Origin of the sequence: Reichenbachiella ulvae (assembly GCF_025833875.1) — a bacterium.
Classification (GTDB): domain Bacteria; phylum Bacteroidota; class Bacteroidia; order Cytophagales; family Cyclobacteriaceae; genus Reichenbachiella; species Reichenbachiella ulvae.
The window spans coordinates 980417-1038087 of sequence record NZ_JAOYOD010000001.1 but is presented as its reverse complement, the minus strand read 5'-3'; the positions used below and the strand labels follow the sequence as shown (position 1 = coordinate 1038087).

54 protein-coding genes and 1 riboswitch (2 of these 55 running past the window's edge) are annotated in these 57671 nt (G+C 42.2%); of the genes, 29 read left to right on the top strand and 25 right to left on the bottom strand.

Annotation, left to right across the window (positions count from 1 at the left end; genetic code table 11):
• On the bottom strand, positions 1 to 365 hold the 5' portion of the coding sequence (locus tag N7U62_RS03970; RefSeq protein WP_264136586.1) for a DNA-3-methyladenine glycosylase. The gene continues 205 nt to the left of window position 1, outside the view; 365 of the gene's 570 nt are visible here — the first part of the coding sequence; it begins with the start codon at positions 363 to 365; its stop codon lies beyond the left edge, outside the window.
• Between the two features lie 72 nt (positions 366 to 437).
• Between N7U62_RS03970 and N7U62_RS03965 the strand changes: the two genes are divergently transcribed.
• From N7U62_RS03965 to N7U62_RS03955, 3 genes are all read left to right on the top strand, one after another.
• Positions 438 to 1316 (top strand): DUF2911 domain-containing protein, encoded by an 879-nt coding sequence (locus N7U62_RS03965; RefSeq protein ID WP_264136585.1) that lies wholly within the window; start codon positions 438 to 440, stop codon positions 1314 to 1316.
• A 170-nt stretch (positions 1317 to 1486) separates the two neighbouring features.
• The gene (locus tag N7U62_RS03960; RefSeq protein ID WP_264136584.1) at positions 1487 to 3337 is read left to right on the top strand and encodes a hypothetical protein; all 1851 of its coding nucleotides are present in this window, start codon (positions 1487 to 1489) and stop codon (positions 3335 to 3337) included.
• 3 nt (positions 3338 to 3340) lie between these two features.
• The gene (locus N7U62_RS03955) at positions 3341 to 3925 is read left to right on the top strand and encodes an FISUMP domain-containing protein (protein ID WP_264136583.1); all 585 of its coding nucleotides are present in this window, start codon (positions 3341 to 3343) and stop codon (positions 3923 to 3925) included.
• On the opposite strand, the gene N7U62_RS03950 is transcribed toward N7U62_RS03955, so the two are convergent.
• Positions 3922 to 5097: a C40 family peptidase gene (locus tag N7U62_RS03950; protein WP_264136582.1), complete on the bottom strand. Its 1176-nt coding sequence runs from the start codon at positions 5095 to 5097 to the stop codon at positions 3922 to 3924. The two genes, N7U62_RS03955 and N7U62_RS03950, sit on opposite strands and share 4 nt — an antisense overlap.
• 134 nt (positions 5098 to 5231) lie before the next feature.
• Between N7U62_RS03950 and hisS the strand changes: the two genes are divergently transcribed.
• The 6 genes from hisS to N7U62_RS03920 all read left to right on the top strand — a co-directional run bounded on the left by hisS (position 5232) and on the right by N7U62_RS03920 (position 11893).
• Entirely contained in the window at positions 5232 to 6602 is a 1371-nt protein-coding gene (gene hisS, locus N7U62_RS03945) for a histidine--tRNA ligase (protein WP_264136581.1), read from the top strand.
• A 30-nt stretch (positions 6603 to 6632) separates the two neighbouring features.
• Positions 6633 to 8567 carry a T9SS type B sorting domain-containing protein gene (locus tag N7U62_RS03940; protein ID WP_264136580.1) on the top strand — a complete coding sequence of 645 codons (1935 nt, stop codon included), beginning with the start codon at positions 6633 to 6635 and terminating at the stop codon, positions 8565 to 8567.
• A 14-nt stretch (positions 8568 to 8581) separates the two neighbouring features.
• Positions 8582 to 8920: a YbaB/EbfC family nucleoid-associated protein gene (locus N7U62_RS03935; RefSeq protein WP_264136579.1), complete on the top strand. Its 339-nt coding sequence runs from the start codon at positions 8582 to 8584 to the stop codon at positions 8918 to 8920.
• Entirely contained in the window at positions 8913 to 9923 is a 1011-nt protein-coding gene (locus N7U62_RS03930) for a glycosyltransferase family 2 protein (protein WP_264136578.1), read from the top strand. Before N7U62_RS03935 ends, N7U62_RS03930 begins: the two co-directional genes overlap by 8 nt.
• 116 nt (positions 9924 to 10039) lie before the next feature.
• Positions 10040 to 10390 carry a hypothetical protein gene (locus N7U62_RS03925; RefSeq protein ID WP_264136577.1) on the top strand — a complete coding sequence of 117 codons (351 nt, stop codon included), beginning with the start codon at positions 10040 to 10042 and terminating at the stop codon, positions 10388 to 10390.
• 204 nt (positions 10391 to 10594) lie between these two features.
• Complete coding sequence (locus tag N7U62_RS03920; RefSeq protein WP_264136576.1) at positions 10595 to 11893, top strand: carboxypeptidase-like regulatory domain-containing protein; 1299 nt, start codon at positions 10595 to 10597, stop codon at positions 11891 to 11893.
• A 54-nt stretch (positions 11894 to 11947) separates the two neighbouring features.
• Here N7U62_RS03920 and N7U62_RS03915 read toward each other — a convergent pair whose 3' ends face one another.
• Genes N7U62_RS03915 through N7U62_RS03900 form a run of 4 tightly spaced genes read right to left on the bottom strand, consistent with a single transcriptional unit; the run spans position 11948 to position 18206 of the window.
• Positions 11948 to 12592, bottom strand: a complete 645-nt coding sequence (locus N7U62_RS03915) for a potassium channel family protein (RefSeq protein ID WP_264136575.1) — start codon at positions 12590 to 12592, stop codon at positions 11948 to 11950.
• Between the two features lie 3 nt (positions 12593 to 12595).
• A complete protein-coding gene (locus N7U62_RS03910) occupies positions 12596 to 14023 on the bottom strand; it encodes an efflux transporter outer membrane subunit (RefSeq protein WP_264136574.1) in 1428 nt (475 codons plus the stop codon).
• Positions 13992 to 17135, bottom strand: coding sequence for an efflux RND transporter permease subunit (locus N7U62_RS03905; protein WP_264136573.1), 3144 nt, complete (start codon positions 17133 to 17135; stop codon positions 13992 to 13994). Before N7U62_RS03905 ends, N7U62_RS03910 begins: the two co-directional genes overlap by 32 nt.
• Before the next feature lie 6 nt (positions 17136 to 17141).
• Entirely contained in the window at positions 17142 to 18206 is a 1065-nt protein-coding gene (locus N7U62_RS03900) for an efflux RND transporter periplasmic adaptor subunit (RefSeq protein WP_264136572.1), read from the bottom strand.
• Between the two features lie 233 nt (positions 18207 to 18439).
• Here N7U62_RS03900 and N7U62_RS03895 point away from each other — a divergent pair, with 233 nt between their 5' ends.
• The 3 genes from N7U62_RS03895 (at position 18440) to yaaA (ending at position 20573) form a co-directional block, all read left to right on the top strand.
• The gene (locus N7U62_RS03895; RefSeq protein WP_264136571.1) at positions 18440 to 19084 is read left to right on the top strand and encodes a hypothetical protein; all 645 of its coding nucleotides are present in this window, start codon (positions 18440 to 18442) and stop codon (positions 19082 to 19084) included.
• A 42-nt stretch (positions 19085 to 19126) separates the two neighbouring features.
• Positions 19127 to 19654, top strand: coding sequence for a DUF3347 domain-containing protein (locus tag N7U62_RS03890; RefSeq protein WP_264136570.1), 528 nt, complete (start codon positions 19127 to 19129; stop codon positions 19652 to 19654).
• A gap of 154 nt (positions 19655 to 19808) precedes the next feature.
• Entirely contained in the window at positions 19809 to 20573 is a 765-nt protein-coding gene (yaaA, locus tag N7U62_RS03885; RefSeq protein ID WP_264136569.1) for a peroxide stress protein YaaA, read from the top strand.
• A gap of 80 nt (positions 20574 to 20653) precedes the next feature.
• Here yaaA and N7U62_RS03880 read toward each other — a convergent pair whose 3' ends face one another.
• Positions 20654 to 21670 (bottom strand): pirin family protein, encoded by a 1017-nt coding sequence (locus N7U62_RS03880; RefSeq protein WP_264136568.1) that lies wholly within the window; start codon positions 21668 to 21670, stop codon positions 20654 to 20656.
• A 73-nt stretch (positions 21671 to 21743) separates the two neighbouring features.
• Positions 21744 to 22916: a twitch domain-containing radical SAM protein gene (locus N7U62_RS03875; RefSeq protein ID WP_264136567.1), complete on the bottom strand. Its 1173-nt coding sequence runs from the start codon at positions 22914 to 22916 to the stop codon at positions 21744 to 21746.
• A gap of 94 nt (positions 22917 to 23010) precedes the next feature.
• Here N7U62_RS03875 and N7U62_RS03870 point away from each other — a divergent pair, with 94 nt between their 5' ends.
• On the top strand, positions 23011 to 23820 hold the full coding sequence (locus tag N7U62_RS03870; RefSeq protein ID WP_264136566.1) for a DUF3108 domain-containing protein: 810 nt from the start codon (positions 23011 to 23013) through the stop codon (positions 23818 to 23820).
• Here N7U62_RS03870 and N7U62_RS03865 read toward each other — a convergent pair.
• The 5 genes from N7U62_RS03865 to N7U62_RS03845 form a co-directional block, all read right to left on the bottom strand.
• Positions 23817 to 24755: a transporter gene (locus N7U62_RS03865; protein WP_264136565.1), complete on the bottom strand. Its 939-nt coding sequence runs from the start codon at positions 24753 to 24755 to the stop codon at positions 23817 to 23819. The genes N7U62_RS03870 and N7U62_RS03865 overlap by 4 nt on opposite strands.
• Positions 24752 to 25774, bottom strand: coding sequence for a cytochrome-c peroxidase (locus N7U62_RS03860; protein WP_264136564.1), 1023 nt, complete (start codon positions 25772 to 25774; stop codon positions 24752 to 24754). The genes N7U62_RS03865 and N7U62_RS03860 overlap by 4 nt, the downstream gene beginning before the upstream one ends.
• Positions 25774 to 26586, bottom strand: coding sequence for an MbnP family protein (locus N7U62_RS03855; RefSeq protein ID WP_264136563.1), 813 nt, complete (start codon positions 26584 to 26586; stop codon positions 25774 to 25776). Before N7U62_RS03855 ends, N7U62_RS03860 begins: the two co-directional genes overlap by 1 nt.
• Positions 26587 to 26767: 181 nt before the next feature.
• A complete protein-coding gene (locus tag N7U62_RS03850; RefSeq protein WP_264136562.1) occupies positions 26768 to 27151 on the bottom strand; it encodes a hypothetical protein in 384 nt (127 codons plus the stop codon).
• Positions 27152 to 27211: 60 nt separating this feature from the next.
• Positions 27212 to 28762, bottom strand: a complete 1551-nt coding sequence (locus N7U62_RS03845; RefSeq protein ID WP_264136561.1) for an RNA-binding domain-containing protein — start codon at positions 28760 to 28762, stop codon at positions 27212 to 27214.
• A 175-nt stretch (positions 28763 to 28937) separates the two neighbouring features.
• Between N7U62_RS03845 and N7U62_RS03840 the strand changes: the two genes are divergently transcribed.
• Positions 28938 to 30182 carry a sterol desaturase family protein gene (locus N7U62_RS03840; protein WP_264136560.1) on the top strand — a complete coding sequence of 415 codons (1245 nt, stop codon included), beginning with the start codon at positions 28938 to 28940 and terminating at the stop codon, positions 30180 to 30182.
• On the opposite strand, the gene arsB is transcribed toward N7U62_RS03840, so the two are convergent.
• Together arsB and N7U62_RS03830 are read right to left on the bottom strand one after the other, a co-directional pair.
• Entirely contained in the window at positions 30163 to 31194 is a 1032-nt protein-coding gene (gene arsB / locus N7U62_RS03835) for an ACR3 family arsenite efflux transporter (protein WP_264136559.1), read from the bottom strand. The genes N7U62_RS03840 and arsB overlap by 20 nt on opposite strands.
• A 210-nt stretch (positions 31195 to 31404) precedes the next feature.
• Positions 31405 to 31614 carry a hypothetical protein gene (locus tag N7U62_RS03830; protein WP_264136558.1) on the bottom strand — a complete coding sequence of 70 codons (210 nt, stop codon included), beginning with the start codon at positions 31612 to 31614 and terminating at the stop codon, positions 31405 to 31407.
• 147 nt (positions 31615 to 31761) lie between these two features.
• Here N7U62_RS03830 and N7U62_RS03825 point away from each other — a divergent pair, with 147 nt between their 5' ends.
• Positions 31762 to 32265, top strand: a complete 504-nt coding sequence (locus tag N7U62_RS03825) for an FKBP-type peptidyl-prolyl cis-trans isomerase (protein WP_264136557.1) — start codon at positions 31762 to 31764, stop codon at positions 32263 to 32265.
• A gap of 65 nt (positions 32266 to 32330) precedes the next feature.
• Here N7U62_RS03825 and N7U62_RS03820 read toward each other — a convergent pair whose 3' ends face one another.
• Positions 32331 to 32801 carry a YHS domain-containing (seleno)protein gene (locus tag N7U62_RS03820; RefSeq protein ID WP_264136556.1) on the bottom strand — a complete coding sequence of 157 codons (471 nt, stop codon included), beginning with the start codon at positions 32799 to 32801 and terminating at the stop codon, positions 32331 to 32333.
• A gap of 68 nt (positions 32802 to 32869) precedes the next feature.
• Entirely contained in the window at positions 32870 to 33184 is a 315-nt protein-coding gene (locus N7U62_RS03815; RefSeq protein ID WP_264136555.1) for a DUF3817 domain-containing protein, read from the bottom strand.
• Between the two features lie 318 nt (positions 33185 to 33502).
• Here N7U62_RS03815 and N7U62_RS03810 point away from each other — a divergent pair, with 318 nt between their 5' ends.
• Genes N7U62_RS03810 through N7U62_RS03795 form a run of 4 tightly spaced genes read left to right on the top strand, consistent with a single transcriptional unit; the run spans position 33503 to position 39749 of the window.
• Positions 33503 to 35809: a TonB-dependent receptor plug domain-containing protein gene (locus N7U62_RS03810; protein WP_264136554.1), complete on the top strand. Its 2307-nt coding sequence runs from the start codon at positions 33503 to 33505 to the stop codon at positions 35807 to 35809.
• The gene (locus tag N7U62_RS03805; RefSeq protein WP_264136553.1) at positions 35797 to 36612 is read left to right on the top strand and encodes a hypothetical protein; all 816 of its coding nucleotides are present in this window, start codon (positions 35797 to 35799) and stop codon (positions 36610 to 36612) included. Before N7U62_RS03810 ends, N7U62_RS03805 begins: the two co-directional genes overlap by 13 nt.
• A gap of 7 nt (positions 36613 to 36619) precedes the next feature.
• On the top strand, positions 36620 to 38143 hold the full coding sequence (locus N7U62_RS03800) for a tetratricopeptide repeat protein (RefSeq protein WP_264136552.1): 1524 nt from the start codon (positions 36620 to 36622) through the stop codon (positions 38141 to 38143).
• Entirely contained in the window at positions 38058 to 39749 is a 1692-nt protein-coding gene (locus N7U62_RS03795; RefSeq protein ID WP_264136551.1) for a CHAT domain-containing protein, read from the top strand. The genes N7U62_RS03800 and N7U62_RS03795 overlap by 86 nt, the downstream gene beginning before the upstream one ends.
• A gap of 115 nt (positions 39750 to 39864) precedes the next feature.
• Here N7U62_RS03795 and N7U62_RS03790 read toward each other — a convergent pair whose 3' ends face one another.
• From N7U62_RS03790 to N7U62_RS03780, 3 genes are read right to left on the bottom strand one after another with little or no spacing between them, the layout of a single operon-like run.
• Positions 39865 to 40890, bottom strand: a complete 1026-nt coding sequence (locus N7U62_RS03790; protein WP_264136550.1) for an ABC transporter permease — start codon at positions 40888 to 40890, stop codon at positions 39865 to 39867.
• Positions 40883 to 41839 carry an ABC transporter ATP-binding protein gene (locus N7U62_RS03785; RefSeq protein ID WP_264136549.1) on the bottom strand — a complete coding sequence of 319 codons (957 nt, stop codon included), beginning with the start codon at positions 41837 to 41839 and terminating at the stop codon, positions 40883 to 40885. The genes N7U62_RS03790 and N7U62_RS03785 overlap by 8 nt, the downstream gene beginning before the upstream one ends.
• A gap of 3 nt (positions 41840 to 41842) precedes the next feature.
• Positions 41843 to 42991, bottom strand: a complete 1149-nt coding sequence (locus N7U62_RS03780; RefSeq protein WP_264136548.1) for a COG1470 family protein — start codon at positions 42989 to 42991, stop codon at positions 41843 to 41845.
• 828 nt (positions 42992 to 43819) lie between these two features.
• Here N7U62_RS03780 and N7U62_RS03775 point away from each other — a divergent pair.
• Positions 43820 to 44248, top strand: coding sequence for a hypothetical protein (locus N7U62_RS03775; RefSeq protein ID WP_264136547.1), 429 nt, complete (start codon positions 43820 to 43822; stop codon positions 44246 to 44248).
• 489 nt (positions 44249 to 44737) lie between these two features.
• Here the strand turns inward: N7U62_RS03775 and N7U62_RS03770 are convergent, their stop codons facing one another.
• The gene (locus tag N7U62_RS03770; RefSeq protein ID WP_264136546.1) at positions 44738 to 45196 is read right to left on the bottom strand and encodes a hypothetical protein; all 459 of its coding nucleotides are present in this window, start codon (positions 45194 to 45196) and stop codon (positions 44738 to 44740) included.
• Positions 45197 to 45332: 136 nt separating this feature from the next.
• Positions 45333 to 45565, top strand: a riboswitch (cobalamin riboswitch).
• Between the two features lie 83 nt (positions 45566 to 45648).
• On the opposite strand from N7U62_RS03770, the gene N7U62_RS03765 reads away from it, so the two are divergent.
• The 7 genes from N7U62_RS03765 (at position 45649) to N7U62_RS03735 (ending at position 52314) form a co-directional block, all read left to right on the top strand.
• Positions 45649 to 47553: a TonB-dependent receptor plug domain-containing protein gene (locus N7U62_RS03765; RefSeq protein WP_264136545.1), complete on the top strand. Its 1905-nt coding sequence runs from the start codon at positions 45649 to 45651 to the stop codon at positions 47551 to 47553.
• The gene (locus N7U62_RS03760; RefSeq protein ID WP_264136544.1) at positions 47550 to 48656 is read left to right on the top strand and encodes a YncE family protein; all 1107 of its coding nucleotides are present in this window, start codon (positions 47550 to 47552) and stop codon (positions 48654 to 48656) included. Before N7U62_RS03765 ends, N7U62_RS03760 begins: the two co-directional genes overlap by 4 nt.
• A 95-nt stretch (positions 48657 to 48751) precedes the next feature.
• Positions 48752 to 49255 carry a bifunctional adenosylcobinamide kinase/adenosylcobinamide-phosphate guanylyltransferase gene (locus N7U62_RS03755; RefSeq protein ID WP_264136543.1) on the top strand — a complete coding sequence of 168 codons (504 nt, stop codon included), beginning with the start codon at positions 48752 to 48754 and terminating at the stop codon, positions 49253 to 49255.
• Positions 49252 to 50292 carry a nicotinate-nucleotide--dimethylbenzimidazole phosphoribosyltransferase gene (gene cobT, locus N7U62_RS03750; RefSeq protein WP_264136542.1) on the top strand — a complete coding sequence of 347 codons (1041 nt, stop codon included), beginning with the start codon at positions 49252 to 49254 and terminating at the stop codon, positions 50290 to 50292. The genes N7U62_RS03755 and cobT overlap by 4 nt, the downstream gene beginning before the upstream one ends.
• Positions 50289 to 51065 (top strand): adenosylcobinamide-GDP ribazoletransferase, encoded by a 777-nt coding sequence (locus tag N7U62_RS03745; RefSeq protein WP_264136541.1) that lies wholly within the window; start codon positions 50289 to 50291, stop codon positions 51063 to 51065. The genes cobT and N7U62_RS03745 overlap by 4 nt, the downstream gene beginning before the upstream one ends.
• Entirely contained in the window at positions 51050 to 51610 is a 561-nt protein-coding gene (gene cobC / locus N7U62_RS03740) for an alpha-ribazole phosphatase (RefSeq protein WP_264136540.1), read from the top strand. Before N7U62_RS03745 ends, cobC begins: the two co-directional genes overlap by 16 nt.
• On the top strand, positions 51607 to 52314 hold the full coding sequence (locus tag N7U62_RS03735) for a Dph6-related ATP pyrophosphatase (RefSeq protein ID WP_264136539.1): 708 nt from the start codon (positions 51607 to 51609) through the stop codon (positions 52312 to 52314). Before cobC ends, N7U62_RS03735 begins: the two co-directional genes overlap by 4 nt.
• 4 nt (positions 52315 to 52318) lie before the next feature.
• Here N7U62_RS03735 and meaB read toward each other — a convergent pair whose 3' ends face one another.
• A complete protein-coding gene (gene meaB, locus N7U62_RS03730) occupies positions 52319 to 53299 on the bottom strand; it encodes a methylmalonyl Co-A mutase-associated GTPase MeaB (protein ID WP_264136538.1) in 981 nt (326 codons plus the stop codon).
• 239 nt (positions 53300 to 53538) lie between these two features.
• On the opposite strand from meaB, the gene N7U62_RS03725 reads away from it, so the two are divergent.
• A complete protein-coding gene (locus N7U62_RS03725; protein ID WP_264136537.1) occupies positions 53539 to 54783 on the top strand; it encodes a CHASE2 domain-containing protein in 1245 nt (414 codons plus the stop codon).
• A 27-nt stretch (positions 54784 to 54810) separates the two neighbouring features.
• Positions 54811 to 55728, top strand: a complete 918-nt coding sequence (locus N7U62_RS03720; protein WP_264136536.1) for a hypothetical protein — start codon at positions 54811 to 54813, stop codon at positions 55726 to 55728.
• A 106-nt stretch (positions 55729 to 55834) separates the two neighbouring features.
• Here N7U62_RS03720 and N7U62_RS03715 read toward each other — a convergent pair whose 3' ends face one another.
• The 3 genes from N7U62_RS03715 to N7U62_RS03705 form a co-directional block, all read right to left on the bottom strand.
• Positions 55835 to 56761 (bottom strand): aspartate carbamoyltransferase catalytic subunit, encoded by a 927-nt coding sequence (locus N7U62_RS03715; RefSeq protein WP_264136535.1) that lies wholly within the window; start codon positions 56759 to 56761, stop codon positions 55835 to 55837.
• Positions 56761 to 57306 carry a bifunctional pyr operon transcriptional regulator/uracil phosphoribosyltransferase PyrR gene (gene pyrR, locus N7U62_RS03710; RefSeq protein ID WP_264136534.1) on the bottom strand — a complete coding sequence of 182 codons (546 nt, stop codon included), beginning with the start codon at positions 57304 to 57306 and terminating at the stop codon, positions 56761 to 56763. Before pyrR ends, N7U62_RS03715 begins: the two co-directional genes overlap by 1 nt.
• A 79-nt stretch (positions 57307 to 57385) precedes the next feature.
• A protein-coding gene (locus N7U62_RS03705; RefSeq protein ID WP_264136533.1) for a hypothetical protein crosses the window boundary here: on the bottom strand, positions 57386 to 57671 show its final stretch. Its footprint extends 1265 nt past the window's final position; the window shows 286 of its 1551 coding nt (coding positions 1266-1551); the start codon falls outside the window, past its right edge — the gene reads right to left on this strand; the stop codon is at positions 57386 to 57388.

Below are 57671 nucleotides of genomic sequence, written 5' to 3'. Positions count from 1 at the left end.
CCCGGCCCATTGCTATTATTATTACAGCACTCAATCGGTTCTATTGCTCTGATCAATACTGCTTCTGCAACATCAGCCTTATTGGTCACTACATTGAAGAGGTGATGAATCCCATAACACAGGTAGACATAGGCATGCCCACCCTCCAAAAACATAGTTTCGGTGCGTTTAGTCCTTTTTCCATTATACGCATGGCATGCCTTATCGTCATATTGACTATAAGCCTCTGTTTCTACTATCATCCCTTTTCGCAGCTCTCCATTTAGATTCGTTACAAGAAACTTCCCCAGAAGATCCTTTGCTATTTCAACTACATCTTCGCGGAGGTAAAAGGATTTTGGAAGAATTAAAGGGTTGTTCATCATATTTTAATAACCACTCGTCGGATATGCCGTATATTGGACGAGTAATAATAACAATCAAACTTTATTGATAATATGAAACATAACAAACTTTTTTCTATGGCCTTAGCTGCTACCATGATGCTAATTGGATCTGTGGCTATGGGACAAATTGAAACTCCTGCACCAAGCCCAGCAGGGAAATCTTATACCAAAGTGGGTTTAACAGACATTGAGATTTCCTACTTCCGACCACAAATGAAAGGCAGAAAGATATTTGGTGAAGGTAATGATTACCTTGTACCCTTTGGTCAGAGATGGAGAGCAGGTGCTAATTCAGGTACTGTAATTAGCTTCAGCACTGATGTAAAAGTAGCAGGAACTGATGTAAAGGCTGGTGAATACTTGCTATTCTTGGCTCCAGGTGCTAAAGAATGGGAGGTCATTCTATACAGCGACAAGTCTCTAGGTGCCAATGTAGGTGGTATCGAAGATGAAAAGATTGCCGCAAAAGCGATGATCGAAGCTGGAAAATTAAGCGAAACGGTAGAAGCTCTAACTTATCAGATTGCAGACTTGAGCGCTGATAGCAAATCTGCAAATATTCAAATGGCTTGGGAAAACACTGTTTTAAATATCCCTGTGACTGTAGACTTTGACGATGCAGTGATGAAAGCTATTGCTGCAAATACCAAAGTAAATCCGGGTAACCTGATCACAGCAGCAAGATATTACTATGATACAAATAGAGATTTGGATCAAGCATTGGCATGGGTCAATACTTACCTCGCAGAAGGAGACAATGGCAAACAATTTTGGAATCTGTATTTGAAAGCTCAAATTCTAGCCAAAAAAGGAGACAAAAAAGAAGCAATCAAAGTAGCAAAAGAATCGAAAGAATTGGCTGCTAATTTCCCAAGTGGAGACTTTGGTTATGTCAAAAGAAATGAAGATCTAATTGCTTCTTTGAAGTAATAATTCAACTATTTCAGATAAAAAACGGAAGTCTAAAAAGGCTTCCGTTTTTTTTATTCCTCACTTTTTGTGGCTTTCTTTGAAAAAGAGAAGATAGTCACGCAACTAAAAGAAGTTACCAAAACAGAAAAATAGAAGCCACCCACTATTATTTGGATAATTTCTAATTCATGAAAAGAGTCATCATATTAAGCCTATTAGGTTTGTTGTTTTTAAACATCCCAACATCCTATGCGCAGCTCAGAGTAGATAGAGTGATCCCTCCCTCCTTCAACGCAGCTGCTATCATCAAATATTGTGACCATCCTGTGGGCGTCAGATATGGTGTACCAAAGATTAAAATCCCAATTCAAACCTTACTGAATGATGACCTTTACATTCCTATCAATCTGAACTATCATGCCATAGGTGTCAAAGTAGAAGAGGAAGCAACCTGGACGGGTCTGGGTTGGCATTTGGATGCAGGTGGATTCATCACACGAATCGTACGAGGAGAAAACGATCTGGCATTGGCAGACGGCAAGCAAAACAGAAAAGCCCTTGGTTATCCCTTTGAGCATATCAAACCATGTTTTGATGATTGTGAGGAAAATGAAAACAGTGAGTTCCATACCAAAGTATGTGAGGGTCAAATTGATTCTGATCCAGACATTTTCTTCTTTAACATTTTAGGGATGAAAGGAAAATTCCTTTTAACTCCGGATCATGACAGTACAATAACCGCACTGACTGTAGACATTTTGCATCCGAGAAAAATGACAGCAGAGTTTAACCTCAAAAGCAACTCATGGAAGGTAACGGATCACCTGGGCTACCAATATTTTTTCAAAAACCGTGAAGTTACCCAATCGCTAAGTACCTATTTAGATTACAAATTCGATTCTGATTCCATGAGTTTTGATTTCGTGACTCAAAAGGCAACCACCTCGTGGTATATGAGCCGTATCATTTCACCCAAAGGAAAGGAAGCTAAATTCAAATACTATGCTTACATAGATGGGGAGTCAAAATATTTGAGCAACAGCGCCTATCACAAAATGAACATCAATGACGAAGATATGTGGGACGTTCACTATTCCTCCTATTGCTTTCCAGACAGCATAGAGAATGTACGAGTTACTTCAGAATATCTACATTCAGATGTCTATCTAAAAAGCATCCAAACTGGTGAATATGTGGCCAATTTTAGTATCAGTGAGCAAGAAGGCATCAGGCCCAAAGACAGCATATCTGGCGCGGGAAGCAATCACTACATCAGGTCTGTGGAACTGGGCTATAGAAGACAGCAACTCAATCAAATACAAGTACTGCAAGGCGGAAACCCTATTACCACTGCAAACTTCAAATATTCCAAATTCAAGTCTAATTCGATCGTAGAGAATCCAATACTCAACCATCGATTAAAACTAGACAGTCTCCTTCTCACCAAATCGGATAAGCTTAAAAAAATGGGCTTTGACTATGTAGAAAATTTTGGTTTACCTTCAAAGGAAAGTCACGCAAGGGATCTTTGGGGTTACTATAATGGGGAAGAAGATGTGAACAATGTGACACCTTCCGACTTCTTTAATTATAGTCAGCCAGAAAAATTACTTCAGGAAGAAGGCAAAACCAAGCACTACTCTTTGGAGCACATTCAAGAAGGGGTTATCAGTAAAATAGATTTCGGAGGGGGCAAAACACGAACCTATAAATTTGATCATCAGGCCTTTTTCACAGTTTCGAATGAGATATCAGATTATTTCACCGAAAAAATGAAGGAATCAAATTTCAGTAGCCACATCAAACCTTATGTATTCGGAGGCTTGAGAGTAAAGGAAACAGTGGAATCCTATCCAAAAGAAAAAATCTACAAAGATTACTTTTATCAGATCGATGGCAAAGAAATTGGCGAGCTGGAGATCACACATTACAACCATGCACATGATGGTTTGGATCACCGGAGTTCTGGAAATCACAGCGTGAAGTATCCTCAAATCAAGATCAAGACTGGTAAATTGTTTAACGGACATAAATTTTAAGCCATGAAAACGACACTACTTACCCTATCAATCCTACTTTCAAGCCTTGCTCAATTATCTGCTCAAGAAATGACTGGTGTATTTTTTGATCCAAGAGATGGCAAGGAGTATGAGACTATTTTCATAGAAGTGGAACTAGAAGGCGGTGCTACTGTAATGAAAGAATGGTTAGGGCAAAACCTGAACTATGCGATGGAAGATGGGTCCTATTGCTACAACAATTACGAAGAGTATTGCGACACATTTGGGCGGCTATATCATTGGAAGGCTGCCTTAAAAGCTTGCCCAGCAGGGTGGCATTTACCCAACGATTTGGAAATTAGTGTCCTCACTAAAAAGCACGGAGGCACCAAATCTGCAGGCGCTTCCTTTAAAGAAGGAGGAGAAAGTGGCCTCAACCTGATCATGGCTGGATTTGGGGAGGCAGACGGCACTTTTATCGATGTAGGTGTCAATGGTTACTACTGGAAAAAATCAGAAGGTAGCGATTCACCAGGTCTACTCACCATTCACAATGGTGTAGATTACTTCACAGACGAAAGCATCGACGCATCACATAGAAACAGCGTGAGATGTGTCCGTGACTAATACCATTTAGTAATTCCTTTTTCGTTCCCTAAATATCTTCTGCTACCCAAATAACGACTTTTGTTGAACTCATCATAGTTAGGAGATTCAGGATCTACAGAACTAATTCTCACTTGTTTCGAAGCGTGGATGAAACTGCTATCTCCCATCCATAGCCCTACATGCGTCACACGCTGGCTGGTCGAATCAGTCGCAAAACGACCAAAGAAAAGCAGATCACCCTTTTCCAGTCCCTCAAAGTTCAAATCCGGATCAACTACCTCTCCAGCATTCACCTGCTGCGAAGCATCTCTCGGGATTATATATCCATTCATCAAATAAGCCGTTTTGGTAAAACCAGAGCAATCCATGCCTTTTGTAGAGGTTCCGCCCCACAAATACGGTGAGCCTAACAGACTCTGCGCATAGCTAATCACCTGCTCACCAGAGGGCTCTACCCCTTCCCTCCAATCTTGAAAATCACTAGCCTCCGATTTTCTCACAAAACCCACTCTTAGGTCTGGGTAAGAAACCTTATAATATTGGCTTGATTCTCCTAGTTTAACCAGTCGCCCGCCCAATACAATATCAGATACGATGGCTGTTTCCTCTTCGTCCTGATACACATTACCATAATTATTCATGTAGATGATTTGAGGCATTTTGCTCCATCGCAGTTGTTCAGAACTGGTCATTAATTGTACTCCACCATGATCGACCCACGAAATGTAGTCATCTGGTGTTTGTATCAGGTACCATTCTTCCAATCTCTTGAGCACCTTCAACTTCATACCCAAAAGTGCCTGAGTAGCCAATTCGGAAGAATGCCTGGAGTCAGAACGGATATTAGCTACCGAATTGTTAACAATAGCATAGGAAGAGTCCCCTACAGTTGAATCTGGAAGCATATGGACTTTATCTTCGACCTCTATCCCTTGCTTGATCAAAGATGCTCTTAAAACTGCAACAGCTTCTGGCTGATCACTATCTCCCGTCAGCACCCAACTATCCTCTTCCCTATCCAATTCAATAGTAAAAAGAGCAACGCGCTTATCAGGCGCATACACATTCTTGACACTATCCCTTAGGAGCGAAAAGCTTTGTTGTTTAGCAGCGTCATCATTAGCGCAGCGAGTAAAAATGAACAGCCCAAAAATGAGCATACCGAAAGTCAAGACGAAATTTTTAAACATAGGTGCTAATCTAATAGCTGAAAATTCAATCTTCAATTTTGACTCATTAAAACATTGCTTACCTAGGTTTGGGTTCTTAGCTTTGCCATCCGATTGAAAAAGAAAAGATTCAACTTTAATTACTCATAGTAGACGTGCAAAAACCTTCGATCCCAAGAGGAACCAGAGATTTCGGACCAGAACAGATGGTCAGAAGAAACTACATTTTTGATACTATCAAGGCGGTTTACCAAAAGTATGGTTTTTCGCAACTCGAAACTCCTACCATGGAAAACCTATCGGTACTCACTGGTAAGTATGGAGACGAAGGGGATCAATTGCTTTTCAAGGTATTGAACTCGGGCGATTTCTTATCCAAAACAGAAGCAACTGACTATGAGTCTGGAAGCAAAAACCTACTACCCAAAATCTCTGAAAAAGGTCTTCGATACGATTTGACTGTTCCTTTTGCACGCTATGTCGTTATGCATAGAAATGACATCTCTTTTCCCTTTAAGCGTTTTCAGATCCAACCTGTTTGGAGAGCTGACAGACCTCAGAAGGGACGATACAGAGAATTTTATCAGTGCGATGCGGATGTAGTCGGAACAGATTCTTTGCTTTGCGAAGCTGAGATCATCATGATGATCAATGAAGTTTTTGACAAACTAGGATTGAAAAACTTCACCATCAAATTCAACAATAGAAAGGTCCTCAGTGCCATTACTGAAGTAATAGGTGCGCCAGGAAAAGAAACAGAATTTTGTGTAGCTATTGATAAGTTGGATAAAATCGGAAAGGACAAAGTGATAGAAGAGTTGGTAGAAAGAGGTTTTTCTTCTGAAAACTTGAGTCAACTCGATCCAATCTTTGCTACCAATCAATCGATAGATGACAACCTGAATTTTCTCAAAGGCTTCTTTGCAGCAAACGAAACTGGACAAAAAGGAATTCAGGAAATTGAGGAAATTCTTACTTATCTAAAAGGCTACAGCATTGACAATCCACATTTGGAGCTTGATTTGACACTAGCAAGAGGCCTCTCCTACTACACTGGTAGCATATTCGAGGTAAAAGCCAATGACGTGAAAATTGGCAGTATCTGTGGAGGTGGCCGATACGATAACCTTACGGGTGTTTTTGGATTGAAGGATGTATCTGGCGTAGGTATCTCCTTTGGTGTAGACAGAATCTACGACGTATTAGAAGAATTGAATCTATATCCAGAGTCACATGCTTCTTCACTTCAAGCAATGATCGTCAATTTCGGAAACGAAAGCATGATGGCTGGCATTAAGGTCATGCAGGCCTTGAGACTAGAAGGGATCAACGCTGAGCTATATCCAGACAATGCCAAAATGAAGAAACAAATGAGCTATGCCAACAACAAGGCGGTACCATTTGTGATCGTAATTGGGGAGGATGAAATCAAAACTGAAACCTATTCTCTGAAAAACATGGCCAGCGGAGAACAAGAGTCACTCAAATTGGAGGAAGTTATTTCGAAAATCAAGAATAGTCACTAGATTGAGAATCGATCGTTGGAGACACAGCACTTGAAATCAAACATTTACATCCAGCTTACATTTGCATTCGTTCTTTTCCTCTTTTCAGGACAAGTAATGGGACAATATGCCAGTATTCAGAATCGCTTTGAGGTGGATTATATCAAGGGCTGTGCCGGTTGGCAAGTCAATGTAACTATCAATGATCCGGGGGGAGTTTTTGACAACCCTAGATTTTGGTACACAGGATTTGACTCTAATCAAACCCCTACTACCAATCTGAATCACATTTTCCCGGATGCGGGCGAGTTCTATATCGCAATGCTCGTGAATAACACAGATGGGGAATTTGAAAACAATCAATTGGATTCTATCCTCGTAGAAGTGATTGAACCTGCCGATCCACAATTCATCATCAGAAATTGTGATGCTCATCAAGTCAAAGTGCAAATCACTGACGATTTCTATGATCGTTATCAAGTTAATTTCACTACTACTGACTTTGAAATCGTTGATCCCTTAGACACAACCTCAGCCTATAACTATGGCATACAGGGAGACTATCGGATAGAAGTTCAGGGCCTATTCGACAATGCTGCCCCCAACTGCACAGTCATCAATGAAGGCTTTACTAGTATTGAAGAAATAATAGATCCAACTCTTACTTCCATTGAAACAATCAGCAATGATCCAGCCACAGGTCAATTGCAAATGGCCCATACACTTGGTGAACACACCATCTACCAGCTGATGGAATCTATAGAAGGAAGTGAGAATTTTGATTCGCTTCAGGAAGTATCCGGAGCAGAAACTCTCATCAACAATCAAAACACGGTGAGAAGCTTTAATTGCTATCAAATAGAAACCTATGACGCATGCAATGAAGTAATTATCCCCTCCAATATTTTATGCTCAGTTAATTTCCATTTGGAGACCAGCGAAGACGGTAACCTCATGGTTTGGGATACCGATGAGACTCAAGCCACTTCGTACAATTTGATACGAAACGATGGATTATTGACTGAAATCACAGACCCAACGATCAAACAATTCAACGACACCTCCGTCATCTGTCAGGAAGAGTATGTTTATAATGTACAGGCGCTTTTTTCTTCGGGATCATCACTAGCAAAGGACACGGCGATCATTGCCTCCAGGTCAGGAGAGCTTCCACCTATTACGGAATATCCGAGTTCTACTTTCAACCTGGACAATGAAGTCGTACTCAACTGGAACACACCTGACGCAGAACAGATTCCATTTCGTAGATATATCGTTCAAAAAAGGACCAACAATCGAAGTTGGCGTTTTGTAGCCATTGCTGATGACACCACGTATATAGATACTGATCCGGATTTTTTCGGATTGCAATCCTATCGAATCACCTACGACGATCAATGTGGTAATGAGGCGACTCCCTCTCCTATTACTCAACCCATCTTAGCTTCTCAAGTTGGCTCAAGAGGAAAAATTGTAACCTATAGCTGGAACAAGTACGAAACCTGGATCAACGGAATCAGGAACTACACCATAGAACGACTGGACTCAGCTGGTAATATCATAGAAGAGTTCCCTGTACTTAGCGGAAGGAACAAAGATGTTGAGTTTGGAGCGAATGATCTGGACGCAAAATACATTCGAGTACGAGCTGAATCATTGGACGAAACACCCTTATTCACCTATTCCAATGTGATTGAATCACGATTAAAAACAACTATGTTTTTGCCCAATGCGTTTACTCCTGACGATGATGGACTCAATGATTATTTCATCGCAGAGGGGCCATCCGTATTCAATTTCAGAATGGAAATTTATAACAGGTGGGGCATTAGAATATTCGAAACCAGCGATCTGGTAAATGGTTGGGATGGCAAACTCAATGGTGAAGAAGCCCCCGAAGGTACTTATATTTACAAAATATTTTTTGAGGATGGAATCGGTAAAGATTACGAGCAAATGGGCTCATTCATCCTTTTACGTCAATAACAAAATCACACGCCATGTTTGATATGATGAAAATGATGGGCAAAGTCAAAGAAGTGCAAGCCAAAATGAAGGAAGCACAGGCAGAATTGGCCCAAATAGAAGTGGAAGGCGAATCAGGTGCTGGTCTGGTCAAGGCTGTGGTAAATGGTCAAAAGCAACTTCTGAAAATTGACGTGGATGATTCATTGGTCAATACTGCAGACAAAGACGTACTGCAAGACCTAATCGTAGCTGCTGTAAACAAAGCCACAGAGGCAGCTGACGAGAAAGCCAAAGAACACATGAAGCAATATACCGAAGGTATGTTGCCAAATATCCCAGGCATGGATCTGGGTAGCATGTTCAATGGCTAAAACCGCCATTGTCATATTAAATTTTAACGGGGTAGACTTTCTCAAAAAGTTTCTAGCTGGAGTTGTAGCCAATAGTCCGGAAGGAGAAGTGATAGTAGCTGATAATGGCTCTACAGATGACTCTGTGAGCTATTTAAAGCAACACTTCCCTCATCTGCGTCTCATTTTATTCGAATCGAACCACGGATTTACTGGTGGATACAATCGGGCCATTGCCGAGATCGATCACGAATACTGTGTATTGCTCAATTCTGATATAGAGGTTACTCCCGGATGGCTCAATCCCATTACGGAATTTCTGGATCAGAATCCCCATGTTGCTGCTTGTCAACCCAAAATTAAATCTTACGATCAGAAAGATCATTTTGAATACGCAGGAGCTGCTGGTGGCTTTCTCGATGCATTGGGCTACCCTTATTGTCGAGGAAGAATGTTCGACACACTAGAAGTTGACAATCAGCAGTATGACAATCCCGTGCAATGCTTTTGGGCCACCGGAGCTTCCATGTTTATCAGAACAGACATCTACAAAAAACTAGGAGGTCTGGATGAAGAATTTTTTGCGCATATGGAAGAAATTGACCTCTGTTGGCGCATTCAAAAGCATGGATTGGAAGTTTGGTGTATCCCACAAAGTGAGGTATACCATGTCGGAGGCGGCACTTTGAATAAGAGTAATCCCAGAAAGACTTATCTCAACTTCCGAAACAATCTGGCTATGGTCTATAAAAATGAAAGGGCAATGAAGTTGGCATGGCTCCTCCCCCTTCGATTTACTTTGGATTTTATATCCGGCATTCAGTTTTGGGTGGAAGATTCTTTTGCTCATTTTCAAGCTGTACTTAAAGCGCAAATTGATTTTGTTATGAGTATTCCGCATTTGAACCAAAAGCGAAAGCAGTTCAAAAAACAAATCAAACAAACTTCAGTCTCTAGAAACAGCACTTCAGTTGTTCTGCAATATTTCATTCGAGGAAAGAAACATTTCAGTAACTTCAACTGATTGAATCACAATTCAACGAATATTCTTATCAAGTAATCCACACAATTCAACCGTCTATCTAATTCCTGAAATTACTCAGTTTGAAATGCCTAAATTAGTTTCATTAAACTGCATGAATGATGGACTACAACAAACTCAATCAACTGATAGAAAAAACTGTGATCATCAAGCATCACATGAACAAGCATGGCAAAGATCCACTACTTGTTGAAAGCCTCAATGATTATTTGACAGAAATCAAAATCCATTTTGGTGAATTCCTCTACGAAAAGCTATTCGAATCTTATGAGGATTACTTTGAGGATAACGAGATGGAAAGTATCGAAAATTATCTTTCAGGGGAGGTATGTGTCTATGGAGATGAATTAGATCAAGAAGATCTTTTGCTGAGTATCAAACCTTCTCCTTTGCGCATTGAGGTTTCAGACCCGTCTCACCAGTATCGTAATATTTTGTGGCAAGGATGATTTTAAGGGAATTGCAAGATTGCCTTTGTGATTTTAAGTACAATCACCTAAACAGCTATCAGGTATATACCTATTTTTTCAAATCAATCAAGAATTAGCTTCATACAACACAATATTGCCTCTAACTTCACATTACAATTCATATAAATAATTGTGTTTTATTAAGACCAAAACACAAGAAATTGTTAATCAAACTAAAGAAGCATGTTGAAAATTTTCTATCCAGCTATTTTAGCCCTAGGGCTAGCTACCATTCTCTTTTCATGTAAAGATGATGATGACAAAGGCCCTACTGAAGGAGTCGTAACAGGTACCGTTCTGGCCTTAGATGATGCCCGTAGTGTTCAAGGTGTGTCTGTCAGTGCCTTTTTTGCCGACAATAATGAACCTACAGGAGTTAGCACCACAACAAATGCCGATGGTGTTTATTCAATCAACCTGATGCCAGGTACCTACTATTTAAGATTGGCCAAATTAGGCTTTCAAGAAGTGCCCCCAGTAGGCGTAACCGCCATTCCTTTCACTATCGTAGAAGGAGAAACTGTTACACTCGATTATGATTTGGTGGCCAGCGCTGTAATTGACGGAGGTGCAATCTCTGGAACAGTTTCTTCTGATTCTGAAATGATATCAGGCGCGCTTATCATAGCCACTGATGCAACTGGTTCTTCATACTCAGCTGTTTCTGATGCAGAAGGTAACTATACAATATTAAATGTCCCAGCTGGCACATACACAGTGCAGGCCTGGTTGTCAGGTTACAATGGACAAAGTGCCGATGGTACAGTTGAAGCCAACAGTATCACCGGAGACATTGATATCCTAATGACAGCTGGTGTTAGTGCTACATTAGATGGTTCTGTCAAGTTCCTTGCTACTGGAAACAAAGCTGTGGATGTCTCTCTCATTCACCCAAGCACACAACAAGTAATCCCTGGCTTATCAGTATCCACAGAAGGAACCTTTACAATGACCGACATTCCTGATGGAGAGTATTTAGCTAGAGCAAGTTATAACAACGATACGCTGGTTGTAGATCCAGACTTCATTGTTAAGTTTGGTGACCCAGTGGTCACTGTATCAGGCGGTGCTGTTACAGTAACTCAAGGAGACGCTACCAGCGGCGTGTTGGATTTTGCTGTGACTAACTCTGTACTACTGGACAATCCATCTAATACAGCGACCGAAATTGTTCCAGTAGAAGTATCAGCAGCTGGATTGACTTTCACTTGGAAGCCTTACTCTAGTACTTCTGATTATGTAGTAGAATTGCTTGACATCAATGGCAATACCATTTGGGGTGGATTTGACAACAGTGGTGACATACCAGTGAAGGTAATAACCACTACGAGTACATCTATCACTTATGATGGGCCAGCACTATTGAATGGAAGAACCTACAGATGGAAAGTATACGCAAGTAAAGACGACAAATCCAACGGTGGCTGGAGCCTAATCTCAATGAGCGAAGATCAAATGGGATTAATTAAGATAATTGAATAGTAAATAATAGTTTTCTATTTTAAAAAGTCATGAGAGAAGTTCTCATGACTTTTTTTATCTATCCTTCATGAATTTACCTACAAATGTCGCAATAACTACTACTAAATAAAACTGCCCTAATAGCCCCACCAATATCACCATATTTCGTGCGGCTGGAATCAAGGGTACAATCTCACCATATCCAATCGTCAGCATGGTAATGAAGCTGAAATAAATTAAATCTTGTGTAGCAGCTGGCCCTTCCGAGAGATTCGAAAAGGCATTATCAAAAAAGAAATTAACAATCAAAAACAACTGTGCACCTATAAAACCAATCAAAATATAGCCGTCAAGAGCACCTATCATTTCGTTTAAACCTACACTCTTTTTTCCTAGCAAATCAGAAAACAATTCTACTGCCACAATCCCAATAAAAGCAGCAAACAAAAACAAGCCAAAGGCATAAGCAAATCCACCAAAAGTACCCAGAGCTACAGCTATAAAACCAAATGCTCCAAGAATCCAGAAAGCCTTTCTAAACTTCTGAACGATCAACATTAACGCAGCGAAAAGGAAAAAGTCAAACACCGGAGCAATAATAAACCCCCAATTTGTAGACACCAACGGGCTCAAAAATAGTCTGGACATGATCACTATAAAGAGGATAATGTATCGGTTCTTAACCAAAGGGTGATCTGTATTCTTTTTCAGAAATAACATTTATTAATTCGTTGCTTGCGATGCTTGATAATCTTCTTCTGTCAACCAACCACCACCAAGTGCTTTATAGAGCAAAACATAGGAACTTAATAATTCACCTTGCACTGCTACAAGTGCTAACTCCGCCTCAAATGCCTGTCTCTGAGACTCCAAATACTCCAGATAACTGGTGATTCCTTTGTCATACCTTTGACTACTAAGAAACTGTGCATTATTAGCCGCCCTAACATGATTGACTCTGGCGGCATATTCCTCTTTGAAAGTTTGAATAGCTATCAATGCATCTTCTACTTCCCTAAATGCATTGAATACCGCATTTTCATAATTCAAATAAGCCGATTCGGTCCTAAGTTTTTCGATTTCTACCTGTCTCTTATTTTTGCCCCAATTGAACAATGGTCCAAACAAATTCAATCCGGCTGACCAGGCTGCACCAGCTGTATTAAAACTAGCCAATTCGTTACTTACCCCACCCAGTGCAGTGAGACTTATTGAAGGAAAGCGATTGGCTTGGGCTACACCTATTCTTGCGTTCTGAGCAACAATCTTTTGTTCGGCCAATGCTAGATCAGGTCTTCTAAGTAGCAACTCTGAGGGTAGACCCAAAGGCACATCCTGGTTGACTACCAAACTATCAATATGAATACTCCTGGCTACCTCCATTGGATTATTTCCTATGAGTACATTCAGTGCATTTTGTGTCTGCGCAGCAGCACGTTCAAAAAGCGGAACTGCCGATGCAGCAATGGCTTGTTGAATTTCAGCATGATTAACATCTATCTCTGCAACTATCCCCTTGTCGTACCTGGCACGGATCAGATTCAGAGAGCTATCTCTAAGAGCCAATGTTCTTCGTGATATCGCTACGCTTTCTTCATATATTCTTAATTGAAAATAATAGAGGCAAATTTGACTGACCAGAGAAAGCCTCAAATTTTGATATCCAAATTCAGTTCCCAGATAATCTGCCAAAGCAGCCTCATTCAATCTTCGCAACTTACCCCAAAAATCAATCTCCCAACTAACAGCCCCAGCTGCCAAATAATTCCCCATGGCCTCATCATTCAAAAAGCCGGAATAAGTCCCATAATTCAATTGTCCTTGAAGATTGAGATCCGGATATAAGTTTGCTTTTTGAATTTTATACTTAAGGCGTGCTTGTTCTATACTATTAAATGTGGCTTTCACCTCTCTGTTGCTATCCAATGCCATCCGTAGGAGCGAATCAAGTACTGGATCATTGAAGAGCTCCCACCATTTGATATCTGTTAACGAATCTGATGGACTCGTTTGATATAGAAATACTTCGGGTGCAATTACCTCAGGACTCTTGTAAGCTGGTCCCATCTTACAAGAAGCAAGTAAAAGCAACATGATCAAAATGTAAAGGGGTAATTTATTATGCATTTGCTTCATCCCGTTTCTTTTCATAATTGAACAACTTACCTACCAAAACAAATAACATTGGGTACATAAATACACCAAGGAATGTCGCTAGCCCCATTCCTCCAAGCAAGGCCATACCCATCACTTTTCGGGCCTCAGCTCCAGAACCAGAAGCTATTACAAGTGGAAATACTCCTAGAATAAAAGAAAAAGCTGTCATCAAAATTGGCCTGAATCTTGACCTGGCAGCTCCTATGGCCGCATCAAATAGGGATAATCCTTTTTTAAATTCATCATTGGCAAATTCCACAATCAAAATGGCATTCTTAGCAGCCATACCAATCAGCATCACAAAAGAAACCTGAGCAAAAATATTGTTCTCAAAACTAGGGCTCCCCAATCGTGCCGCCCATAAGAAAAACAAGGCGCCAAATATAGCAAACGGAGTTCCCAATAGAATACTTAGTGGCAATGACCAGCTTTCATACTGAGCTGATAAAATAAGGAACACAAAGACCAACGAGAACGTCAATATAACCCCAAGAGAACCAGAAGCCTTTTTTTCTTGAAATGACATGGCATTCCAAGAATAAGTCATATCAGCAGGCAACACTTCGGCAGCCGTTTTTTCTAATGCCTCCATAGCCTGCGCCGAGGTAAACCCAGGAGCCGGGGCGCCGGTTACTTCGATGGCTCGGAAAAGGTTGAATCGATTGGTGTAATCCGGGCCAGCTATAGGTTCAATATTGACCAAAGTCGCTAATGGTACCATTTTCCCAGTATTACTCTTAATAAAAAAATTGCTAATCTGAGATTCATCCACGCGATACTCAGGTTCTGCTTGAATATAGGTTTTATATAGTCTTCCAAATCGGGTAAAATCATTCACATAACTTCCTCCCATAAAAGTGCCCACAGTTTGATACAGTTCCTCTAGATTAACCCCCAATTTAAGTGCTTTTTCCTTGTCAATGTCCATATAGCGCTGCGGTACAGAAGCTTGAAAAGTAGTAAAGGCATTCCCAATTTCAGGTTTTTGGTTAGCCGCTACAATAAACTTCTGTGCATTCTCCTGAAGATATTGTGGAGAGTTCCCCATCATATCCTGAAGCATAATGCTAAAACCTGATCCATTGCCCAAACCTGGTATTGCAGGCGGACCGAAAGAAAATGCCTGTGCGCCTTTTACTTTGAGATACAGAAATTGATTGACTTGTTGAATGATCTCCTTGACAGTTCGATCTCTTTCACTCCAATGCTTGAGAGAGACAAACAAGAATCCATTGTTGGAAGACATCGCTCCTGATAGCATGCTAAAACCTGTAGCATTGGTGACAAAATCAACTTCTGGTATTTTCATCAATGCCTGTTCTACATCTTTAGCAATCACATCTGTGCGTTGTAAAGAAGCGGCATTAGGCAATTGCACGTTAACGAAAAAATAGCCCATATCCTCTTCAGGAATGAAACCACCCGGAACCAATTTACCAAAAACAACTGTTGCTCCAGTCAGGATCAACATAAATACAACCCCTCGTTTGAGTTTGCGAGATACAACTTGTGTGTAGCTCATATAGGCATCGGTGGTTCGATCTACCCCCCTGTTAAACTTATCAAAAAACCATCCTAAAGGTCCTTTGAAGGGCTCGGGCTCTTTTAATAAAATAGAACACAATGCTGGACTCAATGTCAAAGCATTGACAGATGATACCAAAACAGAAACCACAATTGTGATGGCAAACTGTTGATAGAGCAGTCCAGTAATACCAGCCATACCTGCTACCGGAATAAATACGGCCACTAATACCAAGGTAGTTGCAATTACTGGAGCAGTTACTTTGCGCATGGCATCCAATGTAGCCTCCTTGGCACTCATACCATTCTCTATATTTACCTGCACCGCTTCCACCACCACGATTGCATCATCTACCACAATACCTATGGCTAGAACTAATCCGAGCAAAGACAATACATTGATAGTAAACCCTAGTAGTGGGAAAAAGATAAAGGCTCCAATGAGTGAAACAGGGATAGCCAAAGTTGGAATCAAGGTCGCCCGCCAATCCTGAATAAAAATAAATACTACCAGTACAACCAAAATCAATGCGATGATCAACGTAACGACAATATCCTTAATACCCGCAGTTATTGGAGCTGTGGAATCTAGCGAAACATCATATTTCATAGACTCAGGAAAGTTTCCTTCGAGCCTATCCATTTCTTTGATTACATTTTCAGCCAATTCGACAGCATTGGACCCAGGAGCTTGATATAGCGCAATGATTGAAGAAGTTTCTCCATTCAGTCGCGTGAAAGCATTATAAGTCTCAACACCTAAATCGATTGTGGCTATATTCTCCAATTTGACTTGAGAACCATCTTCATTGGTACGAACGACGATATCTCCAAATGCCTCTGGTGAATTGAAACGCTCTGGCAACCTCACTGTGTAAGTAAACTCAGTTCCCTTGGGCGCTGGTTCAGCACCGAATTTCCCGCCTGGCACTACTATATTCTGCTGGTTGATGGCCCTGAGAATCTCAGGAACAGTAATCCCCAATTGTGAAAGCCTATCTGGCTTAATCCAAATACGCATCGAGTAGTCAGAAGCACCCAAAACATTGACTCTACCTACCCCCTTGATCCTAGCCAATTGATCCTTGATATTAATGAGTGCATAGTTTCCTAAAAAATCCTGATTATATCGTCCGTCGGATGTCAGAGCTATTAGCATCAGAATATTAGGCAATGATTTCTCAGTAGTAACCCCCAGCTTTTTTACGGGTTCCGGCAACTTGGCCGTGGCAGCAGACACTCTATTTTGAGCTAGGACCGTATTCATATCCGGATCAGTGCCAACATCAAATGAAATATTAATGACCATACTGCCGTCATTGGCATTGGTAGATTTCATATAGATCATGTTGTCCACCCCATTGATCTGCTGTTCCAGAGGGGTAGCTACCGATTCTTCAACATTGACAGCATTGGCCCCAGTGTAGTTGGCACGTACCTGAACAATCGGTGGTGTTAGGTTGGGATACTGCTCTATGGGAAGGTCGAGAACCGATACAGTTCCGACAATCACAATCACCACCGCTATGACCATCGCAACGATCGGTCTATGAACGAAGAAATTCCCTTTACTATCAGACATAAACCTTTACTCTACAGATGAAACACTATTGAACACTGTGGTATCTGGTTGGATTTTCATTCCAGATCTCACCTTCTGAAGTCCCTCCAAAACGATTTGGTCTCCAATCTTCAGACCACTTTCGACCAGCCACAAGTCACTGACTTTTTCTCCTAACTTGATCGGAACTGATTGTACTGTGCTACTATCGGTAACCATCATGACTGAAAATTGCCCTTGCATCTCGGTGACACATCTTTGGGGTATGGCTATTGTATTCTTTTTTTCTTCCATTTTGACTTTAACTCGCGCAAACTGACCCGGACGAATGATACGATCCGGATTTGGGAAAGAGGCCTGAACCAGTATGGCTCCAGTAGTAGCATCCACCTCCCTATTCACAAAGTCAACTTTTCCCTTATATGGGTGCACCGAACCATCAGACAAAATCAGACCCAATTCAACTGGATCCCTTTTCACACTATCCGATTTGAACTGATTCTTATGATCTCTAATATATCTTGCTACTTGTAAGTATTCTGCTTCAGTAAGAAAGAATTGAACCCTTACGGTATCAATTTTAGAAATCGTATTTAAAATTACAGGATTAGGATCACGTCCTACAAATTCTCCCACTCTTGCATTAGTCTTACCTATAAATCCATTGATTGGCGATTTAATTTTACAGTAGCTCAATTGAATTTGACTTGATCTAAGGTTTCCTTTGGCCGCATTGAGAGAAGCCAAAGCTGCATCCCTTTGAGCTTTAGCAAAATCCAAATCACTTTTACTCACCGCATTGATCTCAGCCAACGGTTCATAGCGTTTCAATTGATTTTCAGCATTGGCTAATTTGGTTTTTGCTTCTGCAACTTTTGCCTGCTGACTCGACAATTCGGCCAAAAGAGGCTCAGGATCAATGGAATACAAAAGCTGATCTTTCTTTACACTTTGTCCTTCCTTGAAATGAATATCTAGAAGATATCCCTCAACTCTTGCTCTAATTGGAATGTCTTTGAGCCCATACACCTGACCTACAAACTGTCGATAGAGAGGAACATCATTCGCTTTAACCTCAACAACTGGTATCACCTGTATGGGAACCTTATTAGTTGGTTTGTTATCGCATGAAATAACTAGCAAACAAATACAAGCAACAATAATGGATTGGCGCATAGAAATAATTAAAGTTAGGATAATAATAGAAACTAATAACTCTACGATGCCTAATTTAGGAACATATTTATTCAATCATTAAGGATGGGGAGTCTTTTTAAAATCAATAAGGCTTTATAAATTGAATCCTGATTAAAATCACATAAAAATTGAACCTAGTAGCCAAATTATTCCTCGCATTTGTAATTATTCTTCAGGGTTGTGTCATGTCCAAAGATTTGGTTTTGGATGCCGTATGGGAAAAAGACAACTATGAACCCCTTAAATATCGCAAAGTGATTGTTTTTGGTTTTTCAGAAAACATGGAGAAAAACAAAAAGTTTGAGATCAATGCAGTAAAGGCGCTAAAAAATGAAGGGGTTTTGGCTACACCAGGACATGAGGTTTATGACTTTTCTCAAGAAGGCCGTGTTAACCCGCATCATTTAAAAAACTACCTTTTTTCTCAAGGTTTCGATGGAATTTTAACTGCTTCGGTCATCGACAATATATCCAAAGACAATGAAGAAATAAGTGATCAAGAGTTGGAAAAATACTCGGAGGGCATCTACAAATTTGACCAATTCTATCAAAACAGATACAGCGAGATCTCTAATGACACACCCTCTAGCAACAAAGTTTTAGAAGCCAATTTCTTTTACATCATGGACCAAAATGATTTTGATGGTAGCGGTTTGGTATGGATTTCTCATTTTCAAATCAAAGATGAGTTAGAGGCGAATTTCCCAGTCGAAGATTACAGCAAGCGAATTGTAAAAAGCCTATTTGAAGATCAGGTAATCGTAAAAAAGTAACGATCTTGTACTATGATATATTAAAGACTGAACTTCAAAGACATGAAAAATCTTGCCCTAATTCCATTACTATTCGTCTTGATTGCATGCCAAAGCAAAAAGAATGAAACAGAAAAAAGCTATATGGTGGAGAATACAGAACTCTCCGCAGCAAAAACTGAGAAAGAAGATTTAAAATTCAAAAGCACAGGGATTCAAACCATCTATTCAGCCTATGCTAGCCTACGAGATGCCCTAGTTGAAACAGATTTTGAAACGGCTAAAAAATATGCTCAGCAATTGAGCATTGCACTAGAGTCAGAAAGCAAAATGCAAGAAGCCGGTATTGCGAGCAACATTTTCTCAGCTGGGGAAATTGAGATTGCTCGAAGACACTTTTATGAGTTAAACGAAGGTATGGAAGCAATTCTAGAAGGAAACATTGAATCGGGAAAAATCAATAAGTGCTACTGCCCTATGGCTCTGGACAATAAAGGAGCCAGTTGGTTTAGCACCAAAGACGAAATTAATAACCCCTACTTCGGAGACAAAATGCTAAAGTGTGGAGTCATCAAAAAAACATTGGAATAGATCAACTTTCCGTCATGTTAAAGGCCGAGCAATCAAGGTGAATCGCTCGGCCTTTTGTCTTTATTTAGCTAATCAATCGGGTCATTTGATTTATCTATTTTAAGGGCTGAGATAGTCACTCAATATCCTATATCTTCGTGAAAATTTATAGCATATGATCGCATTGATATCCCCGGCAAAGACTCTAGATTTTGACAATAAACCATCTGTAGAACATACTTTTCCGCGTTTCCCAAAAGAAACCAAAGAGCTGATTTCTGTACTTAAGGAAAAGAAAGTGGAAGACTTGCAATCGCTCATGAGCCTAAGCGAAAACCTGGCCCAGCTCAATGTAGAAAGATACAATAGCTTTAAGGCAGCTCACAATGAGAAGAATTCTAAAACCTGTCTACATGCATTTAAAGGAGACGTCTATTTAGGGCTTGAAGCTGAAACTTTGGATGACAAGGGTCTGAACTTTGCTCAAGAACATCTACGCATACTCTCTGGTCTTTATGGATTACTGCGTCCCCTAGATTTAATTCAGCCATATCGTTTGGAAATGGGAACCAAGCTGGCTTTTGACAATCACAAAACACTATACAGCTTTTGGGAAGATAAAATTGCTAAACTCCTCCTCCGTGATCTGAAAAAGCAAGGAGATGATATAGTACTCAACCTGGCCTCCAACGAATACTTTAAATCCGTTGACCGAAAAGCGCTGAAAGCAACCGTGATCAACACAGAATTCAAAGACTTTAAAAATGGCCAATACAAAATCATCTCCTTCTTCGCCAAACGCGCAAGAGGTCTAATGGCGCGCTACATCATCGACCATCAAATCAACGATATAGAGAGCCTCAAAGGCTTCAACTATGATGGCTACTATTTTGATCCCAAGGAATCCTCTGATACCAATCTAGCTTTTAAGAGAGGTTGATTTATAAGTAGCTAGATCTTAGGCACTAGTGTTTAGATTAATCCAGACTAATGTCTTACTACTAAAATCTAGCTAATATATCACTCTGGCACTTCTTCTCTGCCATCAGCATGAAGAGCGAAGCGTCCTTTGGCAGGATCATGGACTTGCTCAGCTTTTGACCAGGGCCATCCACCAAACTGCGTACGACCATATTCGAGCATCGTTTGATGAATCTGCTCCTGCGTATTCATCACAAACGGTCCATGCTGAACTACGGGCTCCTTGATTGGTTTACCTTGCAATAGCAGTACATGACACTCTTCAGCCCCGCCTTTCAGAGTAAGCTCCTCTGTACTATCTACGTCTACCAAATGATAGTCAGGAATGACTTGTCCTTCCATTTCTAACCCTGTACCCTGATAGAAATAGAGCGTACGTGTGGCTTCAGCACTTTTTGCACCTGGCAACATCAACTCAGCTCCAGGTTCTAGCTTCATAGACCATATCGCCACTTCATGATCGGTATCTGCAGCCCAGGAGTCTGGTGCTGGTGCCAACGGCTGTTGATCACCGAATGCCCCTGCTATGATGCGCGCGCTAGCTTTTGCGCCATCCGTTTCCTGCGTTACTACAGGGATCTTTTCATTCCAAAGCATAGCGAAGTGAGGCTCAACCAGTTTACTCTTAGCCGGCAAATTCAACCAGATTTGAAAGATCTCCAGGGTATTACCATTATCTTTATTCAGCAAAGGGAACATCTCTGAGTGCTGAACTCCTCGACCGGCGGTCATCCATTGCACATCTCCATCGCTGAAGCGACCCGCTGCTCCCAAAGAATCCGAGTGATCTACCACACCTTCTTTGGCAATAGTGACGGTTTCGAAACCTCTATGCGGATGGTAAGGAAAACCTGGCACTTTGGTACCATGATACATTCTGAAGCCATCCTTAATAGAGAAATCCTGTCCAATATTACGTCCAGCTAAACTGGCATCTGGTCCAAAATCCTCATTGCCTTTGGGATACAAATCCCTATGGTGCGCACAAAAAAGAAATGGATCTTGTGTCCTCCATGGAAATACCATGGGCTCTATATTTATAATCTTACCTGACATCTTCTGTTGTTTTATGTGTTACAACATATATACAATATACAAAGAAAAATGTTCCGTATTTCACTGTTTTTCCTCATTCAATCAACGGAAACTTTTCACCACGTATTTTATCCAAAAGGGCATCAGCCTCCACCCTCTTATTCATTTGCTTTTCACTAGCTGTTCGACTATTCATATAACTAATGATGGATTCGAACTCATTCATCATGATTTCATTGGCTTGATTTTCCCGCAACCAGTCCAAATGTGCACGTATCTCTGAAGTAGCACTTTGCTTCTCCCTATCACTCAGATTCACGATGTTGTAGTAAAAGGGTCGATCCAGCATATTCAAATAGATGTCATTGACGGATATCAATTCTTTTTCAACAAAGTATCGATGTAGCAAGCCTAATCGTCCTACATTAAATACACTGACCGTCGGAGCAATTTCGAGTTTGACATGTGGACATTCTTTCTTGATCTGCCGCATATTGTCCACCAGCACCTCCCATTTCAATCCTTTTCTGACATACTCACCTCTTTCTTCTATTTCGTCTACACTGACGGAAAGCTGAACCTTTTTAAATTCTTTCCAGAATTCCAGGACATGCTGATTCTTCAATTTTAAAATGGAAAGATTTGTATTATACCTAAGCAGGGGTTGCTGACCAGACTGACACAGCAGATCCAATAATTGATAATGCTCTTCCATCATCAGTGGCTCTCCTCCGGCAAAATACACCTCCTCCACCTCTTCAGCCAACTGCAACACCCCCTGGATTATCTCACTGTTGTTTTCCGTAGCACGAATGATCGCTTGATCTGCTGCGGTATTCTTCAGCGCTTTGGCTTCTTTGAACCAACTAGAACTCGCTCCATGCCAACAAGTCCTACAGCGAAGATTGCAGAGATTAGAAAATCTTAAATCCAGATATACAGGTTTAGTATCAACCTTTCCTTCATTATCGAGAATTGACTGACTCAAATCAGGGTACCTTGCCAGTGTTTCGGTTCTCATACTGGACTTGCCAGAAGCTTCTCTATTGAGACATGCTGCACACCTTTTATCCACCCCAGATTTTATCACCTGCTGACGAAAGTCATTGATACTTTTACTCTGCCATATTTCGGAAACACTATCTTTATTCAAATTACCAAAAGTCACTGAAGTGCTGCAACAGGCCTTTATAAGGCCCTGAGTATCCACATGAAGATGCAACCAGGGCATAGGACAAAATTTTTGGTCTGAATATTGATAACCCATGAATAGAAATATGAAATTAGGATAACATTTTCGATGCAATCTAGTTTTAGTATTTCAAAAGCATTTGATTATTTTAGTCACAAAAGGAATAAAAATGAAATTGAGTTTTATCAAAGCATACCTGTCAATATTCCTCCTGTTGTCCGGCCCTAGTTATGCCCAATCCAAAAATCCTGGTGATGGCAAAGAAAAAAAAATGAAAGCCGAAAACCTGGAATATAAATTTAAATTGGGGTGGTTCACGTTAGGTGGCGGTAGCCTGAGCTTTCAGGAGAACTCAAGGATCATCAACAATGACTACCATCATGTGGTGAAGGCTCATGCGTATACCGATGGGATGGCGGCTTTTTTCACAGATATGGATGACGACTATTTATCGATCATAAACAGTAAAAGCCTGCAGCCTTACTTTTCAGAAAAACATGTTACGATCAAAAATGGTTTCTGGGATCAGTGGAATCAATTTGACCGTGAAAAGAATATAATAGATGTTAAGGCTATCAAAACTAAAAAGGATGAAAAGGATCCAAGAGCATGGAAAGTAAACATGACAGATGATAGCTACGACATAGTCAGTACTCTCGTCTACTTCATGGATGTCAACTGGTTTAGAGTCCCCAAAGGTGATACAGTAACCATCAGGTGCCACTATGACAAAAAAGTCTATCCTGTATGCTTGATCTACAATGGAATCGAAAAGATCAAATTTGAAGAAGATAAAGTAAGTGCACATCGCGTTCAAATCTACTTTCCAGAAGACAGAAAGTATACCGTAGGCAGACCTATCTTTGGTTGGATGTCCACAGATGGACGCAATATCCCACTGGTGATTCAATCCAAAATGGCCTTTGGTAACGCACGCTGTGAACTGACTGCAATTGATGGAGAGGATCCCGATTTTTAAAGATCCATCTCCCTCTTAGCTCCTAACGAAAGATTAAACACCAACCCAAGCTGAAAACGATTGTCGGAAGTAATGGTACTTCGGCTATCGGTATTAAAGTACTGGGAAACAATCATATTATAATTCCCCATCAGCATAACGGGTCCCGCATAGGCCTGTAAACCTATTTGGCCCATAGTCACTTTGCCGCCTGTATTGATTTGCTTGAAGCCCTCCTCAGTGTGCATAGCAGACTGCTCATAAACCATCCCCACATAAGGTAGCAAACTGAATTCAGGCTGGATCAAAGCATAATAAACCTTAGCCAGCGCATTGAATTGATTTCCGATACGATAATCCAAATTATTCTTCGAATTGATCTTATAGCTTCCTTCCAGATTCAATCCCCAGTTTTGGTATTTGACAGTATAGATCGAAGCAACCAAATAATCCAAACTACCCGACCCCAATTGAAAATTGCGATTGATGATCTGATCTTGATCTTCTGCATCATACTCACCCAATGGAAATTTCAACCCCGCACCCAACAATAACGAATGATTCCACTTTCGAAAATTCTCACTACTGGTGTTGAAAAGATTATAATAAGAAAGCAGGATAGGGTCTCCGATCCCATTGATAGAAACTTGCTGGCTATTGCCATCCATTTTGTTGATTCCATAAGGAAGAGAAGCTGTAACATACCATTTGGAATTGATCATATAACGCCCCATCAGCTCTACCATCTGGTACGTATCATCAGAGTATTCGTCTGCGAGCACCTCATTATCGATCGAAGCATGGAACTGCGCCTGACTGTACCTGAAGCCTATAAAGTGCGACGGGTTCTGAGACAATATCCCAAAAGAATAAGCGCCTAACTGGCAACCGCAAATATCGCAGGCCCAGGTAGAAAATGAGGTAAGAAGAAAAAGGGTTGTTATTAAAATTCTCATGGAGCAAAAAACAAAGGGTTGGAGACGAAGGATTCGTCGGTGAGTGTTTCTAAAAAGGCGATGATATCAAACTGTTCCTGATCGGTCAAAGAAATACCCAACCGGCCATCAGCTTTCAAGCTTGCATCAAGAGTTTGAGCATCTTTTACTGCTTCTGCATATTGATGCAGCACCTCCTCCAAGCTCTTGAAACGCCCATCATGCATGAAGGGAGCCGTAAGGGCAATGTTACGAAGGCTGGGCGTTTTGAACTTACCCAAGTCTTCGTCACGTTCCGTGATCAGATAGCGGCCGACATCAGTAAACTCACTGTCCAGACCATTGTTGTGAAAACCGCGATCCGTAAAGAGTATCCCTTCATGGCAGCTAGCACAATTGTTTTCGAAAAGCGCTAAACCTCTAAGTTCCGCCTCACTCAAAGCCTCGCCTTCTAGCAAGTATTGATCGTAACGCGAATTGGCTGACACCATCATCACCATGAATTGGGACAAAGCGTGCAGCATTCTGGCGCTATTGATTTCCTTTCCTTCCCCAAAGGCCGCAGCAAACTTCTGCTGATACTCTGGATCGCTTTTCATATCTTCTATCACCAGAGCAACATCATGATCCATTTCTAACGGATTAGCAATTGGATTGAGGGAAATAAAATCCACATGCACCACACCACCATCCCAAAAGAACTCATTGACGAAAGCCAGGTTGAAAATGGGAGGCGCATTTCGCTCTCCCAGCCTACCATCAATCCCAATACTCAATCGATGCTGCGGATCAGCAAAAGCCACACGCTGATCGTGGCATGAAGCACAAGAAATCGTACTGTCACGAGATAGTAGAGGGTCATTGAAAATGAACTTTCCTAATTCGAACCCTTCTTTTGTCACCGGATTGTTTTCAAATGTATAAGTCGCCTCAGGAAAATGCTCCGGTTGCTGAAAACCAAAAGGCACCGTGTTTTCACTTCCATGGTCACAGGAAAATAAAAACACAGCAAAAAACACCGATACAAACAGCCTTTGCATCAAAGTGGATTGTTATGCACGTGATCAAATGAGAACATCAAGGGGATGTTATCAGCATATACAGAACCTGCCTGAGGGTGATGAACGCTGTTTTGAACAGAGAAATCAAAGGTTTCTCCTCCATCTAAAAATTTAGCGATATCCGCAACAAGGTGAATCTCTGGTTTGAAATCCGGACTCACCAGTATTTCATCCATATCAATCGTGACTGTTCTTACATTGTTAGGTGAACCCCATCCACCGATATGATAACCAAAACCTCGTGGATTTTCTTCTTCAATGGTTTCACCAAAGGACTCACCGTCGCTCTGAGGCGATTGCCCTTCTACTTTTATTCCAATGTAGCCGCTATTCCATGTCCAGAACATTCCATCTAGTATGATGCTCGCACCCTGATCTACACCTTCTTCCTCTATTCCGATCTTGAAACTAATTTGATCATAGATTCCAGGCATGATTCCTTCTATGGTCACATTTTGACTAGAGAGGTTGGACTCATCTACCAGATAATAACCGTTAACATCATCCCCTGCTATTACTAGATCATCTGCATAATAAGCACCTTCTGGCCCTTCTAATACAATTTCACTCACGATGTATTTGACCAAAGTCAGGTTATAGTCCTGAACCTTGGCAGTCGTAAAAGGGTAATCTTCATTGTATGGGTTGGACAAAATACCGGACTGCTTCTCTCCTACTACATTATCGAATTTGATCTCGATTGTACCAGCACTATTAGAATCATTGTTTTCTTCACATGAGGATAGCAATGCAAAAGCGATCATTCCCCCTAGATAATATATGTATTTCATTTTTGATCGAATTAAAAGTTGTGAGACATCCTACCTGCCTCATTCTTAAAAGAATTTTTTAGACTATGCATGAATTGCTATTTCTAGCTCAACGCCATGAATCAAACGAAGAGTAGAGGCATAGCCCTACCATCAGCTTGCGTTTACCGCAAAACTTATGGACACCAATAAAATCATTCAATCAAGCCCGGGGTGGGACGAAAACTTCGGATAGGAATGTAGAAAGCACAAAGTGTAAAACACGGTCCTGATAAATAGGCGAGCTCGTATTGACAGAACGATCAAAACTGATCATTTCTAATAGCTGCGCAAAAAATGAGGGAGCCGACTTGATATTAATGCTCTCATTTTCTTTGTCCTGTTGCTCTTGTGCAGCCTTTAATTTTTTGGCTAGATAACACTTGCCGTCACAGTTGAGCATGGGTTTGTCACGGTTGATACAAAGGACTTCAGCGATATAATCACGCCTCATCCCAAAATCCATATAAATCAGCGGCACAGCCAATGTACTAGCAAGGGTATTCAGAGCCAGTATAAAGATCAATATGTCCTTTGCTATTTTCAAGTTGAGAGCAAAAATGCTTCAGGTTTTCTCAATAGCCAAGGTAAGAGAGAGAATAAATACTTATTCGAATACCCTGCGTCTTTTGAGGTAATCTACAACCTTACTCATTGGCAGCTTTTCGCTGGCAGGACCACTCCGAATGTAGAAAATCTCCTCTCCTGTCTTTGGTTTCAAATAAGCGGCAATTGTTGAAGGTTTGACCTGAATGTATACCAGATTCATCCCTTCTACACTTCTGACTCCAAAATCTATAAATTGAAAATAACTGGGACCAATATGCTCTTTGATTAGATTTTTGACATGGAGCAAACATTTATCTTCATTAGGAAAACGGTCAGCATTCAGCCCTAAAAATTCTCCTTCATCATCTACTCCTAAAAACAATAAGCCGCCATCAGTATTCAAGAAAGCTACTACACCTTTGAGCCAGGCTAACTCTATTTCCTTACCAGGGTTGTTCGAATGCAAATTCATTCTAACCGTGCTTTTGAATTCGACCTGACTACCCTCACCCTGAGCTATCCATGATTTCACACTAGATTCAAAGTTTGACATCTCAATCTCTGGTGCTTCGATCTGAGGTTTGGCACGTCGAACTAACCAAAACGCTACTAATATCCCTAGCAGAACGATCATGACAGATACCACTCCGACTGAGGCAAAATTGTTACCTAGCACTGTGAAGAAATTCCCCTCTCTTGTGAATGTAGCCAACCATATGCTTCTCTGAGTGATATGTAGGGGCTGTAAACCTACCCAGTACTTATCACCTGACCACTCAAAACTATTGCTTTGAAAACCTGCAGAGTCTGACCAAACATTGAGTACTTTATCAAAGTATTCATCCAGTTCAGTCGTAGAAACAAAAAACTGAGGGGAGTGATTGGGATCAAAAACCTTCTCCTCATCATTAAACAAAAAGGACTGGGAACCACTACCTTTCCCAAAGGTAGAAATACGAGTAAAGAGATTTTTTAAAGGAATATCCACGGCAGCTACTATGGTACCCTTGGTAGAATCCTGCCAATTGACCACTCCACTAACTCCCCAATCCTGACTATCGCTAAAAGAATAAGCCTTAGTCCATAGTGGTCTTCTTATCTCCACCTCAGACATACCTAATTGATACCAGGCTCTGGTTTTCGGATCATAATCCAGCTCTTCCTCCCGATCAGCCAGAACCGTCATTGTGCTATCAATAGTGACCCAATGATACAATCCAGTTTCCTTCTGATAGTACCTATATAGCCAGTTGCCTTCTAGCTGAGTCAAGTAATAGGAGTTCCCTAATGTATCCGCAATGGACAAACCTGAAATAAGCTGAAGCTCCTTAAGCAAGGGCATCAATTGTGCAGTTAACCTCTGAGGATCGTCTATCAATAGCACCTCTTCCCTGCCCCAATCACTGAGAATGGCAGCCATACGATCAATCGGATTGTAGAAGGCCTCAAAGTGCTCCATCGATCGATCGGACAATTCCTTAATGGCTTGTTTTGATAGCTCTGTTCTGGCTTTTTGAATGGTGACTGTGACATAGCCCAATAATGCCAAAGCCACAATAACGATCAATACCGATAGATTTAAAAAGAGCTTTTTAAAACGGGGCTTCATAAGTATAAATTAGATGCGGCAAATATAATTGATTAGTCCGACCAGAAAACACCCTCTAATTAAAACAAGTTTCTACTGAAGGGTAGTTATTCTATGTTGGACCATTAAATAATTGGCTATCAACAAACTGAATCCAGCATTCATTCGTTTAATAGTCACAACACAAACCCAAAAAATGAACATCTATGCTTTCATCATACCGATTGTATTGGTACTGCTGTTGGTAGAGGTAGTCGTAAGTATCAAAACTAAAAATGGCTTCTATCCATTTCAAGACACGATTACCAATCTGGCCACTGGCATAGGTAATCAGTGCGTCAATCTAGCGGTGGCATTTTTTGTACTCAAGTGGTACGGTTGGCTCTTTCAATTTGCCCCCTGGCAGATCCCCACCAATTGGTATACGCTTTTGATCCTTTTGCTCCTCCAGGATTTTCTTTTTTACTGGTTTCACCGGACGGGGCACAGCATCAATATCTTTTGGGCTGCCCATATGCCTCATCACTCTTCAGAAGAAATGAATCTATCCGTAGGAATTCGAGCCAGCTTCACACAAAGAATCTTTCAGTTCCTGTTTTTCGATTGGATATTGGTTTTAATAGGCTTCAGTCCAGAGGCGATCTATGCAGTAGCGGCCGTTCATTTGCTACTGGCCTATTGGCATCATACGCGGCTGATCAAGAAACTCGGATGGTTCGAAAAATTCTTTGTAACTCCCTCCCACCACCGGGTACACCATGGTGTCAATCCTCAATATATCGACAAGAACTTTTCAGAATTCCTGATCATTTGGGACAAGCTATTCGGAACCTTTGAAGAAGAAAAAGAAGAAGTCTGCTATGGGGTCACACATCCACCCCGTACCTGGGACCCTATCTATATCAATTTCCAATATTGGAAACAGCTTTGGGATGATGCCATAGCAGCCCCTTACTGGTGGGACAAGTTTCGATTATGGTTCATGCCATTAGGTTGGCGCCCCAGAGGCTTGGAAACCCAAAAAGTCGACCGAATCGGATATACAAAAGAGGAACAAGTGAAATATCAAAGCGAGCAATTCAGCCACCTCACACCCTACCTTATTTCACAGGTCATACTTTCTCTTGCTTATCTATTTGTCACAGTGGATCTGTCCAGTCCATTGACGGGACTCAATCGCTTTTTACTATCCATAAGAATCTTTGCTATGATCATCAGCTGGGGAGCCTTAATGCAAGCCAAAACCTGGGCCATTGTTTTAGAAGTAGCCAGACTCCTCTATATGGGATTAGTGCTTATTCTGATCTTGAATAAGCATCAAATAGCTGACTGGACCAGTTTCATTACTATACTTACCGCATTGAGTATCGGCATCAGTATACTTTACATCGCCTTTCGAATCAAGAAAGATCAGTTGGAAACTAGTAGTATTTCTTCTTGAGCCAAAAAGCCACACGAACCAATAGAATCAAGGCGGGCACCTCTACCAATGGACCTATCACACCTGCAAAAGCCTGACCTGAATTCAATCCAAAAACAGCAATAGCGACAGCAATAGCCAGTTCGAAATTGTTACCAGCTGCTGTAAAGGCGATAGAAGCATTTTTATCATAAGTAGCACCCACTGCTTTGCTAAGGAAGAAACCAATAACAAACATGAGCGCAAAGTAAATCAATAGCGGAATGGCAATTCTAAAAACGTCCATAGGGATCTGAACAATCAACTCTCCTTTGAGCGAAAACATCACTACAATAGTAAAAAGCAAAGCAACTAAGGTAATTGGTGAAATCTTCGGTATAAAACGCTCTTTGTACCATTGCTCTCCCTTGATAGGCACCAAAATCACACGACTCAAGATGCCAGCGATAAATGGGATTCCCAAATAGAGAAAAACACTCTCAGCAATAGTAGCTATCGAAATATCCACAATCGCTCCTTCCATCCCGAAATAGGGAGGTAGAACTGTAATGAATAGCCATGCATAAAAACTATAACCAAATACCTGAAAGATCGAGTTCAATGCAACCAGACCAGCCCCATATTCAGAATTACCATCCGCTAGGTCATTCCACACCAGCACCATCGCGATGCATCTGGCCAAACCGATCAAAATCAGTCCTACCATATATTCCGGGTAGTCTTGAAGAAAAATAATGGCAAGCACAAACATCAATACAGGTCCTAATACCCAGTTGAGAACCAGCGAAACCATCAGCGTTTTCACATCTCGAAAAACAGCAGGTAGCAACTTGTAGTTCACCTTCGCGAGTGGCGGATACATCATCAATATCAGACCTATAGCAATTGGCACATTGGTCGTACCTACGCTCAAAGCATCTATAGCTGTGGAAATCTCAGGAACTATGTAGCCCAACCCCACACCTATGGCCATAGCTAAAAATATCCAAAGGGTTAAATACTGATCTAAAAATCCTAATTTCTTCGCTGACATGATCTACCTATATTTTTATATCGCAATATTACAATATTAATACAAAAAAAAAGACCGATAAGAGAACTTACCGGCCTTAACCTAACCTTCTTCAAAACAATCTCAATTAGACATGAATCATGCCAAACCATAGGGTTGATTGGAAAATATACCCGATGAGCCGTAACCCACCGGGTAACCAACCTATGATAAACTAATTCTTTTTACACATCAATTCACGACAGAATTGATCAACATATGATGAGCGACTAAGAGCTCTTGAGCATTCAAAGGAGCTCCTTTTGTATTTTCCAACAGAGCCAACATTTCATCACTATTTCCTAAGGGAAGCATCTCTTCATGTCTATCGATTTCTTCCACCCAATTCACTATATTTTGTATAGCCGTTCTTTCTATTTCTTGATTTGCTATAATTTCCATTATATTCTTTTTTAAGTTAAACATTGGTACATGGAGGAATATCCAAGCACTATGCCAATGGCTCTAGGCAAATCACCTAATTCAGTAAATCCTTGAGAAAAAGTCAGATAATGTCCAGATTGATTTGAAAGCCTTTAACTTCGCCGTATGAAAATTTCTAATAATTCAGTGGTAGCTATTACCTACCAATTAAAAGAGAGCAACAAAGAGGGCGAAATCATACAGGAAGTTGACAACAAGGAGCCATTTGTCTTCTTATTCGGCCATAATCAGGTTTTACCTCAGTTTGAAGAAAATTTATTGAATCAGGAAGTAGGCGCTAATTTTGAATTTGAAATCAAAAGCGAAGACGGCTATGGCGAACCCAATCCTGATGCAATTGTCGATCTACCAATCCACATATTTCAGGTGGAAGGACAATTGGCCGAAGCAGTGAAAGTAGGTACTTTCCTACCTATGAACGACCAGGAAGGTAATCCAATGCAGGGACTAGTTTTAGAAATTGGAGAGGAAACTGTTAAAATGGATTTCAACCACCCTATGGCTGGTGTAGATTTGTACTTTACCGGCGAGGTTGTAGATGTAAGAGAGGCATCTGCAGAAGAAATCGATCATGGTCATGTACACGGACCGGGAGGACATCAACATTAATCCTCAACAATAATCAAAACATCAACAAACAGCGATCCCAACAGATCGCTTTTTTTGTATCTCGATCAGTACCAATTATCCTCACATTTCCGAATATTCTCTCTCCAGTTCTTCATCCATTCTTCCTTTTCATTTTCTCCGACAAACAAATAGAGCTTACCATTGAGAATCTCAAAAACTTCAGGATCGGTATTGGCAGTAAAACCCTTTGCCACCGCATACCCACAGTAGCCCCCATATTGTGGTGCATACTGATCTGGGGCAGATTCGAATAGGCTTCTATTCTCATCCGATGAAAACAGCCACTTAGCCTCATTCCATTCCACAGAAAAACTATCAGATCCAGGCACTGCTTTTCCTACTGTGAAGTAGGCCACAGGATCATATCCGTTGATCGCCTCATTGGACCAGAAGGACATATTGACCTCATCATGTCCCCATGATAAAGGAGTCACTCGCAGGATTCTAGAAAGAACAAAGGATAAAGTAAATATCACCAAAAGGGTGAGTAAGAATATTTTCAGTAGTCGGTTCAATTTTGTTTTCAGGCTATCTTCTATCCTAACTGTTTGATGAGCTTCATATTATAAATATGAAATAAAATTTATTGGTCTTCCTGGACTTTTACACTCTCTAACTTAAAAAGTCTAATGTCGGCAATAAAAGTCCCAAAGGGTACTAAGGAAGCGAACAAAGCCAGTGCAGAAGATAGAAAAGACCATTTGTACTTATAAATGCAGACCAAACAAAAGATGATATACAAAATGAATAACCATCCATGAGCCATTCCTACAATAAAATTAGGTTCTGGTATATCCATCACATATTTGAGTGGCATGGTAATTCCCAACAACAAATAGCTAATCCCTTCTAAAATCGCCAACAACCTCAACTTCCCAATACTTGTAGATAAATTCATAACACTAAATCGAACCCTGATATCAAATAAAAGGCGAAGTTAATTCTGAATTAAACCTTTCTACACTTATAGAATTGTCTTATTCTGTCAAGGGTACACATATCATTGATATAGATATCATCTGTTCCAAAAAACCAAGGTCATTCTGGAATTAAGTTCCAAAGAAAATTTGGGTTTAAACGCTGATATAGGCTATATTGAATCTTACCAATCTAAAATTAACAAGAACATTATGTTATTTCGATGATTCACAAATACCTCTTTAGACCTCCCCTGTATCTTAAGTTCCTAGTTGTCAGCGGGCTCATTTTCCACGCAATGATGAGTACTGCACAAATCTCACAGCCCAAAAAATACATGGAGCCTGATGAACTCTTTGACATTTCCTTAGAAGAAATGTTGAATGTAGGGATTGTGTCAGCATCCAAAAATAAGCAGGGTGTGCAGGACGCACCTGCTACTGCCTATGTATTTACCTCAGAAGACTTGATGGTGAGAGGTTACACCAACCTTTCAGAACTGCTGGAGGATGTGCCAGAGGTGGAGTTCCAGCGCAATGCAAGCCCTCAGTTTAGAAACAACATCACGGTCAGAGGCATCAGTGGGAATGAAAAATTACTCATCCTGATGAATGGTATTCGAATCACACCTGCCACAGGCGATGGCTATGCCCTCAGTACCAACCTAAGTTTGACCGGTGCACAAAGAGTGGAAGTGATCATCGGTCCAGCCTCAGCGCTGTATGGAGTGGATGCATTCGCAGGTATTGTCAATATCATCACCAATGAGAATCAAGAAGAAGAATTCGTATCGGCAAGCACAGAATATGGAAGCTTCAACACCTTCAATCACAACCTTCATGCACGGGTTCAAAAAGACAACCTAAGCATCAGCCTAACGGGCAACCTATATAGTTCAGCAGAACCTAACTATGCAGAGGAATTTCCAGAAGAATACAAATGGTACAATGAAAATCGCAGTAACCTTCCTTATATCGTACCAGAATCACCTTATTACAATGAATTGTATGATATCAATGACTTTCAGGTAGGAGCTGGTGAAAGCTTTCATGGTGGGCCTTTGTCTCTGGACTTCAACATGCCCTCACGATCGCATTTCATTCAGACTGAGGTCAATTTCAAAAATTTCACTCTAGGCATCGTCAATCATCAGGACGAACACAGTACGAGCTACGGTGTAGACCCAAGGTATACGCTATACGAAGAAGACGGTCAGGTTAAAACCACCAACAACATCATCTACGCCAAACACCAATTCACCTCATTCAATCAAAAATGGGGCATTGGATCTACGATTACTTTGAGTCGCTATGAACTAGACGAAGGTTCTCATTTCGTCAATGCAAGCAGTCGTTGGCAGAGAGGCTATTTCTACAGTCAGGCACAAAGTTCTAAGATCGAGGAACAGTTCAACTACAATTTCTCAAGCAAACTATCTGTAATCGCAGGTTTGAGTTACGAATTATTGAACTCTCTGCCGCAGACAGGACTATCACCTACTCCGTTTGATCCAGAGCAGCCTGCGCCTCTCCAGAACTATTATTACATTGGGGCGGCTGGATATTATGGTATCTATGATTTGAATGATGTGACTTTTTATGACGACCTCACGGTTAAACAAAACTTCTACTATATTCAATATCACAACATTGGCACCTATGCCCAAATGCTGTATCAGCCCTCTAAAAACCTGAGCGTAACAGCGGGGATCAGATATGACTACAACTCTAGATTCAAGGCTGCATTGAATCCACGACTGGGCATTGTCTATTCTTCATCAAATAAGAAACACCGAGCCAAACTACTATATGGAGAATCCTTCCTATCTCCCTCTCCTTACAAGTCATTTGTACAGGGAGGATCCTTTTACGCTTATGACCCGAATGAGGACATCCGATCTGCTGATTACTTCCGAGTTCCCAATCCGGACTTGAATCCTGAAAAGCTGAGATCACTAGAAATGAGCTATCAGATTTATCTGCTCAAAAACCTTTCATTGACCCTCAGTGGTTATTACAACTACCTCACGGATTTGATAGATCTAAACGGTGATTCTGATTTCAATGAATTGACTTACAATATTGATGCTGCCAGGCTAGAGACCTCTGTCAATCAAGGGGAAGCGGAAGTCTATGGCCTTACTGCCAGATTAAACTCTCTGATGAGACTTGGACCAATTACAATCAAAGGGCAAGCCTCCTATTCAGTCAACGACGGATGGATCTCATCGCAGTACGACTTCTTCGACGAAGACCAACCCATTCTCAATTATTCGCAATACCAATACAAAGGCTTTCTTGATATCATATACAACAAGTTCTATACCTCTATCAAGATCAACGGAAGAGGTCCTTCTCTTTCACCTATGGTGGACAAAGTTTCTTATGAATATTTCGAAAGCCCAGCCTACACCATTGCTAATGCGAGTCTGGGATACCAAATCATTGATTCCAAATCCATCAATTTCAGAGTGTATTCCAGAATTTTCAATTTGACCAACACCACTTATTACCACAACTATGTGGGACGTGATGATGGTATGCCTTATGTACCACAGGACCCAATTAGATTTCACATCGGAACTGAATTGACATGGAAATTTTAAGAAACAGATATAGCCTCATACTTCCACTTGTGGGCCTTTTATGGTCCTGTTCAGACCCTTTGCCAGAAACAGATGCTCCCTATCTGGAAGGCGAATGGATAATAGAAGAAGTAGATATTTCATTAGATATCCCTACTTATGTATCAGGTATTGATACTGATGAGGAGGTATTTGAGCTCGATATTCCTGAGGAGGTTCAAACTATCGATATCCTCTACAGCCGCGAATTGGGATTCATTGCCAATGAGGTCGATTACACGGACGAAATTGACTTTGTTGATTCCTACTCCCTTACGTTTAACTCCTCAGGATTGTACAGATTGGAATCAAAGGAAGAGTTCTTTGGACTAAACCTTTTAGAGTTTCTCTTTCAATATGCGGGTGCAGACATGATCATGGAATACTTCCCAGGCGAGAATTATGAATATGATTATGGCAATGGTGAATACGAAATTTATGAAGAGGATTATTCTTTCTTCATCGAGATCAGCTACTTCTATTCCAATTTTGGCGAAGGGATACCTGAAGGAATCTGGGAAATGGCCAATGGTAGTGAAGACTTGCTTTTTGATTTCAAGGATCCACTATACGGCGAAGGGCTCAATCTATGGCAAATAGAATGGATTGATGATGAAACCATTCTCCTCTCTAAAAGCAACGAAGCGGCAACTCTATCTTTTGATTATTATGAAAAGAGCGATTACTTTCTAGATGGTTTTGGAGATGAATATGAATATGAAGCAGAAGCAAGTGGCGAAATGTTCATCAATTCGGCGAGCATATTATTGAAACTTAAACAATAGGCGTGTCATGCATATTCGTACTCTTGTCATACTGCTTCTCAATTTTACGATGGCTTTCGGAAACAACGAGACCACCGTATTCAGGCAATTGGCATCTTATGATTCCAGGTCTGCTGCCAGCTCCCTCGAACAGTGGTATCCTACTAACGAAACCGATGAACAGCTCAAAGCTACCGCTGAGGCCTATTTAGATTTATTGAAGGGAAATCAGGAAATGGCCGGTTCCAAACTTGAATCCATCTATACAACTCTAAAAAATGAATCAGGAGTTGACAAAAAATTGGCCATTTATGTAGACAGGGCTCTGGGTTACTCGCAATTCATGGACGGAAATCTGGATAGCGCCTACGTCCACTATTGGCCCGCTCTACTTCTGATCCGGGAACAATATGGTACCAAATCGCCCATCTACATAGATCAACTCCGGTTGGTGATAGAATTGTTTCGTGCACAAGGGAAGCTAGGGGTAGCACAAGAGATGCTCAGCACCCTTCACGACCTTAGCAAAAAAGTCTATGGAAAGGAAGATGCCAAAACCATAGAAGTACTGGCCCTCCTGGGTTCGATTGGGACCGAAATGGCACGCTTCGATGTGGCGGAAGGCTACTTCAACCAATGCAACCAACTCACAGAAAATGCCAGTACTGACCCAGAACTCACTGCCAAATCGATGAATTTGGTGTATCAATCTGACTTCTACCTCACGAAAGGAAACTTCACTGTAGCTGAAGCATTGAACAATGAAGCCCTGAAAATACTAGAGCACATCTACCCGGATTTTCATCCTGCCAAATCGCAAGCTTACCTCTTGAAGGCCAAAATCTACATAGCGATGAATAACCTGAACGAAGCGGGAGAAACCCTGAGCGAATTGATTGCATTCCAGAGAAGCTACTATGGAGAGAATCATCCGGTACTGGCCAAGTCGCAGCTCGAGTTGGCCGATGTATTGATTCAGCAGGGCTTTGCGTCCAGCAGTCAGGACTTACTTCAAAACTGCCAAACCATATTAGAACCATCGGTAGGCACCTCACATGCCGACTATTGCAGATTACTGATCCTAAAGGCACAGGCCATCGCTGAGGCGGAACCACAAAAGGCCAAGGGGTATTTCCTGGAATCTATAGCTACACTGGAGAAGAATTATGGAAAGTCACATTTTTATCTAGCGAAAGCCCTTTCCTCCTACTCTGCCTTTTTGTATCAAGCCAACAATCTGAAAACAGCCGAAAAGCAAGAAAGAAAAGCTCTGGAGATCCGTACCACCCTTTTCGATTTTTATCATCCAGACTATGCCAATTCGCTTTTCATGCTGGCCAAAATCAACCTGAAGGCTGGCAACAAAAAGGAAGCCAGCATCTACCTCAAAAAAAGCGCGGAAAACTACCTGATTCAGTACAACAAGTACTTTGCGTTCTTGAGTGAATACGAAAAAGGGCAGTTCTATGAGCTACTATTACTATTACTATTACTATGCCTTTTTCGAAACGAGCAAAGAAGAGCAGCAGACCTGGATCAATCAGGTATTTGACTACCGATTGGCTAACAAAGCCCTGCTGTTTCAGTCGGTCAAAAACCTAAAAGAAGCAATCTATGAACTCAATGACCCTGCCCTCATGGAGGCCTATCTACTCTGGATCAAAACCAAAGAGAATCTGAGTAAACTGAATAAAGTAGACCACCAAACCCTGGCAAAAAGCGGACTGGACAAAGACAGCCTGCTCGAATTATCCAATGAGTTGGAAAAGAAAATTAGTCTGAAGGTGGCAGTCAGTAAAAACAACAAACGAGACATGGATCTACTGAACTGGCAGTCAGTGGCCAATTCGCTTTCTGAAGATGAAATGGCCATTGAGATCATCCGTCTCAGAGACTTTGATGTCAATACAGGGCAGTTTACGGATAGTATCAGATACGCCTGCCTGGCGCTGAACAAACGAATGAACAATGGCCCAAAACTGGTGATGCTGGAGAACGGCAACCAGATGGAAGTCAAACAATTGAAAACTTATCGAAACCTGGTCAAATTCAAAATGGCAGATGAGGTTTCTTACGATGTATTCGTCAATCCATTGATAGAAGGATTTAACCGAGACATGCGCAAGAACATCTACATGTCGCCTGACGGGGTCTACAACCAGATCAATCTCAACACCCTGCTGAACACTGAGACCAATGAGTATTTCATCAACGAATACAACCTGCTCCTGCTGTCGAGCCTTAGAGATCTTATCGAGGAGGATAAGCCCAATTACCAAAGCAACACCAGCAGCGCTGAGTTTTATTTCTTTGGCTATCCTAACTACCAGTACAATCCGCTGAAAGGGGAAACGGAAGGAAGCCAACCAGCAAGTACAGATGATGGAGGCGAACGCAGCATTCACTTTCAGATGAAAAACATGATCAGTCGTGGAGCTGAAATCACCCTCCTACCCGGTACGCTGGAGGAGGTAGAGGCGGCATCCGCCATTGTGTCGGACCATGTCGAGGAAGAAGTCATCACAGGTAATGAGGCTACTGAAGAACGAGTAAAGGCGCTAGAGAGCCCAGGTCTGTTGCATATCGCTACGCATGGTTTCTTCTTGAACGAAGATCCCCCTAAGACAGAGCCTTTTATCTCCGACGACCTGACGACCATCCAACTCAGCAACCCCTTCATCAATCCACTGTTCAACTCTGGGCTGATGCTAACAGGAGCGGCACATGCCTATGACAGTCTCGTATTATTGAAGGAATTGGTGGCGATCCAATCGGGAGGTATAGCAGAAGATGGCATCATGACCAGCTATGAGGTAATGAACATTAGCCTAAGAGACACGAAACTGGTGATCCTGTCTGCCTGCGAAACTGGCTTGGGAAAAGTCAAAAGTGGTGAAGGGGTCTACGGACTACAGCGTGCCTTCCAAACTGCAGGAGCAGACGCAGTGGTAATCAGTCTATGGAAAGTAAGCGATGCGGCTACCAAAGATCTGATGATCCTCTTTTACAAAAACTATGTAGAAGGCAAAGCCCCTCGGGATGCCTTTGTCGCTGCACAGCAAGAACTCAAAACGAAATACGAATCTCCCTACTATTGGGGTGCCTTTATCTTCGTGGGTGGTTCTACGAGCGAAGGCATGATCAAGCAGCCCCTCTAAGCTGCTGAGCGATTGACAATAGAGCTAAAAACACAAAAAGCCTGCAGGTATTCATCCGCAGGCTTTTCTATAAAAATAATCAAGGGCTAAAGCATCTCACAAATTGGTATTCCTATCAATTGGCGCGAACCTCTCGGCGCATAAACCATAAGTAGGAAATACCGAAACAAAGCAATGTCGCTGCAATCAAACCCGTCAGCTGCGGCCAAACGACCAGCAGACTTTGTCCCAGTGGCAAGGGGCTCGGTATACTACCATACATCTGCTCCATCGTCAGAGGACCAAGGCTCCTCACCTTCGGCATCAGCAGTGTGGTAGTGGCATCACTGTAGAGCTGGCTCGGCAGTATGCTCATCCACTTTTGTAAGAGGTACTGATACTGCGCGGCACGTTGCTGGGTCAGTATGGTGGTTGGGATCACTGCCTTCACTAGCAGCTGCACGATCAACTGATAAAACACAGTGAAGAACAACCAAATAGATAGCCCCGACAAGGCCGATGTAGCTGCTTGCCTGAACCTGACTGAAAACAAAAGCGACAAGTTGAGCCAGAAGGCTACATATAGCACACTTACCAGCATGAAAGCAAAAAAGCGCATGAACTCCTCCATAGTAGGCACCAGCCCTGTCACCAACATCCCGATCCCCATCACCAAAAAGCCCAGCGCAAAGAGCATCACTCCGATGATGATCAAAGCTGCTACGAACTTCGAATTGATCAGGTAGTCCCGATGGATGGGCTGTGAGAGCACACGACTCAGTGTCCCTCGGTTTTGCTCCGAATTGATTGCATCAAAGCCCAGTGCGATCCCCAAGATCGGACCCAGGAAACTAATGAATACCATAAAAGACGGCATGGAACCATCCGAAACGGTAAATAAGCGCAAAAAGAAAAAAGCATCTTCGGCATCTATGGCTTTGATACTGGATCCCAGGTTGGACAGTGCCGTGTATAGCGAACCCACACAGGCCAGCGCCAACAAAGCCAGCAATAGGATAAAACGCCAACTGCGCACATGGTCAGCCATTTCTTTGCCCACCATCACCCAAAAAGGATGTGTCGTCCGGGCTTTCTTCTTTCTAAAACCTCCGAACCATGGATTGGCGGTCGGAGCTGTAACTTGTATCGTGTCATCACTCATTTTCACCTCCTTCAAAGTATCGTTGATAAATTTCGTCCAGCCCCAGTTGCTTCTGGCTCAGATTGATCAAATCCAAATCAGCCGCTGCGATCTCTCGAGCTATCCTTGGCGAACTATGCCCCGTGCAAGTGATTTGGAGCCTATCCTCTTGTCGCTCCACGGTTTTTACCTCATCCAGAGCTGAAATCTGCTGAATGGCCTGCTCAATTTTGGAAGGATTGTCTGCAGACACATGTGCCTCTACTCTCTGTTCGCTCTCTGCGAACAGCTGCTGGGACAGCGACTCCAGATCTCCTTCTGCAATAAGTTTTCCTGCTACGAAAAGCCCCACACGGTCGCAGACCTGCTGCACCTGGTGCAGATGATGGGAAGAAAGCAGTACGGTCAGTCCTTCCTCCTTGCTCAGTCGGGTGATCAAGGCCAGGAGCTCCTTCACCCCTTTTGGGTCGATCCCTAGGGTGGGCTCATCCAGGATGATCACCTCCGGGGATTTGATCAGGGTGTCGGCCAGTCCCAGGCGCTGACGCATACCACGAGAGTATTGGCCTACCTTCTTATGGGCTGCTTCGGTCAATCCCACCTTTTCCAGCATTTCTTCCGCCTTTGACTCTGCCTCCTGTAGGTTGAAGCCATTGAGTCTGGCCAAGTAGACGAGGTTATCCAGCCCACTGCGATCTTCGTAGAAACCTACGTTTTCTGGCAGGTAGCCCACTTTTCTTTTCACCTCTACCGGCTGGCGTGTGGGGTCGATCCCGCAGACACGCAGGCTACCCTCACTGGGATCCGTCATCCCCATGAGCATCAGTATCGTGGTGGACTTGCCCGCTCCATTGGGACCGAGCAGCCCGAACACCTCTCCTTTTCGTATTTTCAGATTCAGGCCATCGACGGCAGTATGTCCCGGGTAGGTCTTGACCAGATTTTGGATGTCTATTACCTCCTCAGACATGGTCTACCTCCTTCCGTATTTCTTGAACAGATAGCCCAGGCCTCCTATGACCGCCAGGATAATCACAATCCCCAGCGCCCCGGACCACCAGCTGGTTTTGACCGACACTCTAAACGATGCATCCGAGTCTACCTCTGGGGATTTCGCCTTCATCTTTACGACATAGTCTCCGGCGATGGCCTTGTCGTAGGCTTGCAGCGTGGCATATACTGTTTTGGACTGTCCCGCCTCTATGGCTTCTATCTCTTTGGGATCAAATTGCACTTCCCATTTGCTGGGGTTGGTCGCACTCAGCTCTACATCTTTGAGGGTCGTACTCCCGGTGTTTTTCACCAGCAGCTCGATTCGCTTGGTCTCTCCAGCAGTCAACTTGGTACTGAGTAGTCCTGTAGGAGTGGTCAATTCCATCTCGTAAGAGCCCGTGATCACGACCTCCAGGTCCAGATCCGCCGAGGTATTGGAGTTGACGGCTTGTACGGGTATGCTATAGGTTCCTTCTTTGATCCCTGTCGGTGCGGTGATCTCTATGCTGACATTCTTGCTCCCATTAGGATCCACGTTGACAGAGGTGGCCTGCTTGTGATTGGGTTTGAAGATCACTCTCCAGCCTCTGGGGGCTTGAGATCGTAGAGAATAGATCTGAGGCTCTACGGTATGATTTTTCAGCTCCGTATTGAAGGTAAAGGAAGAGGTCGCATGTCCCTGCATATTGGGCTGATCGCAATGAAAGTCCGTTTTGAAGGTGCCCTTTTCCGACACCAGTACGGTCAGTGGCAAACGTGAATAGCCCGCTGCATTGACATAAAAGGTGTACTTTCCTTTCTCGATTTTGAGTGGGACCTGCACCTGCAGTTTGAAACTCTTCTCTTCGTCTGGCTTTACAGCCAACTGCTCGATGGTCCAACCACCGGATTGCAAACTATAGTCCCAGTCTTTGGGGAGTCCCGTGACAGAGATACCCACATCCCTGATGGCGTGACTGAAATTGACTACCTCGACGGTATAGTCTATCGACTCTCCCGGAGGTACAGATATTTTGGTGTAAGGAGTGTAAAGCTGAACACTCTGAGCCAGTGCGACTCCACTGACTAACATAAGGATCCACCCCAGGGTGAATGCCCGATAAAACGACCACTTAGTACGTGTTGACATAAAAAAACAATTCTTTTTGTGAAACAATGGTTTAATTAAATCCTGCCTGTCTACGACAGACAGATACGCCGAAGCAACTCGTATAACAACTAGCTTATACTTGGCAATATGTAATGAACTTTTTCGCCAGCTAAACTAGAAAGCGAAGACGATTGTATACAAATAAGTGCCGTTAAAAGATGTTAAAGCGCTTTTAATGCTTTTCGGGTGTATCATGGCCATGCCAGCGCTTTTTGGGTTAGACCCGATGGGCGAAGGATTGACCGCTGTTCCTTAATGATGAAATTCAGGAATAAATTATATGTAATTACGGCTTAGATTTCTCCAAAGTCGAAATGACACAACGTGGTGGTATGAACGAACAGCTGAAGTTGAAAAGTCTTGTGCAGCTCTGTCATTTCGAGACCTAACATTTGATACCCAACCGCACAAAAGGGAATGACGAAAACTGATCGGATGTATAGGTAGCCGGAATTGAAATGCTAAAACAGTTGTGTCATCTGCCATCAGGACAGGCTGGGATCTAAGGCGGTCCTAAGATCAAGAAACACAAATCCCCCCCGTCACTTCGACAGAGCAGAGGAAGATGACAATCTTCCCATGCGACACCCCCCCTCAATCGTTAAGATGCCCAAACACCTGAGCAACAGCATTCCCCAGCACACTGAAGATGAAAAATGTATTTTTGAATCCTAATTAATGAACTATAGGCTTTATACGCCCACCAACTCAAAACTTCAGAATTGTACAAAATCATTAGCAAATGTTATTATTTAAAGCTTTTTTTACCTCTATTTTAACAAAACAATCACCTAATCTAATATAAGCATGGGTAAGAAAGAGATTTATAGCATAGCAGGTAAATTGAAAGGCCATCATGATTCGGACATCAACGGAATGATTGACACTTGGGAAAACCTTTTAGTTAGCCTGGATCAATTCAAAACTAACATCCATGACATTGGTTTAGAATATGCTGAGAAAAATCACCTGACGACCTGGATAGTCGACACCAGCAACTCTACAGGTGTGTTCAAAAAAGAAATTCAGGGGTTTATAGAAAGTGTGGTAGCTCCAAAATGTGCTGAAATAGGTATTAAATATTTCTTCGTCGTTCTGCCTCAATCGGCCATAGCTAAGCTTTCCACCAAGAATGTGGCTAAAATAAATTCAGGCCAGGAGGGTATGCAAACCTTTGAGGTGGCTAGTGTCGACGAGGCACTCAGCATGCTACAAGAAGTTAAATTAAGCAGTTGATTCCATTGTAAGCCATTCAGAGTACGGGAGTATTCCTCTGTTATTGCCGTACTCTGCATGGTTCTTATGCTGTAACTATCCTGCAATGGTTTGCGCTTCTTATGAGTAAAAAACCAAAATACCAATGTGACAACCTCCCCCATTCGTCAAATTGCCCAAACATCCATGTGGCAGCATTCCCCGACTAGCAGAACCTCCGAAAATTGGTTTTTCTTCATTCCCCAACTTGCAGAAAGCCCAAAAATTGATTTTTCTACCTTCTACAAACCTGCAGAAGGCCCAAAAATTGATTTTTCTACCTTCTACAAACTTGCAGGAGACCCAAAAATTGGTTTTTCTACCTTCTACAAACATGCAAAAGGTCGAAAAATGCATTTTTCACAATCCTCAAGCCTGCGGGAGGCTGAAAAATTGGTTTTTCTACTTTATGCCCCTAAATGATTGTCTTGGCTCTAAAATCTAAAGTCTAGAATCTAAAATCTTGATTTATCAAACCTTCACATACGCCGATCCCGCTTCCATCGTGGCGTAGGACTTGATCTCTTCGAACTCCTCTTCGGACAACTGGTTTTTGGCTGCACCTTTTTTCCATTTGAAGTCCGGCCCCAACTGCCACCACTGGCTGGCTAGCTCTTTGGTTTCGTCCAGATTCACATCGAAGTGCTCGATGCACGACTCACAAGTCATCCATATCGCTTCCTTCTCAGCGGTCTTTTCGAATATGATCTTGCGCATATTGGTAGCCGTCTGATCCTGATTTTTGAAATGTGAGGTGGTGTAAGACAAGGTATCTGGCTCCACCATTTTGTGATCCCAGTATCGTTTAGAGGCTATTACTTCGGCAGTAGAGAGAGCAAAGCCATCTTCCTGATTCATGATAGACTTGCATATACTGCAGGCCGCCTTCTTCTGTTTTTTCTTTGGTTTGAATATATCGAATAGTCCCATGGTCAAATGGTTTTGAGTTTTTGAATCTATTATAAGATGTGTTGATTATTCATTTAGTTGCATCTCTTCGAAAAATATTACGCTTGTAGGCAAATAATTTCTTCCTACTTCCCTTCAAGAATCAAAAATCCCCTTTAACATTGCGGTGATTATTGGTTTGCCTATGGATTTCGTCCATGAGCGATTAAAAGGGAATTCGGTGATCCTCCAATAAAAGGAAAATCCGAAGCTGTCCCCGCAACTGTAATCCTGATCTCGATACGTCGAGATATATTTTTGATCCCCAATACCACTGGTTGCACTCAAATAGCCGGGAAGGTCATCAAAAATCAGGAGAGCCAGGAGACCTGCCAATCATCTTAAATTTACAGAGCTTTCGGGTGAAAAGTCTTTGGATTCGACGGAAAGCGGTTTCCTAATAATCTTTAGCAGCTCTGTATAAACGAACGAATATGCGGAGTATCATTTTGATCGGACTAGTGGTATGCAGCTGCCTCAGTGTGCATGCACAGCAGGACTCTATCTGGCTGGAATCTGTGGATATCGTCTCCTACAGACTGGAGACTTTTGCGTCTGCTGATAAGGTGGTGCAGATCGATTCCTCCATTCAGGCGATGCATCAGGGCAACTCCATGGCCATGCTGCTCAGCCTCGCCTCTCCTATCAATATTCGTTCCTACGGGCTTGGCGGCCTTTCTACTGCTTCTATTCGTGGAACGGGCAGCAATCAGACAGCAGTCATATGGGAGGGCCTTAACCTCCAGAGCCAAATGAATGGCAGCCTGGACCTGAATCTGATCCCGGCTTTCATGATTGACAATATCAGCATCCAAAGCGGCGGCAGTGCCTCCATGTTTGGGTCTGGCGCCATGGGAGGCAGCATTCAGATGAGTAGCCGATCTCAATACAATAGCGGTTTCGACCTCAGCTTACACGAGACTATTGGCAGCTTTGGTATGAATAGCCATGGAATGAAGACCCAGTATGCCACTGACAAACTCCGATTGGGCCTCAAAGGTTTTTATAAGACTGCCGAAAACGACTACAGCTTCTACAACAACTTCAATCAGCGAGAAGAAACGCAGGAAAATGCACAGGTCAGACAGTGGGCCACTGCGCTAGATTTCGGTTACCGATTAAGCGACCGACAAGAACTGCAAATCAAATATTGGTATCAGGATAATCTGACCCACATCCCACGAACTGCGGCACAGACCGAAACGCAGGCCATTCAGCAGGATGATTTTCATAGGGCTGTCATCCGATGGAAACAAAAATTGGGAACCAAAACACAGCTTCATTATCATTCAGGCTATCTGCGTCACCGTCTGGAATACGACGACAAGGTAAGCACGCACTCCAACAGCCACTCTAGCAGCTATATCAATGAGGCCAGAGTAGAACATCGATGGGCCAATTGGTACCAACTAGAACTGGGTGCCAACTACACCTATGAAAATGCCCTGACCAACAACTATTCTGATCTGAAAGAAAGAAACCGACTGGCGTTTTACTTCTCCAATGCCTTTTTGATCGCAGACAAGCTGGAGCTGAACCTGCTAGGCAGACAAAGCCTAATAGATGGTGAGGCAGCTCCTTTCCTCCCTACCCTTGCTCTGAACTACCACGCCAGCAACTGGCTCAACTTGAAAGCTAAAGCGGCTCGCAGCTACCGACTGCCTACTTTCAACGACCTCTACTGGACCGGCGCTTCTCATGGCAATCCCGATTTGGTTCCCGAGTATGGTTATAGCTTTGATTTAGGATACAAAATCTCCCCTACTATCGAGCCGCTTTCTGTTGAGTACGAAGGCACACTGTTTTACAACCACATCAAGGACTGGATCCTTTGGGTATCTCGGGGAACTGAAGGTTGGACACCAGAAAACAAAGAGCAACTCTGGTCCTATGGTCTGGAGCAAAACCTAAAAATCAATTATAGCCTGAGCACAAAGAGTTCTATTTTGCTGTCAGGAAACTACCAGTTTGTACTCTCCACGCTGGAAGAACCCAGCCAGTTCATGCCCGAACTGCAAACCACCTATACCCCCAGACATCAAGGCAATGCCTTCCTGGCTTATCGCTTAGGCTCCTTTCATACCCATGTGAACCTATCCTATACAGGCAAGCAATACAGCGATGAAGGCAACATCGAGATCAGGGCATTGGATCCATACCTTATCACAGATTTGGGTCTGGGCTACCAGCTTCGTTTGGGACAAAAACACCACCTGAACGCCTCTTTGCAAGTAAAGAATTTATTCGACACCTCCTATGAGGTACGCCGAGCCTACCCAATGCCCGGTATCAATTATCAATTCAGTTTAGTTTATCATTTCAATCAAAAATATATATGAAAACAAATACCCTTTTTAACACCTGGATTAAGTATTCCGTATTTGTCTTAGCCTTAGTACTCTCATCTTGTTCTGAAGATGAGGGTACGGGCTTTGTACCTGGCCAAGATGGCTTTTTTATTGTCAATGAAGGCGCATGGGGCAATGCCAACGCCAGTCTTTCCTATCTAGACAAGGCGACAGGTTCGGTTAGCAACAACCTCTTCGAAACCGCGACAGGAAAACCATTAGGAGATCAGGCCCAGTCCATGACTATTTTCAACGATCAGGGATTTATCGTTGTGCAAAACTCCTCTAAGATCGAAGTAATCAGCACCCTTGATTATTCATTGGTAGCTACCATAGACGAAGAGCTGCCGTCACCGAGATATTTTCTAGGAGTGGATGCCAGCAAAGCCTACGTTTCTGACTGGGGCGCTGACGGATCAACAGGGACGATCAAAGTAATCGACCTCAGCACTTACACCGTGACCAAAACCATAAGCACAGGAGCTGGTACCAACCAAATGGTATTGGTAGGAGATCGCGTCTATGCTGCTAACTCCGGTGGATGGAGCTATGACAATACTGTAGTGGTACTAGACACCAACACGGACGAAGTAGTCGCAACCATCGAGGTAGGTGACAATCCATCTAGCCTTGTCCTGGACCAAAACAACAACGTTTGGGTAACCGGATCAGGCCGATCTGTATACAACGAAGACTGGAGCTTGAACACAGAAGAATCTACTCCAGGATTCTTAGCCAAAATCGATACAGACAACAATACTAGTCAACTCAAAATCGAAGCACCAGCCTTGGGCGTAGGCCCTAGTCGACTTTTGGTTGATGCGACTGGCGAGACGCTGATTTTCAAATATCAGGGGGGTGTTTACACTGCGAGCATCAATATGAACATAGCATCTGCCAACGTTCAAGACTTTCACAACTTGTTCAATGATGAGAATATATATGGATTGGGAGTAGACTTATCTACCAACCAAATCATTACAGGGATAGCACCAGATTACACCAACCCAGGGTCTATCAAAATCTACCAAATAGATGGCTCTTTCATCGAAGAACATACGGTAGGCATTGGCCCGAACGGGATTGCTTATTAAGAAACCCTAAGTCAACCGAAGATTATGGCGAAAGGAATATTCTAATTTGAGTACCTTTCGCCTTGTCATCGGTTAGAAAATTTCACATCAAAGTTATGATCACCTATATCTCCGGAGGGGAGCGATCCGGAAAATCCCGATACGCACAAGACCTGGCACTAGAGCGTACTGCAAAGCCCATTTATCTCGCTACTGCTAAAAAATGGGACGAAGAATTCGAAGAACGAATTTCCCGCCACCAGAGCGATCGAGACGAAAGATGGACGACCATCGAAGCGCAAATTGAGCTATTCGACGCACTGCCCATGGATAGAGTGATCGTCATGGACTGCGTTACCCTTTGGCTAACCAACATCTTCTCCCACTGCAAATATGAAAGGGACCCCTCATTCGAACTGGCCCAAAAAGAATTCCAAAAACTACTGGATTACCAGGGACATCTGATCATTATTTCCAATGAAATCGGAATGGGGTTGCATGCGAATTCTAAATCCGCTCGCAATTTTGTAGAATTGCAGGGCTGGACCAATCAACTCATCGCTCGTCATGCAGACGAGGCATTTTTCATGGTATCTGGCTTAGCACTTCGACTCAAATGAGAACATTCAATATCCATACTCCCAAAGATGACCTGCTAACGGACATCCAAAACAAAATCGATTATAAAACCAAACCACTAGGCTCTCTGGGGCTACTGGAAAAAATTGCCGCCCAAATCTGCCTGGTACAACAAAGCCTAACTCCCACCCTGTCCCATCCGGCCATCATGGTTTTTGCCGGAGATCATGGGCTCAGTGAAGAAGGAGTCAGCGCCTACCCTGCTGAAGTCACCCACCAGATGGTGCTCAACTTCCTGTCGGGAGGTGCCGCGATCAATGCGTTTTGCAAACAGCACAATATCGATCTTCAAATCGTGGATGCAGGTGTCAATCATCACTTTAATTTCGATCCACATCTCACGGATAGAAAGATCGCCATGGGAACGCAAAACAGCCTGAAAACGGAAGCGATGAACCAGATCGATCTGGAGCACGCCATCAACATCGGTTCCTCGATGGTCTGTCACAAAGTGGAAGAAGGCTGCAACATCATCGGATTTGGAGAGATGGGTATTGGCAATACCTCTGCCGCCAGCCTGCTGATGGCTGCTTTCACTGATACAGACATCATAGACTGTGTCGGACGGGGTACCGGAGTAGAATGTGAAGCACTGGATCACAAAAAAGAAGTATTAAAACAAGTATTCGAAAAGCATCAGGATAAGATCAAAGCACCTTTAGACTATTTCCGATCAGTAGCAGGACTGGAAATGGCCATGATGCTCGGGGCTATGCTACAGGCTGCAGAAAGCAAAATAACGATCATGGTAGATGGATTCATTGCTACCTCTGTTTTCCTGACCGCCAAAAAACTTTATCCTCATATTCAGAGTTACGCGCTGTTTTCTCATCAGTCCGATGAATCAGGACATAAACATATGTTGGAATACCTAGAGGCCCAACCCATCCTACAACTGGGCATGCGCCTGGGCGAAGGAACCGGCTGTGCCATGGCCTACCCCATTATTCAATCCAGCATACAATTCCTGAACGAAATGGCGAGCTTTGAAAGCGCCCAAGTCTCTGGCCAGTCATGATCAAAAAGGAAATTCACGTATTTTTTACCGCGCTGATGTTCTACACGCGCATCCCCTGTCCCAAATGGGTCGATCACAATCCCGATTACCTCAATCTGGCCACACGATACTTTCCCTTAATTGGTTGGATAGTCGGTGGATTGGGTGCAATCATTCTTTATGCTAGCTCGCTGCTTTTCTCCATAGAAATCGCCCTGCTCCTATCCATGATCACCACTATCCTGATCACAGGAGGTTTTCACGAAGATGGATTTGCAGATGTATGCGATGGCTTTGGTGGGGGCTGGACACGCGACAAGATTCTAAAAATCATGAAGGACAGCGTACTGGGTGCCTATGGCGTCATTGGGCTGATTCTGATATTGACACTAAAATTTTTCAGTTTACGAGAGCTGGTAGAATTAGAAAATATTCAATGGCTTTGCGGAGTGATGTTAATCGCTCACTCACTCAGTAGAACCAATGCAGTTTGGCTGATGAGCAGAAGCCAATATGTGAGAGAAAATGAGGATAGCAAGGCCAAACCGATCGCTAAAAAGATGACGAGCACTACCCTGATCACTGCCAGCGTGTTAGGGCTCACGCCCTTGCTACTCTTTCTTGATCTCAGAGTTTTGTCACTTATGCCAGTCCTTGTCCTTGTCAACCTTTACCTCAATCGCTATTTCAACAAATGGATTGGAGGATATACGGGTGATTGTTTGGGTGCTGTGCAGCAGATCAGCGAAATTGCCGTTTATCTCAGTTTTTATCTTATATGGAAATTTATCTAGTCAGACACACAACTCCCGATGTTCCCAAAGGCACTTGCTATGGCCAGAGCGATCTCCCACTTGCCATGGGATATCAAAAAGATCTCGCCCAAACCCAAAGCTTACTCCCAGAAAAACTAGGTGCTGTGTATTCCAGCCCCTTGCTGAGATGCAAAACACTGGCATGGGAGCTAGAGGGAGAGATCAATTTTGACGCAAGATTGAAGGAATTGAATTTCGGTGACTGGGAGCTAAAAAAATGGGAAGACATCCCCAAAGAACAACTCAATCCATGGATGGAGAGCTATGTAGAACTAGCCCCACCCAAAGGCGAGTCCTATCTTCAGCTGGCAGAAAGAGTCAAAGCCTTTTGGAACGAGCTATTGGAAAAAGAACTAGACACCGTGGCTATCATTTCACATGGTGGAGTCATTCGCGCTTTATTATCCATCATTCTTGATTTGGATCTGAAGAACAGTTTCAAGTTGCAGATCGACTATGGCAGTGTGAGCCAGGTATCTATCAACCAGAAACAAATTACCATTCAATACATCAACAAAGTATGAAACCCATCCCAGTATCAGTCAGTTGGAGCGGCGGAAAAGACTCTGCCTACATGCTGTATTTATTACTCAATGACCCAACCTATCAGGTAGTCGAACTACACACTGCCCTATCGGCTGATCTCGACAGAGTCTCCATGCACGGCGTACCCAAAAACATGATAGAAGCACAAGCAGCATCGTTTGGTCTGCCTATTCACTTTCTCTCCATTCCGGAAGACAAAAGCAACGACAGCTACGAAAAAGAACTGGCCAAATACTATGATAGGATTAAAAAAATGGGCGTCTATCATGTGGCATCTGGAGACATCTTTCTGGAAGATCTGAAAGTCTATCGAGATAAGATTTTTAGCACACATTCCATCACAGGGGTTTACCCTCTCTGGAAAATCCCGACCGATGAATTGATCACTAAAATCCTGAATATTGGATTCAAAACAGTAATCTGTACAGCGAAAAAGGAATTGTTTACGGAATCGATATGCGGGAAAGTCCTGAACGAAGAGATTATCCAATCATTTGGACCTAAAATAGACCCATGTGGAGAAAATGGCGAATTCCACTCTTTTGTATTCGACGGGCCGATATTCAATTCCCGAATTGAATATGAGATTTTGGACACGTTAGAAAAGACCTATGTGGCACAAACAACGGAAGGAGAATTGCGCAGTACTTTCGAGTTTGCCGACTTGAAGTTAAAACGCTAGCTGATCAATCCGAGAGGCTCTGATTCTGAAGCCATCTTTCAAATTGGTCTAATGCCTGAATCAAATTCAGCTTGTTGGCTTTCAATTCATTCAACTTAAGACTCTGCTGATCTTTGACGGGCTGTTGTGAGGAGATGAATTTCATTAGCGAATTTTGCATGAGCCCCACAAGCACGGCTTCAGATTGCTCCTTTCTTCTTTGCGCAAATCCCCCATTTTCCTTTCTCTCACCACAAAAGTCCAAAATCCATTCTTTGATTTCCTTCATTCCCGCTCCCTCTGTCGAAGAACAGGTCAATACTTTTGGACTTTCCTCTGTTGAAAGGTAATGTAAGGCCTCCCTCAATTCCATCTGCGTGCGTTTGGCCTCCTTGATCAGATTATTATCTGCTTTATTGACCACTATGCCATCCACATGCTCCATGATTCCCTTTTTAATCCCCTGCAGCTCATCCCCAGATGCGGGCTGGGCCAACAGGAGAAAAAAATCAACCATCTGTCTGGCTACTGCTTCTGTTTGCCCTACGCCTACCGTTTCGATAATGATTCGATCAAATCCAGCAGCCTCACATAACAACATCGTTTGATAGGTTTTGGCGCCAGTACCTCCTACGTGATTCAAGGAGGCACTTGGCCTGATATAAACATCCTTTAGTCTGCTCAACTCAGACATTCGCGTCTTGTCTCCCAAAATACTACCTCCACCAAATGGACTACTAGGATCAATTGCGAGGACTGCTAGCTTGTGCTTATCTTCTATCAACGTTTGACCAAAGGCCTCAATGAAAGTGCTTTTTCCTACCCCTGGAGCTCCACTTATCCCTATTCGAATGGACTCCTGAGCCGGAAGACTAGAAAGTATGCGCATGGCCAGCTGATGATCCTCTTCTGACTGACTTTCTATGATAGAAATGCTTTTGGACAACACATTCCTATCTCCTGCTAATAAGCCGTCCCGGTAATATTCAAACTTTTCCCGTCTCATTTAATGATCAATCTATTCAATTTAAGATTTAACACACAGAATAATAGCGCCATAATGGGCATGGTAATTTTTTTCTATTCTTAAGAATGCATATGTTTATAGCTTAATATTTGGTGTTCATCGAGAAAAATTGAATGATGCACCTATTAACTTTTGTTATTTCTAATTTTACCATTCTTGGTTACTAACTAAGAGTCAGAAAGATAAATGAACGAACTTAACCTTTAATTGGCCCTAGCATGTTTAAAAAATTCTGGTTAGACACCATATTCGGACTACTATTCATTTTAGCCATTGGCGGTATAGTTAGTCAAGTTTTTGCTTTCAAAGTATTTGATGTATTCGATCCCATCGGTGATGCCTTTGCAGATATGGAGAGTACAGATATCGTGTTTTCTCAGCTAAGGGAAGATCCAGTTGCTGAGGAAGATATAATCATGGTCAATGTAGGTACCCTAAACCGACAAGGGATTGCTGACCTAATCAACATTATCAATGCAGCTGAGCCAAGAGTTATTGGAGTTGACCTTTTCTTTTACAATCAAAAGAAAGACACCCTTGGAGATTTGGCCTTACAGTATGCCTTCTCTCAAGTGGAAAACTTGGTTTTAGTGAGTAAGCTATTAGAACCAAATGAGGAAAATTCATTCGACTCGTTGGCTACCTCTCACCCGATGTTCAATCAATATGCTGAAACAGCCTTTGCTAACTTTATCACAGGGGCAGCAGATCAGGAGGACATCAAAGTATGTAGAACTTTTGCCCCTAAGGAAATGGTAAATGGTGAGATTGAGTATTCTCTTGCTGTTAAATTAGTCCAATACATGGACTCCGTGAAGGCTCAAAAATTTCTAGATAGAAACAAAGATGTAGAAGTCATCAATTACCGAGGCAATATCTTCGACTATGGTGCAACAGAAGCGCCCATCACCTATTTTGCATTGGACTGGTATCAGATATTTGATGGGCAGTTCGCTCCAGAATTGATTAAGGACAAATGTGTACTTTTTTGCTTCATGGGGGCTGAACTGGGGGACCGTATCGCGCTTGAGGATAAATATTTCACTCCACTAAATGCCAAATATGCTGGAAAAGCACATGCGGATATGTTTGGGGGCGTAGTTCATGCCAATGCCATGTCGATGATTTTGGCCGAAGATTACATTAACGAAATGGATGACTATTTGGAATATCTATTGGCGATTGTAATATTGTACCTCAACATCATTGTTTTTGTTTTTATCTACAAGGTGATGCCAAAATGGTACGATGGTTTGACAAAACTTATACAATTAATCGAAGCTTTTGCGTTATTCACATTAGGATTGGTTGTATTTAACGTATATAACTACCAAATAGATAATACTTGGATGATTTTAGGCGTTCTTATTGCGGGAGACGCATTAGAGGTTTACTTTGGCGTGTTTAAGAATCTTTTCACAAAAGAAGGCCGAAAAGAATTGACCCAAATCAATAAATTGTAAATTTGTAATTCATTAATACATTATATCATGAGAACTAAACTAATATTTTCAACTCTTTTGATATTCTTTCTAGTCAATACCAGCTTTGGACAAGGATTCGTCTTTAGAGTGTTGGCCAGTAAGGGTGCCAATCAAGTTAAAAAAGTGAATGGAGAAACAGTGCCTCTGAAAACTGGAGCGACACTAGTGAGTGGCGATGAACTGATTGCAGCGAGCGGCGCTTACATCGGATTGATGCATAAAACAGGACGAACTATAGAAGTAAGAAACCCTGGTGTGACTAAAATCACGGATTTGGAATCGAAATTAGCCAAATCTCAAAATGACGTAGCAAACAAGTATGCTCAATTTGTGATGAACAGAATGAGCGACGATGACAATGTAAATAGTAACTATCGTCAGAATATGAAGGCTACTGGAGCAGCAGAAAGAGCAACTGGCGCAGGTGCACTTAAAGTGATGCTACCAAGTTCAGTAGACATATTGAACCCAGAGGCAATCATCAGATGGACTGAAGCTCCAGAAGTAGAAAATGCTTCTTATGTAGTAAGCATAAAGAACATCTTTGATGAGGAAATCTATAAAGCTGAAACGAACTCTACTAGCATGGCTATCAACTTTGACAATGAGAATTTGTCAAATGAAAGATTGGTAATCTTAAGCGTTAAAGTGAAAGATCAAGGAGACATCGTTTCTTCAGACTATGGAATCAAAAGAATATCAGCTGAAGACGCTTCTTCTATCAATGAAAATTTAGAAGAACTAAAAGCTCAGGTTCCTGACAATTCTGCACTGAACAAATTGATCTACGCTTCATTCTATGAAGAAAACGATCTTTTACTAGATGCACTTACTCAGTACGAAGAGGCTATTGAAATGTCACCTGAAGTAGACGACTTTAAAGTACTATACGATGACTTTTTGATCAAGAACGGTCTTCAGTAAGAACTAGAAAAACACTTAATGAATGAAGCCGCACTTGAACAAGTGCGGTTTTTTTATGCCTTAAAATTAAGAGAGGGAAACCTGAACCTTCTAAAGAAGGGGATTATCAAGAAACATTACCTGCAAGCAAATAGAGTACCGCCATACGAGTGGCTACTCCATTCTCAACCTGATCCAATATGATAGAATGTTGTGAGTCCGCCACATCACTGGTGATCTCCACCCCCCTATTGATTGGGCCTGGGTGCATAATCACGATTTCCTTGTTCAGACTGTCCAGCAACTTCTTATTGACCCCAAAGTAGAGCGAATACTCTCTAAGGGATGGGAAATATTTGATTTGTTGTCTTTCCAGCTGGATACGCAGAATATTAGCTATATCACACCACTCTAGCGCCTGACGAATATCTGAAACCACTTTGACGCCAAATGATGACAAGTACTTTGGAATGAGCGTAGCAGGTCCGCAGATCATAACATTGGCCCCCAGCTTTTGCAAGGCAAAAATATTAGAGAGCGCCACCCTTGAATGTACGATATCTCCAATGATAGCCACATTCTTCCCTTCCAGATCCCCAACTCTTTCTCTCATGGAATACGCATCCAATAGCGCTTGAGTAGGATGCTCATGGGTACCATCCCCTGCATTTACAATATTTGCATTGATGTGTTTGGACAAGAAATGTGGTGCACCGGGAGAGCTATGACGCATGACAATCATGTCCACCTTCATAGCCAAAATATTATTGACCGTATCCAGTAGCGTTTCTCCTTTTTTGACCGAACTACCAGAGGCCGAAAAATTGATCACATCTGCTGACAACCTTTTTTCTGCCAGCTCGAATGAAAGTTTCGTTCGAGTGGAATTTTCAAAGAAAACATTGGCAATCGTAATATCTCTAAGAGAAGGAACCTTTTTGATCGGTCGGTTGATTACGTCTTTAAAATTGTCTGCAGTTTCGAATATCAGTTGAATATCTTCCTTTGTTAGATTTTTGATACCCAGTAAATGCTTACTACTTAAATGACTCATTATTTAGACTTATCAATCAACCAAATTTTATCTTCTTTCTTCCCTTGCTCAGTAAGTTCCACCAGGACCTTCTGAGATAGCACAGTATTCACTTGCTTGCCTATATAATTCGCTTCTATAGGAATATGACGACTGTGAATTCGATCTATCAGTGTGAGAAACTCCACTTTTGACGGTCTGCCAAAAGCACTCATCGCATCCATGGCAGACTTAACCGACCTCCCTGTATATAGTACATCATCGATGAGTATCACATTTTTATCCTCAATAATGAAGGGAACTCTAGTTTCATTAGGCTTTAGCGGCTCGTCTCTCCTTCTAAAATCATCGCGATAAAAAGTGATATCCAAATACCCCAATTCTATTGGCTTCTTGATGATTTCTTCGAGCTTAGACTTGATTCTTTCCGCCACAAAAACTCCTTTAGGTTGAAGTCCTATCAGAACTGTATTTTCAAAAGGAAGATGATTTTCAATCAATTCATGGCAAAGACGAGAGATTGTAATATCAAGATGCTTCTTATTGAGTAGGAGTCTTTTTTGCATGGGATTCAAATTAGGCAAATATAGAGAGTCCCCATGCATTTAGAAAAGGATTTCAAACGAAGATTCGAGGGATTTTAAATCAATTCTCTACCTTATTGATATAGAACACTTTTCGATTCAATTCTACTCCGGCATCTTCTTTATTCTTTATTTTCTGCATACCATAGGCATAAAATTTATCTCCATACCACCATTTTACACCTTGCATACCTGAGATATTTTCTCTTACCTCATCCTTTTCGTATTTCAACTTGATGCTATTGATACTCTTCCCTTCTAATACACTGTCTCCTTGAATCATCTTCGTCTTCAGTTCATTATCAAAGGCATACATCAATAGGATTCTATCCTCCTCTACACTGACT

Excerpts from the sequence above, each read along its gene's own strand:
- yaaA (WP_264136569.1), top strand. The coding sequence starts at position 19,809 with ATGATCGCATTGATATCCCCGGCAAAGACTCTAGATTTTGACAATAAA.
- N7U62_RS03765 (WP_264136545.1), top strand. The coding sequence starts at position 45,649 with ATGCGGAGTATCATTTTGATCGGACTAGTGGTATGCAGCTGCCTCAGT.
- N7U62_RS03925 (WP_264136577.1), top strand. The coding sequence starts at position 10,040 with ATGATGGACTACAACAAACTCAATCAACTGATAGAAAAAACTGTGATC.
- N7U62_RS03770 (WP_264136546.1), bottom strand. The coding sequence starts at position 45,196 with ATGGGACTATTCGATATATTCAAACCAAAGAAAAAACAGAAGAAGGCG.
- N7U62_RS03915 (WP_264136575.1), bottom strand. The coding sequence starts at position 12,592 with ATGTTATTTCTGAAAAAGAATACAGATCACCCTTTGGTTAAGAACCGA.
- N7U62_RS03800 (WP_264136552.1), top strand. The coding sequence starts at position 36,620 with ATGCATATTCGTACTCTTGTCATACTGCTTCTCAATTTTACGATGGCT.
- N7U62_RS03875 (WP_264136567.1), bottom strand. The coding sequence starts at position 22,916 with ATGGGTTATCAATATTCAGACCAAAAATTTTGTCCTATGCCCTGGTTG.
- N7U62_RS03935 (WP_264136579.1), top strand. The coding sequence starts at position 8,582 with ATGTTTGATATGATGAAAATGATGGGCAAAGTCAAAGAAGTGCAAGCC.
- N7U62_RS03780 (WP_264136548.1), bottom strand. The coding sequence starts at position 42,991 with ATGTCAACACGTACTAAGTGGTCGTTTTATCGGGCATTCACCCTGGGG.
- N7U62_RS03725 (WP_264136537.1), top strand. The coding sequence starts at position 53,539 with ATGTTTAAAAAATTCTGGTTAGACACCATATTCGGACTACTATTCATT.
- N7U62_RS03790 (WP_264136550.1), bottom strand. The coding sequence starts at position 40,890 with ATGAGTGATGACACGATACAAGTTACAGCTCCGACCGCCAATCCATGG.
- pyrR (WP_264136534.1), bottom strand. The coding sequence starts at position 57,306 with ATGCAAAAAAGACTCCTACTCAATAAGAAGCATCTTGATATTACAATC.
- N7U62_RS03755 (WP_264136543.1), top strand. The coding sequence starts at position 48,752 with ATGATCACCTATATCTCCGGAGGGGAGCGATCCGGAAAATCCCGATAC.
- N7U62_RS03870 (WP_264136566.1), top strand. The coding sequence starts at position 23,011 with ATGAAATTGAGTTTTATCAAAGCATACCTGTCAATATTCCTCCTGTTG.
- N7U62_RS03905 (WP_264136573.1), bottom strand. The coding sequence starts at position 17,135 with ATGTCTGATAGTAAAGGGAATTTCTTCGTTCATAGACCGATCGTTGCG.
- N7U62_RS03890 (WP_264136570.1), top strand. The coding sequence starts at position 19,127 with ATGAAAAATCTTGCCCTAATTCCATTACTATTCGTCTTGATTGCATGC.
- N7U62_RS03825 (WP_264136557.1), top strand. The coding sequence starts at position 31,762 with ATGAAAATTTCTAATAATTCAGTGGTAGCTATTACCTACCAATTAAAA.
- N7U62_RS03920 (WP_264136576.1), top strand. The coding sequence starts at position 10,595 with ATGTTGAAAATTTTCTATCCAGCTATTTTAGCCCTAGGGCTAGCTACC.
- N7U62_RS03810 (WP_264136554.1), top strand. The coding sequence starts at position 33,503 with ATGATGAGTACTGCACAAATCTCACAGCCCAAAAAATACATGGAGCCT.
- N7U62_RS03795 (WP_264136551.1), top strand. The coding sequence starts at position 38,058 with ATGAGCTACTATTACTATTACTATTACTATGCCTTTTTCGAAACGAGC.
- cobC (WP_264136540.1), top strand. The coding sequence starts at position 51,050 with ATGGAAATTTATCTAGTCAGACACACAACTCCCGATGTTCCCAAAGGC.
- N7U62_RS03855 (WP_264136563.1), bottom strand. The coding sequence starts at position 26,586 with ATGAAATACATATATTATCTAGGGGGAATGATCGCTTTTGCATTGCTA.
- meaB (WP_264136538.1), bottom strand. The coding sequence starts at position 53,299 with ATGAGACGGGAAAAGTTTGAATATTACCGGGACGGCTTATTAGCAGGA.
- cobT (WP_264136542.1), top strand. The coding sequence starts at position 49,252 with ATGAGAACATTCAATATCCATACTCCCAAAGATGACCTGCTAACGGAC.
- N7U62_RS03785 (WP_264136549.1), bottom strand. The coding sequence starts at position 41,839 with ATGTCTGAGGAGGTAATAGACATCCAAAATCTGGTCAAGACCTACCCG.
- N7U62_RS03965 (WP_264136585.1), top strand. The coding sequence starts at position 438 with ATGAAACATAACAAACTTTTTTCTATGGCCTTAGCTGCTACCATGATG.
- N7U62_RS03860 (WP_264136564.1), bottom strand. The coding sequence starts at position 25,774 with ATGCAAAGGCTGTTTGTATCGGTGTTTTTTGCTGTGTTTTTATTTTCC.
- N7U62_RS03775 (WP_264136547.1), top strand. The coding sequence starts at position 43,820 with ATGGGTAAGAAAGAGATTTATAGCATAGCAGGTAAATTGAAAGGCCAT.
- N7U62_RS03715 (WP_264136535.1), bottom strand. The coding sequence starts at position 56,761 with ATGAGTCATTTAAGTAGTAAGCATTTACTGGGTATCAAAAATCTAACA.
- N7U62_RS03960 (WP_264136584.1), top strand. The coding sequence starts at position 1,487 with ATGAAAAGAGTCATCATATTAAGCCTATTAGGTTTGTTGTTTTTAAAC.
- N7U62_RS03845 (WP_264136561.1), bottom strand. The coding sequence starts at position 28,762 with ATGAAGCCCCGTTTTAAAAAGCTCTTTTTAAATCTATCGGTATTGATC.
- N7U62_RS03930 (WP_264136578.1), top strand. The coding sequence starts at position 8,913 with ATGGCTAAAACCGCCATTGTCATATTAAATTTTAACGGGGTAGACTTT.
- N7U62_RS03840 (WP_264136560.1), top strand. The coding sequence starts at position 28,938 with ATGAACATCTATGCTTTCATCATACCGATTGTATTGGTACTGCTGTTG.
- N7U62_RS03955 (WP_264136583.1), top strand. The coding sequence starts at position 3,341 with ATGAAAACGACACTACTTACCCTATCAATCCTACTTTCAAGCCTTGCT.
- N7U62_RS03815 (WP_264136555.1), bottom strand. The coding sequence starts at position 33,184 with ATGAATTTATCTACAAGTATTGGGAAGTTGAGGTTGTTGGCGATTTTA.
- N7U62_RS03745 (WP_264136541.1), top strand. The coding sequence starts at position 50,289 with ATGATCAAAAAGGAAATTCACGTATTTTTTACCGCGCTGATGTTCTAC.
- N7U62_RS03760 (WP_264136544.1), top strand. The coding sequence starts at position 47,550 with ATGAAAACAAATACCCTTTTTAACACCTGGATTAAGTATTCCGTATTT.
- N7U62_RS03735 (WP_264136539.1), top strand. The coding sequence starts at position 51,607 with ATGAAACCCATCCCAGTATCAGTCAGTTGGAGCGGCGGAAAAGACTCT.
- N7U62_RS03720 (WP_264136536.1), top strand. The coding sequence starts at position 54,811 with ATGAGAACTAAACTAATATTTTCAACTCTTTTGATATTCTTTCTAGTC.
- N7U62_RS03950 (WP_264136582.1), bottom strand. The coding sequence starts at position 5,097 with ATGTTTAAAAATTTCGTCTTGACTTTCGGTATGCTCATTTTTGGGCTG.
- N7U62_RS03805 (WP_264136553.1), top strand. The coding sequence starts at position 35,797 with ATGGAAATTTTAAGAAACAGATATAGCCTCATACTTCCACTTGTGGGC.
- N7U62_RS03830 (WP_264136558.1), bottom strand. The coding sequence starts at position 31,614 with ATGGAAATTATAGCAAATCAAGAAATAGAAAGAACGGCTATACAAAAT.
- N7U62_RS03910 (WP_264136574.1), bottom strand. The coding sequence starts at position 14,023 with ATGAAAAGAAACGGGATGAAGCAAATGCATAATAAATTACCCCTTTAC.
- arsB (WP_264136559.1), bottom strand. The coding sequence starts at position 31,194 with ATGTCAGCGAAGAAATTAGGATTTTTAGATCAGTATTTAACCCTTTGG.
- N7U62_RS03880 (WP_264136568.1), bottom strand. The coding sequence starts at position 21,670 with ATGTCAGGTAAGATTATAAATATAGAGCCCATGGTATTTCCATGGAGG.
- N7U62_RS03865 (WP_264136565.1), bottom strand. The coding sequence starts at position 24,755 with ATGAGAATTTTAATAACAACCCTTTTTCTTCTTACCTCATTTTCTACC.